Annotated in this window: 52 protein-coding genes and 1 pseudogene (2 of these 53 running past the window's edge); 27 read left to right on the top strand and 26 right to left on the bottom strand. The window is 29.7% G+C overall.

The window, feature by feature from the left end:
* The 3 genes from GQS57_RS04745 to dinB all read right to left on the bottom strand — a co-directional run.
* Positions 1 to 114, bottom strand: partial view of an NAD(P)/FAD-dependent oxidoreductase gene (locus GQS57_RS04745; RefSeq protein ID WP_165731440.1) — the 5' portion only. 1,050 nt of this gene lie to the left of the window's left edge; 114 of the gene's 1,164 nt are visible here — the first part of the coding sequence; it begins with the start codon at positions 112 to 114; the stop codon falls past the left edge of the window.
* A gap of 16 nt (positions 115 to 130) precedes the next feature.
* Entirely contained in the window at positions 131 to 583 is a 453-nt protein-coding gene (locus GQS57_RS04740; RefSeq protein WP_165731439.1) for a GNAT family N-acetyltransferase, read from the bottom strand.
* A 329-nt stretch (positions 584 to 912) separates the two neighbouring features.
* Positions 913 to 1,995: a DNA polymerase IV gene (dinB, locus tag GQS57_RS04735; RefSeq protein WP_165731438.1), complete on the bottom strand. Its 1,083-nt coding sequence runs from the start codon at positions 1,993 to 1,995 to the stop codon at positions 913 to 915.
* A gap of 313 nt (positions 1,996 to 2,308) precedes the next feature.
* Between dinB and GQS57_RS04730 the strand changes: the two genes are divergently transcribed.
* From GQS57_RS04730 to GQS57_RS04705, 6 genes and pseudogenes are all read left to right on the top strand, one after another.
* Positions 2,309 to 2,638 carry an iron-sulfur cluster assembly accessory protein gene (locus GQS57_RS04730; protein ID WP_165731437.1) on the top strand — a complete coding sequence of 110 codons (330 nt, stop codon included), beginning with the start codon at positions 2,309 to 2,311 and terminating at the stop codon, positions 2,636 to 2,638.
* 15 nt (positions 2,639 to 2,653) lie between these two features.
* On the top strand, positions 2,654 to 4,102 hold the full coding sequence (gene sufB, locus GQS57_RS04725; protein ID WP_165731436.1) for a Fe-S cluster assembly protein SufB: 1,449 nt from the start codon (positions 2,654 to 2,656) through the stop codon (positions 4,100 to 4,102).
* A gap of 78 nt (positions 4,103 to 4,180) precedes the next feature.
* Entirely contained in the window at positions 4,181 to 4,930 is a 750-nt protein-coding gene (sufC, locus tag GQS57_RS04720; protein WP_165731435.1) for a Fe-S cluster assembly ATPase SufC, read from the top strand.
* A 36-nt stretch (positions 4,931 to 4,966) separates the two neighbouring features.
* Positions 4,967 to 5,357 (top strand): annotated as a pseudogene (locus GQS57_RS04715) (four helix bundle protein).
* A 47-nt stretch (positions 5,358 to 5,404) separates the two neighbouring features.
* A complete protein-coding gene (sufD, locus tag GQS57_RS04710) occupies positions 5,405 to 6,718 on the top strand; it encodes a Fe-S cluster assembly protein SufD (RefSeq protein ID WP_165731434.1) in 1,314 nt (437 codons plus the stop codon).
* Between the two features lie 96 nt (positions 6,719 to 6,814).
* Positions 6,815 to 7,018, top strand: a complete 204-nt coding sequence (locus GQS57_RS04705; protein ID WP_165731433.1) for a hypothetical protein — start codon at positions 6,815 to 6,817, stop codon at positions 7,016 to 7,018.
* Positions 7,019 to 7,092: 74 nt separating this feature from the next.
* Here GQS57_RS04705 and GQS57_RS04700 read toward each other — a convergent pair whose 3' ends face one another.
* The 3 genes from GQS57_RS04700 to GQS57_RS04690 are packed head-to-tail and all read right to left on the bottom strand — an operon-like array spanning position 7,093 to position 11,286.
* Complete coding sequence (locus tag GQS57_RS04700) at positions 7,093 to 8,742, bottom strand: hypothetical protein (protein WP_165731432.1); 1,650 nt, start codon at positions 8,740 to 8,742, stop codon at positions 7,093 to 7,095.
* A gap of 17 nt (positions 8,743 to 8,759) precedes the next feature.
* Positions 8,760 to 9,920 carry an ATP-binding cassette domain-containing protein gene (locus GQS57_RS04695; protein ID WP_165731431.1) on the bottom strand — a complete coding sequence of 387 codons (1,161 nt, stop codon included), beginning with the start codon at positions 9,918 to 9,920 and terminating at the stop codon, positions 8,760 to 8,762.
* A 46-nt stretch (positions 9,921 to 9,966) separates the two neighbouring features.
* On the bottom strand, positions 9,967 to 11,286 hold the full coding sequence (locus GQS57_RS04690) for a serine hydrolase (protein ID WP_165731430.1): 1,320 nt from the start codon (positions 11,284 to 11,286) through the stop codon (positions 9,967 to 9,969).
* A gap of 100 nt (positions 11,287 to 11,386) precedes the next feature.
* Between GQS57_RS04690 and GQS57_RS04685 the strand changes: the two genes are divergently transcribed.
* Positions 11,387 to 12,601 carry an aminotransferase class V-fold PLP-dependent enzyme gene (locus GQS57_RS04685; protein ID WP_165731429.1) on the top strand — a complete coding sequence of 405 codons (1,215 nt, stop codon included), beginning with the start codon at positions 11,387 to 11,389 and terminating at the stop codon, positions 12,599 to 12,601.
* Positions 12,602 to 12,681: 80 nt separating this feature from the next.
* Here GQS57_RS04685 and GQS57_RS04680 read toward each other — a convergent pair whose 3' ends face one another.
* Positions 12,682 to 14,178: a G-D-S-L family lipolytic protein gene (locus tag GQS57_RS04680; RefSeq protein ID WP_165731428.1), complete on the bottom strand. Its 1,497-nt coding sequence runs from the start codon at positions 14,176 to 14,178 to the stop codon at positions 12,682 to 12,684.
* A gap of 13 nt (positions 14,179 to 14,191) precedes the next feature.
* Entirely contained in the window at positions 14,192 to 16,852 is a 2,661-nt protein-coding gene (locus tag GQS57_RS04675; protein ID WP_165731427.1) for a TonB-dependent receptor, read from the bottom strand.
* A gap of 194 nt (positions 16,853 to 17,046) precedes the next feature.
* On the opposite strand from GQS57_RS04675, the gene GQS57_RS04670 reads away from it, so the two are divergent.
* Positions 17,047 to 17,979 carry a bifunctional riboflavin kinase/FAD synthetase gene (locus GQS57_RS04670; RefSeq protein ID WP_165731426.1) on the top strand — a complete coding sequence of 311 codons (933 nt, stop codon included), beginning with the start codon at positions 17,047 to 17,049 and terminating at the stop codon, positions 17,977 to 17,979.
* Positions 17,980 to 18,790: 811 nt separating this feature from the next.
* Positions 18,791 to 20,065 (top strand): serine--tRNA ligase, encoded by a 1,275-nt coding sequence (gene serS, locus GQS57_RS04665; RefSeq protein ID WP_165731425.1) that lies wholly within the window; start codon positions 18,791 to 18,793, stop codon positions 20,063 to 20,065.
* 143 nt (positions 20,066 to 20,208) lie between these two features.
* On the opposite strand, the gene GQS57_RS04660 is transcribed toward serS, so the two are convergent.
* Positions 20,209 to 20,352, bottom strand: a complete 144-nt coding sequence (locus tag GQS57_RS04660; protein WP_165731424.1) for a hypothetical protein — start codon at positions 20,350 to 20,352, stop codon at positions 20,209 to 20,211.
* A 125-nt stretch (positions 20,353 to 20,477) separates the two neighbouring features.
* Between GQS57_RS04660 and GQS57_RS04655 the strand changes: the two genes are divergently transcribed.
* Genes GQS57_RS04655 through mgtE form a run of 4 tightly spaced genes read left to right on the top strand, consistent with a single transcriptional unit; the run spans position 20,478 to position 24,832 of the window.
* On the top strand, positions 20,478 to 22,271 hold the full coding sequence (locus GQS57_RS04655) for a tetratricopeptide repeat protein (RefSeq protein WP_165731423.1): 1,794 nt from the start codon (positions 20,478 to 20,480) through the stop codon (positions 22,269 to 22,271).
* Positions 22,272 to 22,324: 53 nt separating this feature from the next.
* Positions 22,325 to 22,654, top strand: a complete 330-nt coding sequence (locus GQS57_RS04650; protein ID WP_165731422.1) for a DUF4286 family protein — start codon at positions 22,325 to 22,327, stop codon at positions 22,652 to 22,654.
* A 32-nt stretch (positions 22,655 to 22,686) separates the two neighbouring features.
* Positions 22,687 to 23,499, top strand: a complete 813-nt coding sequence (rsmA, locus tag GQS57_RS04645; RefSeq protein WP_165731421.1) for a 16S rRNA (adenine(1518)-N(6)/adenine(1519)-N(6))-dimethyltransferase RsmA — start codon at positions 22,687 to 22,689, stop codon at positions 23,497 to 23,499.
* The gene (gene mgtE / locus GQS57_RS04640; RefSeq protein ID WP_165731420.1) at positions 23,480 to 24,832 is read left to right on the top strand and encodes a magnesium transporter; all 1,353 of its coding nucleotides are present in this window, start codon (positions 23,480 to 23,482) and stop codon (positions 24,830 to 24,832) included. Before rsmA ends, mgtE begins: the two co-directional genes overlap by 20 nt.
* Before the next feature lie 127 nt (positions 24,833 to 24,959).
* On the opposite strand, the gene GQS57_RS19190 is transcribed toward mgtE, so the two are convergent.
* From GQS57_RS19190 to GQS57_RS04625, 3 genes are all read right to left on the bottom strand, one after another.
* On the bottom strand, positions 24,960 to 25,154 hold the full coding sequence (locus tag GQS57_RS19190) for a hypothetical protein (protein WP_368855181.1): 195 nt from the start codon (positions 25,152 to 25,154) through the stop codon (positions 24,960 to 24,962).
* Positions 25,155 to 25,234: 80 nt separating this feature from the next.
* Positions 25,235 to 25,399 carry a hypothetical protein gene (locus tag GQS57_RS04630; protein WP_165731419.1) on the bottom strand — a complete coding sequence of 55 codons (165 nt, stop codon included), beginning with the start codon at positions 25,397 to 25,399 and terminating at the stop codon, positions 25,235 to 25,237.
* Between the two features lie 120 nt (positions 25,400 to 25,519).
* The gene (locus tag GQS57_RS04625; protein WP_165731418.1) at positions 25,520 to 26,050 is read right to left on the bottom strand and encodes an RNA methyltransferase; all 531 of its coding nucleotides are present in this window, start codon (positions 26,048 to 26,050) and stop codon (positions 25,520 to 25,522) included.
* An 88-nt stretch (positions 26,051 to 26,138) separates the two neighbouring features.
* Between GQS57_RS04625 and mutS the strand changes: the two genes are divergently transcribed.
* Positions 26,139 to 28,748 (top strand): DNA mismatch repair protein MutS, encoded by a 2,610-nt coding sequence (gene mutS / locus GQS57_RS04620; RefSeq protein ID WP_165731417.1) that lies wholly within the window; start codon positions 26,139 to 26,141, stop codon positions 28,746 to 28,748.
* A 55-nt stretch (positions 28,749 to 28,803) separates the two neighbouring features.
* Here mutS and GQS57_RS04615 read toward each other — a convergent pair whose 3' ends face one another.
* Complete coding sequence (locus tag GQS57_RS04615) at positions 28,804 to 31,452, bottom strand: TonB-dependent receptor (RefSeq protein ID WP_165731416.1); 2,649 nt, start codon at positions 31,450 to 31,452, stop codon at positions 28,804 to 28,806.
* 269 nt (positions 31,453 to 31,721) lie between these two features.
* On the opposite strand from GQS57_RS04615, the gene GQS57_RS04610 reads away from it, so the two are divergent.
* Entirely contained in the window at positions 31,722 to 32,177 is a 456-nt protein-coding gene (locus GQS57_RS04610; RefSeq protein ID WP_165731415.1) for an RNA methyltransferase, read from the top strand.
* Between the two features lie 23 nt (positions 32,178 to 32,200).
* Here the strand turns inward: GQS57_RS04610 and GQS57_RS04605 are convergent, their stop codons facing one another.
* The 6 genes from GQS57_RS04605 to GQS57_RS04580 form a co-directional block, all read right to left on the bottom strand.
* Positions 32,201 to 32,932 carry a zinc-dependent peptidase gene (locus tag GQS57_RS04605; RefSeq protein WP_165731414.1) on the bottom strand — a complete coding sequence of 244 codons (732 nt, stop codon included), beginning with the start codon at positions 32,930 to 32,932 and terminating at the stop codon, positions 32,201 to 32,203.
* 191 nt (positions 32,933 to 33,123) lie between these two features.
* Positions 33,124 to 33,894, bottom strand: coding sequence for an MBL fold metallo-hydrolase (locus tag GQS57_RS04600; protein ID WP_165731413.1), 771 nt, complete (start codon positions 33,892 to 33,894; stop codon positions 33,124 to 33,126).
* A gap of 58 nt (positions 33,895 to 33,952) precedes the next feature.
* A complete protein-coding gene (locus GQS57_RS04595; RefSeq protein WP_240915432.1) occupies positions 33,953 to 34,588 on the bottom strand; it encodes a Crp/Fnr family transcriptional regulator in 636 nt (211 codons plus the stop codon).
* On the bottom strand, positions 34,563 to 35,924 hold the full coding sequence (locus GQS57_RS04590) for a hypothetical protein (RefSeq protein WP_165731412.1): 1,362 nt from the start codon (positions 35,922 to 35,924) through the stop codon (positions 34,563 to 34,565). Before GQS57_RS04590 ends, GQS57_RS04595 begins: the two co-directional genes overlap by 26 nt.
* Before the next feature lie 297 nt (positions 35,925 to 36,221).
* Positions 36,222 to 37,028, bottom strand: a complete 807-nt coding sequence (locus GQS57_RS04585; protein ID WP_240915431.1) for an Abi family protein — start codon at positions 37,026 to 37,028, stop codon at positions 36,222 to 36,224.
* A gap of 403 nt (positions 37,029 to 37,431) precedes the next feature.
* Complete coding sequence (locus GQS57_RS04580) at positions 37,432 to 38,697, bottom strand: D-alanyl-D-alanine carboxypeptidase (protein WP_165731410.1); 1,266 nt, start codon at positions 38,695 to 38,697, stop codon at positions 37,432 to 37,434.
* Between the two features lie 91 nt (positions 38,698 to 38,788).
* On the opposite strand from GQS57_RS04580, the gene tatA reads away from it, so the two are divergent.
* Complete coding sequence (gene tatA, locus GQS57_RS04575) at positions 38,789 to 39,115, top strand: twin-arginine translocase TatA/TatE family subunit (RefSeq protein ID WP_165731409.1); 327 nt, start codon at positions 38,789 to 38,791, stop codon at positions 39,113 to 39,115.
* A gap of 189 nt (positions 39,116 to 39,304) precedes the next feature.
* On the opposite strand, the gene GQS57_RS04570 is transcribed toward tatA, so the two are convergent.
* From GQS57_RS04570 to GQS57_RS04560, 3 genes are all read right to left on the bottom strand, one after another.
* A complete protein-coding gene (locus GQS57_RS04570) occupies positions 39,305 to 39,946 on the bottom strand; it encodes an O-methyltransferase (protein WP_165731408.1) in 642 nt (213 codons plus the stop codon).
* A gap of 188 nt (positions 39,947 to 40,134) precedes the next feature.
* Entirely contained in the window at positions 40,135 to 40,398 is a 264-nt protein-coding gene (locus tag GQS57_RS04565) for a hypothetical protein (RefSeq protein WP_165731407.1), read from the bottom strand.
* Positions 40,399 to 40,401: 3 nt separating this feature from the next.
* Positions 40,402 to 40,968, bottom strand: a complete 567-nt coding sequence (locus GQS57_RS04560; protein WP_165731406.1) for a sigma-70 family RNA polymerase sigma factor — start codon at positions 40,966 to 40,968, stop codon at positions 40,402 to 40,404.
* 255 nt (positions 40,969 to 41,223) lie between these two features.
* Here GQS57_RS04560 and panB point away from each other — a divergent pair, with 255 nt between their 5' ends.
* The 7 genes from panB to GQS57_RS04525 all read left to right on the top strand — a co-directional run bounded on the left by panB (position 41,224) and on the right by GQS57_RS04525 (position 45,769).
* Positions 41,224 to 42,042: a 3-methyl-2-oxobutanoate hydroxymethyltransferase gene (gene panB / locus GQS57_RS04555; protein ID WP_165731405.1), complete on the top strand. Its 819-nt coding sequence runs from the start codon at positions 41,224 to 41,226 to the stop codon at positions 42,040 to 42,042.
* A 232-nt stretch (positions 42,043 to 42,274) separates the two neighbouring features.
* Entirely contained in the window at positions 42,275 to 42,628 is a 354-nt protein-coding gene (locus GQS57_RS04550; protein WP_165731404.1) for a four helix bundle protein, read from the top strand.
* 91 nt (positions 42,629 to 42,719) lie between these two features.
* The gene (locus tag GQS57_RS04545) at positions 42,720 to 43,658 is read left to right on the top strand and encodes a 2-hydroxyacid dehydrogenase (RefSeq protein ID WP_165731403.1); all 939 of its coding nucleotides are present in this window, start codon (positions 42,720 to 42,722) and stop codon (positions 43,656 to 43,658) included.
* Between the two features lie 406 nt (positions 43,659 to 44,064).
* Complete coding sequence (locus GQS57_RS04540; RefSeq protein ID WP_165731402.1) at positions 44,065 to 44,523, top strand: DUF1801 domain-containing protein; 459 nt, start codon at positions 44,065 to 44,067, stop codon at positions 44,521 to 44,523.
* A gap of 3 nt (positions 44,524 to 44,526) precedes the next feature.
* Positions 44,527 to 44,913, top strand: coding sequence for a VOC family protein (locus GQS57_RS04535; protein WP_165731401.1), 387 nt, complete (start codon positions 44,527 to 44,529; stop codon positions 44,911 to 44,913).
* Between the two features lie 31 nt (positions 44,914 to 44,944).
* Entirely contained in the window at positions 44,945 to 45,358 is a 414-nt protein-coding gene (locus GQS57_RS04530) for a hypothetical protein (RefSeq protein ID WP_165731400.1), read from the top strand.
* A gap of 12 nt (positions 45,359 to 45,370) precedes the next feature.
* Positions 45,371 to 45,769, top strand: coding sequence for a DoxX family protein (locus tag GQS57_RS04525; protein WP_165731399.1), 399 nt, complete (start codon positions 45,371 to 45,373; stop codon positions 45,767 to 45,769).
* 800 nt (positions 45,770 to 46,569) lie between these two features.
* Here the strand turns inward: GQS57_RS04525 and GQS57_RS04520 are convergent.
* Genes GQS57_RS04520 through GQS57_RS04505 form a run of 4 tightly spaced genes read right to left on the bottom strand, consistent with a single transcriptional unit; the run spans position 46,570 to position 53,216 of the window.
* Positions 46,570 to 47,427, bottom strand: a complete 858-nt coding sequence (locus GQS57_RS04520) for a bifunctional 2-polyprenyl-6-hydroxyphenol methylase/3-demethylubiquinol 3-O-methyltransferase UbiG (RefSeq protein WP_165731398.1) — start codon at positions 47,425 to 47,427, stop codon at positions 46,570 to 46,572.
* A gap of 56 nt (positions 47,428 to 47,483) precedes the next feature.
* Positions 47,484 to 49,361, bottom strand: a complete 1,878-nt coding sequence (mnmG, locus tag GQS57_RS04515; protein ID WP_165731397.1) for a tRNA uridine-5-carboxymethylaminomethyl(34) synthesis enzyme MnmG — start codon at positions 49,359 to 49,361, stop codon at positions 47,484 to 47,486.
* A 49-nt stretch (positions 49,362 to 49,410) separates the two neighbouring features.
* On the bottom strand, positions 49,411 to 49,821 hold the full coding sequence (gene ybeY, locus GQS57_RS04510) for an rRNA maturation RNase YbeY (protein ID WP_165731396.1): 411 nt from the start codon (positions 49,819 to 49,821) through the stop codon (positions 49,411 to 49,413).
* 2 nt (positions 49,822 to 49,823) lie between these two features.
* Positions 49,824 to 53,216: a DUF4175 family protein gene (locus tag GQS57_RS04505; protein ID WP_165731395.1), complete on the bottom strand. Its 3,393-nt coding sequence runs from the start codon at positions 53,214 to 53,216 to the stop codon at positions 49,824 to 49,826.
* Between the two features lie 110 nt (positions 53,217 to 53,326).
* Here GQS57_RS04505 and GQS57_RS04500 point away from each other — a divergent pair, with 110 nt between their 5' ends.
* The 4 genes from GQS57_RS04500 to GQS57_RS04485 form a co-directional block, all read left to right on the top strand.
* Positions 53,327 to 54,166, top strand: coding sequence for a hypothetical protein (locus GQS57_RS04500; protein ID WP_165731394.1), 840 nt, complete (start codon positions 53,327 to 53,329; stop codon positions 54,164 to 54,166).
* A gap of 425 nt (positions 54,167 to 54,591) precedes the next feature.
* Positions 54,592 to 56,112: a glutamate--tRNA ligase gene (gltX, locus tag GQS57_RS04495; protein ID WP_165731393.1), complete on the top strand. Its 1,521-nt coding sequence runs from the start codon at positions 54,592 to 54,594 to the stop codon at positions 56,110 to 56,112.
* A 2-nt stretch (positions 56,113 to 56,114) separates the two neighbouring features.
* Positions 56,115 to 56,651 carry a hypothetical protein gene (locus tag GQS57_RS04490; RefSeq protein ID WP_165731392.1) on the top strand — a complete coding sequence of 179 codons (537 nt, stop codon included), beginning with the start codon at positions 56,115 to 56,117 and terminating at the stop codon, positions 56,649 to 56,651.
* A gap of 161 nt (positions 56,652 to 56,812) precedes the next feature.
* Positions 56,813 to 57,671, top strand: partial view of an SPFH domain-containing protein gene (locus GQS57_RS04485; protein WP_205860210.1) — the 5' portion only. 71 nt of this gene lie beyond the right edge of the window; 859 of the gene's 930 nt are visible here — the first part of the coding sequence; its start codon is at positions 56,813 to 56,815; its stop codon lies beyond the right edge, outside the window.

Genomic DNA, 57,671 nt, shown 5'->3' with positions numbered 1-57,671 from the left:
AAATTTTGATAAATGAATTGCGTTACATAAACCCGCTAAACCACCACCAATAATAATTACATCTGCAACTAAATTGCTTTTATTATAACTATCTGTGTTTATAGGTTTTTTCATTTTAATCTATTGACTTTTACAATGCTTTTTCAAAACAAATACTATTTTCTACTCCTTTGTATTGTCCGTAATTTGGAATCTTTTTATAATTGCATTTGGTATAAAATTTTACTGCTTCCACTTGTCTTTCACCAGTTTCTAGCACACATTTTTTATATCCTAATTCTTTAGCCCAAATTTCTAATTCTTGTAATACTTTTTTAGCAACTCCTTTTCCTCTATCATCCGGAGAAACAAACATTCTTTTTACCTCTACAGAAGTATTATCAAACTTTTTTATTGCTCCACAGCCAACTGCTTTTTTATCAACAGAAACAACCACTACATTCTTTAAAACATCAATATTATTAAACTGATTGTAAAAAGCATGTTCTGCTCCATCCTTCATTTTTAAGTAGGCATCTAACTGTTTTACCAAATTAATAAAATCTGGGTTTTCAGAATTTGTTCTGATAATTTCTATTTTCATTTTTAATGTTATTTATGTCATTTTAAACCCGATAAAAAATAATGAACCCGAAATAATAACCTACAATTTAGTCTTTTCTCTAATAAGATGTATGGTTTTTCCTTTCAGTTTGTCATTTCGACCTTTTGAGAGAAATCACATAAAGTTACTCTGTTTAATGTTTTCTAGATTATGAGATTTCTCCTATCGTCGAAATGACAATTGGAAGTATTATTAATCCTTTTCATTTTTAGGCAAGCCTACGGGAATTGAACTCTTCATAATTTAAATTAACAAATTACTAAGTAATCCTTACCATAATTTTGTAGCATACAAAAAGACGCTTAGCGTCAGAATTCAAACTTTAATTGTACCCAAACAGGTTCTTTATTTTCGGTATTTAAATTACCAAAAGATAAGCCTAATAAACGAACTGAATTTGTAATTTTATCTTGAAACAACAATTCTTTTACAACAGGAAAAAACTCGTTTTTAGTCTGCATAAAATATTCCTTGGTTTTACTTCTTGTCTGTTGTGTAAAATCTGAATATTTAATTTTTAAAGTAATTGTCTTTCCTTTTGTATCTGTTTTGGTCATGCGTCTTTCTAACTCATCCGCAATTTTCTCTAACTTTTCTATCATAAATATTTCCGAAGAAATATTTTCACTAAAAGTTCTCTCTGCAGCAACAGACTTTCTAATTCTGTTTGGTTTTACTGCGCTATTATGAATTCCGCGAACAATATTATAATAATGAGCACCCGATTTCCCGAAAGATTTAATCAGTTCTTCTAAGGTTTTTTTCTTTAAATCATTCCCAACAAATATGCCTAAATTATACATTTTTGCAGCGGTAACTTTACCCACTCCATAAAACTTATTGACGGGTAATTCTTCTAAAAACTGAATTACCTCATCTGGATGCACTGTTTTTTGTCCGTTAGGCTTGTTAATATCCGAAGCTACTTTTGCTATAAATTTGTTTATCGAAATTCCAGCGGAAGCTCTTAATCCAGTTTCTTCAAAAATTCGCTCTCTGATTTCCTTGGCAATGGTATTTGCAGATGGATTTCCTTTTTTATTCTCTGTAACATCTAAATACGCTTCATCTAAAGAAAGTGGCTCAACCAAATCTGTATACTCGTAAAAAATGTCTCTAACTTTTTGTGATATTTCTTTATAGCGAGGGAAATCACTATCAACAAAAATTAAATGCGGACATTTTTGCTTTGCCAACGTACCGCTCATGGCAGATTTTACTCCAAATTTACGAGCTTCATAACTCGCTGCAGAAATAACCCCTCTTCTACCTTCTCCACCTACTGCAATTGCTTTCCCTCTTAATTCGGGGTTGTCTAACTCTGCTACAGATGCGTAAAACGCATCCATATCTACATGAATTATTTTTCTAAAAGGTGGTTGCAATTCCATGTTTCGAAAATACAAAATGAGTTCTCAATCTATCAATATTTTGTTATAATATTCATAATTCATTTTAAAGCGTTCTATCAACAATAAAAACTACTTAGTACATTAATTTACATAAACAGGAATTTAATATTTTAGTACAATCTGCAAAAGTATAGGATCAATCTAAAATGATATCGCGGTCTATAAAATGGTCACTTAAAAGAGCCATCAATAAAACCAATTGTTTAATTGGGTTTGTTAATGAAAGTTTGTTATTTTTCTTCGACTTATATCGTATATTTGCAGACAATTTAGATTTAATCTATTTAAAATTATGATAAAAGTTTCAGACACAGCAAAGAAGAAAGTCATAGAATTAATGACTGACGATGGCTTTAATGCAGTAACCGATTTTGTACGCGTTGGTGTAAAAAGTGGTGGTTGTTCAGGTTTATCTTACGATTTAACTTTTGATAACAAACAAGAAGAAAACGATAAAGTTTTTATAGAGAATGATGTAAAAATCATTGTTGATAAAAAAAGCTTTTTATATTTAGTAGGAACCACCTTAGAATATTCTGGAGGTTTAAACGGAAAAGGATTTGTATTTAACAACCCAAACGCAAATAGAACTTGTGGTTGTGGAGAATCATTCTCACTTTAAAAATTTAAGAAAAAGATGTCAAAGTATACAGAGGAGCAGCTAGAAGAAGAATTAAAAACCCAAGAATATAAATACGGTTTTTATACAGATATAGAAAGTGACACATTTCCTGTAGGATTAAGTGAAGATGTTGTTCGCGCAATTTCTAAAAAGAAAAACGAGCCAGAATGGATGACCGAATGGCGTTTAGAAGCGTATAGAGTTTGGGAAAAAATGGAAGAACCAGAATGGGCAAATGTTCATTATGAGAAACCAAAGTTTCAAGACATTGCTTATTATTCTGCACCAAAAAAGAAGCCACAGTTAAACTCTTTAGATGAAGTAGATCCAGAATTATTAGACACTTTTAAGCGTTTAGGAATCTCTTTAGATGAGCAAAAAAAATTAGCTAATGTAGCTGTAGATATTGTAATGGATTCTGTTTCTGTTGCGACTACTTTTAAGAAAACATTAGGTGAAAAAGGTATTATTTTTATGCCTATTTCTGAAGCAATTCAAGAACACCCAGAATTAGTAAGAAAATATTTAGGAACCGTTGTACCAACAACAGACAACTTTTATGCAGCATTAAATTCGGCAGTATTTTCTGACGGATCTTTCTGTTACATTCCAAAAGGTGTAAAATGTCCGATGGAACTTTCTACCTATTTTAGAATTAACGAAGGTGGAACAGGTCAATTTGAAAGAACACTAGTTGTTGCAGACAAAGGTAGTTATGTTTCTTATTTAGAAGGATGTACAGCACCAAGTAGAGATGAAAATCAATTACACGCTGCTGTTGTAGAATTAATTGCATTAGATGATGCAGAAATTAAATATTCTACCGTACAAAACTGGTATCCTGGTAATAAAGAAGGAAAAGGTGGGGTTTACAATTTTGTAACGAAAAGAGGAATTTGCGAGAACAACGCAAAAATTTCTTGGACACAAGTAGAAACTGGTTCTGCTGTAACTTGGAAATATCCTTCTTGTATTTTAAAAGGAAACAATTCTGTAGGTGAATTTTATTCTATTGCAGTTACTAACAATTTTCAACAAGCAGATACCGGAACAAAAATGATTCACTTAGGTAAAAATACTAAGTCTACCATTATTTCTAAAGGTATTTCTGCAGGTAATTCTCAAAACTCATACAGAGGTTTGGTACATATTGGGGCAAGAGCAGAAAATGCACGTAATTTCTCTCAATGTGATTCTTTATTAATGGGTAACGCTTGTGGAGCACACACGTTTCCTTATATAGAAGCTAAAAATAAATCGGCACAAATAGAACACGAGGCAACTACAAGTAAAATTGGTGAAGAACAATTATTTTACTGTAACCAACGTGGTATAGATACAGAAAAAGCAATTGCTTTAATTGTAAACGGATTTAGTAAAGAGGTTTTAAATAAATTACCAATGGAATTTGCAGTGGAAGCTCAAAAATTATTGGAAATCAGTTTAGAAGGAAGTGTTGGATAATTAATTACCAACCATAAGATATATAATTATTAAAATAATGCTTCTAGCCAAAAGCTAAAAGCCAATAGCATAAAAAGGATGTTAAAAATAGAAAATTTACAAGCGAGTATTGATAATAAATCAATTTTAAAAGGATTGAATTTAGAAGTAAAAGCAGGTGAAGTACATGCAATTATGGGACCTAATGGTGCTGGTAAAAGTACTTTAGCAAATATTATTGCAGGAAAAGAAGATTATGAAGTTACTGCTGGTACAATTGAATTAAATGGTGAAGATATTAGTGAATTAGCACCGGAAGAAAGAGCACATAACGGTGTGTTTTTATCTTTTCAATATCCTGTAGAAATTCCTGGAGTTTCTGTAACAAACTTTATTAAAACTGCTATTAACGAAACTCGTAAAGCAAAAGGTTTAGAAGACATGCCAGCAAAAGACATGTTAAAAATGATTCGTGAGAAATCTGAATTATTAGAAATAGACCGTAAATTCTTATCTCGTTCTTTAAACGAAGGTTTTTCTGGAGGAGAAAAGAAACGTAACGAAATTTTTCAAATGGCAATGCTAGAGCCAAAATTAGCTATTTTAGATGAAACAGATTCTGGTTTAGATATTGATGCTTTGCGTATTGTTGCAAACGGTGTAAATAAATTAAAATCTAAAGACAACGCTGTTATTGTAATTACACACTACCAACGTTTATTAGATTATATCGTACCAGATTTTGTACACGTTTTACACGATGGTAAAATTGTAAAAAGTGGAGACGCTTCTTTAGCTTTGGAATTAGAAGCAAAAGGATATGACTGGATTAAACAAGAATTAGTTTAAAATGTTTCTTGTTTCTATTGTTTAAAGTTTCATGTTTTGGCAACTATAAGAAGATTCGAAGATTTAGAAATATGGCAACTAGCTAGAAAATTAGCTCAGCAAGTTATTTTTATTTCTAAAAATACTGATTTGAAAAAACGATTATCGTTTTAAAGATCAAATTAAAGCTTCTTCTGGTTCAGTAATGGATAACATTGCTGAAGGTTTTGAAAGGGATGGAAATTTAGAGTTTAGACAATATTTATCAATTGCAAAAGGTTCTGCTGGAGAAGTTCGTTCACAATCTTACAGACTCTTTGATTCGGAATATATTTCTGAAGAAAAATTAAACAATTTAATTATTGAATGTGAACATTTGAGTAAAAAAATAGCAAATTTTATCAGCTATTTAAATAAAAGAGATTTTAAAGGAACTAAGTTCAAGTAGTCACAACTTGAAACAAAAGAAACTTTAAACCTGAAACTTATAAAACAATGGAATTAAAAGATAAAATAGTATCGTCTTATGTTGCTTTTGAAAATGATGTAGATATCAATTCAGAAATACATGATATACGTACAAAAGCATTACAAAATTTTGAAGCACTAGGGTTTCCTACCAAAAAATTGGAAGAATGGAAATACACTTCTTTAAACTCAATTTTAAAACAAGATTATAGTATTTTCCCTAACAAAGAAAATAACGTTGAATTTGCAGATGTAAAACAGTATTTTATTCATGATATTGACACCTATAAAATTATTTTTATAGACGGAAAATACAGTTCTTTTCTTTCTGATGTAACACATGATGGAAAAGATATTTGTTTACTTTCTTCAGCAATATCAAAAGCTAAATATAGTCCTGTTATAGAAAACTACTTCAATAAAATTGCAAAACAAGATAATTTAACCTCGTTAAATACTGCATTCGCCAATGAAGGGGCTTACATTTATATTCCTAGAAATGTAGAAGTAGAAAAGCCTATTCAGATTATTAATTTTACAACAGGTTCGGAAGCTGCTACAATGATACAGCCAAGAAACTTAATTGTTGTAGAAGAAAATGCACACGTTCAAATTATAGAGCGTCACCAAAGTTTAACAGACAATGCTGTGTTGTCTAATGTTGTAACGGAGGTTTTTGCAGCTAAAAACTCTACGGTAGACATTTATAAAATTCAGAACGACAAAATAAATGCTTCTTTAGTAGATAATACGTACATAGAACAAAAAACAAACAGTGTTGTTTCTGTACATACATTCTCTTTTGGAGGAAATATCACCAGAAATAATTTAAATTTCTATCAACGTGGAGAACATATGGACTCTATCTTAAAAGGAATTACAATTATTGAAGGAAAACAACATGTAGATCATCACACCTTGGTACATCATATAGAACCAAATTGTGAATCTCATCAAGATTATAAAGGTATTTTTGACGAGCGCTCTACTGGTGTTTTTAATGGTAAAGTAATTGTAAATAAAGAAGCTCAAAAAACAAATGCATATCAACAAAACAACAATGTTTTAATTAGTGATAAAGCAACGATTAATGCAAAACCACAATTAGAAATTTTTGCTGATGATGTAAAATGTTCTCACGGTTGTACTATTGGTCAGTTAGATGATGATGCTTTATTTTACATGCAACAACGTGGTATTCCTAAAAAAGAAGGGAAAGCATTGTTAATGTTTGCTTTTGCAAATACTGTCTTAGAAAGCGTTAAAATACCAGAGGTAAAACAACGTATCACTAAATTAATTGCAGAGAAACTAAACGTTAATATTGGTTTCGAATTGTAAATTTCGAAATTACTTTTTATAAAAAATAGAACCACGCTCTTTGCGTGGTTTTTTTATATTTATAATTTTTGTAACTTTATAAAAAAACTGAAGATTATGAATAAAACAATTAAAACAGTATTATTAATAGCAGGAGTTGCATTACTTGTTTATGGAACTTACACTATGATACAACCAGAAACAGAAGTATCAATTGGCGATCTAGATTTAATAAAATCTCAAGACAACACCAATTCTTATATCACTATCGCACTAGGTATTGCTGCTGTAGCACTTAGTTTGATAAAAGGTAAAAATTAATAAACCTACCATTAAACTGTAGAACAAAACCACTTAGAAATAAGTGGTTTTGTTCTGTTTTATCATAAAATAGTTTACTCTGGTCTTGCTTTTAATTTTCTGATAAATAACGAATACACATAGATTGTAATTATACTAACCAACAGTATTGCCCAAAAACCATAATTCTGAAACCACGTTTCAAAATTACTTTTATAATTATAATTTTGAGGGTTTAACTCTAAATAAACATCTTTTAAAAATCTAGAATAACTAAAAGCAGCAAACAAAAAGAAAGTTGGTACTGCAAATAAAACTAACGACCAAAAGATAGATATTATCGTTTTTTTCCAATTTAAAATATAGGAAAAAATTGAAAAAACGATAATTAAAAACGAGATAAACAACATTATAAAGTACTCGTTATATTTACTATACCCAAACAAATTGTTAGAAGAAGACATTAACCAAACTATTAATACCAAAACAACCAAACTTGCTACAAAACTTAACAATATTGTTTTAATACTTGTTGTTTTAAATATTAAAATAAGAATGCTTAAACAAAAAGAAAAGGCAATTATAAAATACAAAAAGACAATATCAAAACCAGAGAAATAAGATTCATATACGTTCTTAAAAAAATTATCACTATCATTAAAATCGAAGTATAAACTCTTAGAATATGGAATATCTTTACCCGAAGATAAATTGTTTACTCCATAGCCTGTTCTTGCATAATATTCTTCTTTTGGGTTACTCGTATGTATCAATTCCGTTAAAAGGTAACTTGGTTTATTATCGATTAATTCAAACCAATTGTCTACCGTTAAGTTATGTTTTATTTCATATTTTTTTGAGATAGAAAGCACCTTTTTTAATCCTTCTTTTATTCTAATATCATCTTTATTATTTAATATTTCTTGATAGAAATTAAGCTGATTTTTATAATCTAAAGAGTCTTGACCGTAATTAAATTTCTCTTTTGAATAATTGAATAAAGATGGATTTAAAAACTCTTTAAACTCACTTATATCAATTATAGTTCTATCTTCAAAATTATCAAAGTCAATCGAAGATCTGGTTTTGTAAGAGTTATTCGTTTCTAAATCATAATTATTATTGAACTTATAAAACTGTAAAAAATGACCATCTCTTTTGAAAAAAACCTGAGTAGTATCAATATTATCTGTTAAATTCTGCTCGTAACCTACTGCAACCTTTAAAGGAAAAGGATCGGGATATTCTTTTTTATCTATTTCATACTCATCTTGTTCTTGCATTAAAAACAAACTAAACTTATTAAAAGTCTTAATATCTTTATCTAATTCTTGCCAATTATAAAGAGATCTTGTTTTAATTTTTAAACCTGTTTTAAAAGAATAAAATTGTGTTGTACTTATTAAAATGATGAGAAATACAATACAAAATTGCTGAAAAACCATTCCCTTTTTTATAGAATACAAATTTTTAAATGCATTATTTCTTAAGTAAAAAATTATCCAAATTAATAAGATAAAAATAGAAATCAACACGTTGTAATACACATTAGATGTAAAAAAGAAAAAATCATCTAACTTATAATGTTCTTTTAAATCTGCTAAACCATTAACAGAAGAAAAGCCAATTAAAAAGAAAAGCAAATGAACAATTATATTTACTCCAAGCATCCAAACCAAACGAGTATTCCATATTAATGGATAATGCTCTAAAAGATATTTATTTATTTTATTGATAAAATTCATTATTATTGTTTAGATGATTAATAGACAAAAAAGCGTCTGGTAGATTTAGAAATATCTCTGATATACGTTACATTTAATTGATGACTTGCAATTGTATTTAGCACAATATTAAATGTAATATCATGCTTAAAGTACAAGATATAAACACCTCCATTAAACTCTAGTTTTTCTAAATTCAGTTCTTTAAAAACAGTTTCTAATTCTTCTCTAGAATTGGTTGCATCTAATTCTATAATTAACTGCTTTGCTGTTTTTTCTTCTATATTTAATTGATTAGAAGGTTTACCGTTTCTTAAATAAATAACCTCATCAGAAATTTTTTCTACTTCATATAATTGTTGAGAAGAAAACACCATTGCAATTGGGTTTACAGGAGATTTAGACATCATCTTTAAATCTTCTAAGATAATTTGTTGTGCCAAAATATCTAAGTTTGCCAAAGGCTCATCTAACAAAATAATTTCTGGCTTGCGTAACATTGTTCTTGCCAACTCAAAACGCATTTTATATCCAGAAGAAAGTTCGCTCCATTTTAAATCTTTGTATTTCCAAAGACCAAACCGGGCAACCATCATTAAAACTAATAAATCATTTTTTTCACCTTTTACACCATAATGTACCAACGCAAATTTTAAATTATCTAAAACTTTACCATACCAAACAGCTGTTCTTTGCGGTATGTAAACCAATTTAGACAACACATCGTAAGCGTCTTTATTTTTTGATGAAAAAGAATATTCTAAACTACCTGCAGATACTTTATTTAAAGAAGCCAACACCGTTAACAACGTTGTTTTTCCATTTCCATTTTCGCCAACCAAACCAAAAATATCTCCTTTTTTCAATTCGATATTTACAGGACCTAAAACAAAACGACCTTTGTTATAATCTTTGGTAATGTTATCTGCTTTTAAAATTGTTTTACCAACTAAGTTTTTGGTTTCAATTTTTATCTTTTTAAGTTGATTACAGCATTCTGTAAATAACAAAAGTAATGACGATTTATCATCACTACTTTCATTTTCATATTTTTCTACAAAGTCTAATACTTTGGTAAAAACTTCTACAGAATCGGTGTTTAAAGAAGCATCTAAAAGCGTTCTATACCCTAAAGAAAAATCGCCTCTCTTAAAATATAAAAGCGCATTTTCTATTAATTCCCCTTGTGTTTGTATCATATTTCTTTTAATTCTAGCAATTTTTCTAATATCGAAATAACAAAATTTATTTAATTGATTCAATCACACCCTTTAAAAAGGTATTTTCATCAAAATTATTTAAACCAAAACGGACAATCACCATCTCTTGGTCTGGTAAAACATACACTCTTTGTCCTTGAAAGCCATCTGCATAATACATGTTTTTAGGCACGTCCTTAAAATCATTTTCTGCATTTAGCCAGAACTGCGCACCATAAGTTCCGTTAGAACCTCGTGTTGGTGTTCTTATATAGTTAACCCATTCTTTGGTAAATAATTGTTCTCCATTCCAATTTCCATTTTTAAGATATAAAAGACCAAATTTAGACCAATCTCTTGCAGTTGCCCAAGAATAAGAAGAACCTACGTAATTTCCGCTTAAATCGGCTTCTAAGACCATAGAATTCATCCCTATTTTATCAATAAAGTTGACATACCAAAAGTCTAAATATTCTTGATGCGTTTTAAAGTAAGTTCTTAAAATACCTGATAATAAATTGGAGGTTCCAGAGGAGTAATTCCAACTTTCGTTTGGGGTACCAACCAAAGGCTTATTTTCTTGCATCTTGGTCATATCTCTTTCTAAAAACAACATTTTAGTCGCATCAGAAATTTCCCCATAATTCTCATCCCATTCTAAACCGGAATTCATTTGTAATAAATTATTGATCGTAATCTTTTTACGCTCATCATTTTGCCAAGAATCAATTGGAGCTTTGTCAAACACATTAATTCCACCTTGAGTTTGCATAATTCCAAATACAGTACTTAACAAGCTCTTCGTCATAGACCAGCCTAAAAGTTTTGACTCTTTATGAAAGCCGTCTGCATATTTTTCTGAAACAATTTGATCTTTATAAACAACCAGAACAGCTCTTGTTTTATTGGTAGGATCAAATAATAAATCTACAGATTCATCAATTTTATCATAATCTAAATTTGCAAAAATAGTATCTATTTGTGGGGCGTTTCCATAAGGATAAGGTGTATTATTATCTGCTTCTAATCTTTTAGGAACTAAATAACCTGCAGTTTCATCGCTTTCTTCTAAGGTTAAAACAGCTCCTAAACCTTCTCTATAAATAGCTTTTCTGGTTAACAAGCCAAAAGCAGAAGATGTTGCATTTTTATTTTCTAAATTAACTTTATCCGAAGCCAAATTAACTGGTGAAAAATCATTGTCCGTGGTATCTGTAAACTCTAGAGTTCTATCTGCAACAAAAACAGATGAAGCCATGTTTTTAGCAGAATAACCAGCCAAAAGATTCAATTTTGGATAGTTGTAAATAACAACACCAATCACAATAATTAATACTAAAAATAGAATTCGTTTAAAAATTTTCATCAGAAAAAGAGTTTAGTTATGTAAAAATAAGAAATTCATATTGTCTTTATTACAAGTTTCAAACTTCATCGGTTATCTTTGTGTTTTAAATTGATTTTGTATGATAAATGTTGATAAAATTAGAGCAGATTTTCCAATTCTAAAAAGAACCGTTCACGGAAAACCTTTAGTCTATTTTGATAATGCTGCTACTTCTCAAACACCACAAGTTGTTATTGATGCAATTGTAGATTATTATAGTAACTACAACGCTAATATTCACAGAGGTGTGCATACTTTAAGTCAGGAAGCAACCGGTAAATATGAACAAGCGCGTATTAAAATTCAACATCATTTTAATGCAAAAGAAGCGTATGAGATTATTTTAACTGCTGGTACTACAGACAGCATTAATAGAGTTGCTGCCGGTTTTGCCTCACTTTTAAACACAGGCGACGAAATTATTGTTTCTGCTTTAGAACACCATTCTAATATTGTGCCTTGGCAAATGTTGTGTGAAAAAACAGGTGCTCTTTTAAAAGTGATTCCAATGTTAGAAGATGGTTCTTTAAACATGGAAGCATATCATAATTTATTGAATGATAAAACAAAATTAGTTTTCTGTAACCACGTTTCTAATGCTTTGGGAACTATAAACCCAATTAAAGAAATTATTGCTGCCGCTCATAAGGTGAATGCTGCTGTTTTAATTGATGGAGCTCAGGCTACACCTCATATAAAACCAGATGTACAAGCTTTAAATGTTGATTTTTATGTAGCTTCTGCACATAAATTATGTGGCCCAACAGGTGTTGGAATGTTATACGGAAAACAAGAATGGTTAGAAAAACTACCTCCTTACCAAGGTGGTGGAGAAATGATAGAAACCGTAACTTTTGAAAAAACGACTTACGCAGGTTTGCCTCATAAATTTGAAGCTGGAACTCCAAATATTTGTGGCGGAATTGCTTTTGGATCAGCTATAGATTATATGAATTCCGTTGGTTTTGATGCTATCGCTGAATACGAACATGAGCTTTTAGAGTACGGAACACAAGAATTATTAAAAATTGAAGGCTTAAAAATTTTCGGAACTACAAAAGATAAAACGGCTGTAATTTCTTTTAATGTAAACGATATTCATCCGTATGATATTGGTTCTATATTAGATAAATTAGGAATTGCCGTAAGAACTGGTCATCATTGTGCACAACCAATTATGGACTTCTATAAAATACCCGGAACTATTAGAGCTTCTTTCTCGTTCTATAACACAAAAGAAGAGATTGATATTTTGGTTAGCGGAGTTAAAAGAGCAGTAATGATGTTGTCTTAAGAAGATTGTTTAATAATATAAAAGAGGCTATCTAAAATATATTTTAGATAGCCTCTTTTTCTATTTTAGTAATTATTTTCTTACTTTAAAGTAGGTGAATAATTTGTAGGATAATCATCTGCTTTAGCCAAACCATCTGTTGCTAATGTAAAATTAGAACCAAATTCTGCATCTATAGCCTCTAAAATTTCATTAGCCATTAAAGCATACCCTCTTCCTGTTAAATGTACACCATCTAAACTGATTAAACCACCAGTAACTAAACTTGTATTTAACCTATATTTATCAAAAATAATACCTTCGGAAGCTTCTTGTAAAAGACCTTTAAAATCTACCAATGCAACATTTTCATTTGTACTCGTTATTGTTTCAATTGTTGCATTATAAGCATCTGTAGCCGTTTTTATTGCTGCTTGCTCCTGTGGTGTTAAAACCCAATTATCTGCTAAAGGAACAGATACTCCGTTAATTAATGATGCATTTCCATTAACTGTAGTACCAATAATAGCAGAACTTGCTAATAATAATAAATCATCTGCAGTTGCTTGTCTGTATTTTGGAATTCCTGCAAAAGCTGGGTTTATAGCTCCTAAATCTGTTAAATCTTCATCTATAATTACTACAGCATTTTGACCAGCCGAAAAACTAATTGTTCTTTTAGCTACCTCATCATCTGTTAATAAGCCAGTTCCGGCTAAAGCTGCCGCAGCCGCTTGTAAACCGCCATTATAAGTCGCATAACCAGTATTTACCGCTTGTGCTGTTGCTGCATCTAAAGGAACAGGGTTATAAGGTACTGTAACAAAATTAGCTAAATCTGTAATATAAGGTACATTTGCAACCACTCCTTTTGCTCCATTTGATGTAAGTGCGGTTACCATACCATTTAACACATTTGCAAAAACATTTGGGTCTGTTATATCCGCTTCACCGTAAGTAGAAGGATCATAATTACCTGTTTGGTCTACTCCAGAACCTCCAGAAAGTGCATAACCTAAAACATCATTTCCTCCAATTTCTGATAATGTAAAAAACGTTGGTGCTTGGGCCAATGCATCTCCAATAACAGTAGCAGAAGTACTAGATTCCATTCTACCAAAATATGGGTTTAATGTTCCATAACCAGCAACACCTAAATGAAAACTTTTTGCACCAGGTACTCCAAAATTATTGAAAGGACCAGATACTTTAGCCGTTAAAGGTGTTGTAGGTAAAGCACTTAACCTAGTTGGACCAGCTCCATCAAAATAAAATCTTGGCGGCTGTACTGCTGTTCCGTTAAAAACCAAACCTCCAATATTATCATTCATTAAAGGTTGTTTAAATGTGGTTCCAAATTTTGCTGCTAGAATGTTTGGAAAAGAATTTTCTTGCCCCGATTTAAACAATGCTCCGTCTGTATACCCTGCGGTAAAAGAAGCTCCTATAGAAATGTATGTAGAAAAATCTAATCCATTTTTATTTAATGTTACTAGGGGTTTTACTGGATCTACTATTTCATCTAACTCATTGTTTACATCACAAGAAGTAAAACTGAAAGCCAAAAGAAATAATCCTATATATTTATAATTTTTCATAAAGTATTTTATTTTAGTTATTAATTGTCCAAGAAATATAGTACTGAGAACCTACTGCTCCTACACCGGTAGCACCCAAGTATTCTTGACCTGTTAAATTTGCTCCACCTAATTTAAATACAGATTTCATTGAAGGAACACTATAATTAACTTGAGCATCTAAAACGGTTCTCGCTTTCATTGTACCATCTAAGAAAGAAGATTCCCATCTATATTCATCTTGCCATCTTGCATTAACATTAAAACCAAAGTTTTTAAATAAGTCTGTTTTACCAAATTGCAATTTTACTTTATGTTCTGGAGTATTAAAACCAGCTTCAAAATCTGGATCTGAAGCTTGATCAAAATCAAATTTTGCATAAGTATAATTAAGACCAAGGTTAAAACCTTTTAAAATTTTGGTATTTAAACCAATGGTTGCTCCATAAGAATTAATATCTGCATCAGAATTAGTATACAATTGAAAAACCTTAAATCCGCCGGCAGCGTTGTAAGGTACAATTACATTTTTATTGGCTATAAAATCTTCATATTGATTATAATACACACTTAAATCTACAGTAAGGTTACTTTCATTAACAGGAATAAGACCTCTATACCCTACTTCAAAAGCGGTTACTTTTTCTGGTTTCACAAAGTCTACCTCTGCTTTTACAGTTCCACCACTTGCAACAGTAAAAGAGTTTTCATAAGCATCTCTACCTGTTAAAGTATAATTTACACCTGCAGCATCTGTAAAACTTGTGGTATATCTATCTATATTATCTTCTACACCACCTACTAAAATTGCATTACCAACATCTAAACCAATATATTGATCTTGCGTTGTAGGATTTCTAAATCCTGTTTGAAAAGAAGCTCTAAAGTTCTGATTTTTATTTTCACCACCTGCGTATGCAAATGAAATTCTTGGAGAAAAATTACCATCAAAATTTTGTGCTTTGTCATAACGAATTGAAGCGGTTACCTTTAAACGGTCGTCTTCTAAAAATTTCTTTTGAGCTTGTGTATAAACACCATATTCATCATACTTAATAGGTCCGTCTGTATCTGTAAATATATTACCAAAAGAATTTAAAGAATACCTTCTATAAGAACCACCAACTTGAATTTCTGCAAAGTCTATAACGTCTTGAAAATTATAATTCGCATCTGCATGATATAATTTTGTTTGATCTCTAAATTTAGCACCTGTAATTAAATCTGGGTCACTTGTTACTGTATTAAAAGCATTCTTAAACTCAGCAGTTCCAGGTAAAAAACGATTTCTATCTGCAAATGCTCTTGCAGCTTCATGAGAACTAGCAGTAACACCAGGAACGCTTCCTAAATAAGCTCCAGCATATTCTGTAAACCAATTTTGGTCTGAACTCCAAGCTCTATTAATATTTAAACCTGCAAATAAGGTATTATAAGAATCACCAGCATCTTCACTTGTTACATAACCACGTACAAAAAAGTTTTTACCTTTAAATTCTAATTTATGTTGCTCTAACAGAAAGTTTTTAATGCTATATTTTTGACCACCTAAATATTGAGTAGTTCCAACGCCTACTTTAGTATTCCATATTACTTCTAAACGATCATCACCAAAAGGTCTATAATTTAAAGAACTACCAAACTTTACGCTTTTAACGCCATAGTCCATCAAATCGTTTTCATTATAACCTGTTCTACTCACTTTTCCTATAGCTCCTCCAAAATCATTAGAAGCTACATCTCCATAAACATTAACACCATTATAATTTGGATCTGATCTATCTCCTGAAATGTATTCATCTCCGTTTGTATTTCTATAGTCTGTTGCATGCCAATCTTCTCCTTCTAAATAGGATAAGGTTGCTTTTGCCGCAAACTTATTAGAAAAAGCATACGCCATTCTAATATTAAAATCATAAAACTCATTATTTCCTGCTGCTTCTTGACTTGTAACTCCTCCTTTTAAAGAAACACTAATTCCTTGATCTTCAAAAGGACTTTTACTGGTCATAAACATAATACCATTAAATGCATTTGCACCATATAATGCAGAGGAAGCACCTGGTAATAATTCTACTGTTTTTACATCTAGTTCAGACATACCTAGTAAATTACCCAAAGCAAAATTTAATGCAGGAGACGAATTATCCATACCGTCTACCAATTGCATAAAACGTGTGTTAGAAAAAGTTGCAAAACCACGTGTATTTACAGATTTAAAAGTTAAACTGTTGGTGTTTACATCTACTCCTTTTAAATTTTCTAACCCGTCGTAAAAAGAAGGTGCAGAAGTATTTTTAATGGCTCTACTGTCCATTCTTTCAATAGTAACAGGAGATTCCATAACACGTTCTGGTGTTCTAGAAGCAGAAACTACAATTTCATCTAAAGAAGTTTCATTTTCTATTAAGGCAACCATTACTTTTTGATTATTTTTTATAATCTCCACTTTTTCTACATGAAACCCCAGCACAGAAATCTCTATAGTAAAAGGTGGCTTGTCTGAAACATTTAATACAAAATTACCATCAAAATCGGTGGTTGTTCCTAACGCTTTTCTAGCAATTTTAATATTTGCTCCAGGAATTGTTTCTCCTGTTTTAGCGTCTGTAACAGTACCTGTAACCTTGGTTTGACCAACCATTGCTACACTACTAAAAGCTATAAACGCAAGAAGTATAATTTTTTTTATCATAATTTGATTTTTTTGTTAAGTAAATGCAAAATACAATATTTTTTGAATAATTTAACAAACAGGTACTTATTTTAAGATTATAGCAATATATCTCTATTATATTATCAAATAGAAAGTTTAAAAACTACTCTTTTTCATATTAGTAGAAACCGTTAGTTATTGTACATTTGTATTATACTTAATTATCTTTTTGATTGAATACAATTCAGAATATTTCTAATTTTTCTACTTCAGAAAAAACATATGTAACCATTGGTACTTTTGATGGGGTACATTTTGGGCATCAAAAAATTATTGATAAACTGGTTTTAGAGGCTAAAAAAGCAAATAGAAAATCTGTTTTACTTACTTTTTTTCCGCATCCAAGAATGGTGTTACAAAAAGACGCTACCATAGAGTTGATTAATACGATTGAAGAACGTGCCGAATTACTTAAAAAAACAGGCTTAGATTATTTAATTATTCATCCTTTTAGTAAAGATTTTTCTAGAATGACCGCGCTAGAATTTGTGCGTGAAGTATTGGTAAATCAATTGAATATTTCTAAATTAATTATTGGTTACGATCATCATTTTGGAAAAAATAGAGAAGGAAACATTGTTCAATTAACAGAATATAGTCATTTATACGATTTTGTGGTAGAAGAAATTCCGGCACAAGATATCGATGATGTTTCTGTAAGTTCTACCAAAGTAAGACGTGCTTTGGCTACTGGAAACCTAAAAACTGCCAACAATTATTTAGGTTACAATTTTATGTTAAGTGGTACCGTAGTAAACGGAAAACAATTAGGTGGAAAAATTGGATATCCTACTGCAAATATTGATGTAAAAGAAGCGTATAAACTGATTCCTAAAACGGGTGTTTATGTAGTAAAATCTACCATCGACAATAAAACTGTTTTTGGAATGATGAACATTGGCAGCAGACCAACCGTAGATGGAACTTACCAAACAATTGAAGCCCACTTTTTTGACTTCAACCAAAATTTATACAACGAATATTTAACGATAGAATTGCTTTATTTTTTACGTAATGAAGAAAAATTTAGTTCTATTGACGCATTAGTTGTTCAGATTAAAAATGATGAACAAACTGCTAGAGAGTATATTAAAGAAAATCTTTAAGTTTTTTATTTTTCCGCAAATTTGTGTTATCACTGTTATAAGACTTCTCAATACTTCGAAGTGACAATTGGGGTGGTTTACCGTTGTGGGATTTCTCCTTTGTCGAAATGACAAGTTGATTGTTTTTTTACACCCAGTTTTGTCATTTCGACCCTTTTAGGAGAAATCTCATAAAGTTTGGTAATTGTTATGTTATCACGGTTATGAGACTTCTCAATGCTTCGAAGTGACAATTGTTGTGATTAATTATGAGTTCTGTATTGACACACAGTTTGTCATTCCGAAATGAACTTTTTTAAGTATTTCGACTACGCTCAATATAAACTTATGAGGAATCTCATAAAGTTACTCTGTTTTTTGTTATAACTATTATGAGATTTCTCAATACTTCGAAGTGACAAGTTTGTGGAGCAATTTTGTGTTAGCTTCTTTATGGGATTTCTCCTCGCGTCGAAATGACAATTCCGGTATTTAATATTAAAGACCCTTCAGGTTTTAAAAACCTGAAGGGTCTGAACTGAGTAACCTCATAATAACTTCCTTTTTTAGTATTAACTACGCGTTAAGGATAGAGCCTTTCGACTACGCTCAAGACAGGCTCAATGTTTGAGCTCTTTTTTGTTTTTCTACAAAAAAAGCGAGTGCGAAAGCCTGCCCCTTGTGGTAACGCCCAAAAAACATTTGAAAACATCTATTTTCTATGATTTCTTTGTGCCTATTTGGTTAGAATTTTACAACACACTTTTATTTATAATTTAGTGTAAAACCATTTCACAAATTATATCTTTGCATTTACAAAAATTCTACAAAAATGTTACAAGTACAGTTTATTAGAGACAACAAAGAAACGGTTTTAGCGGGTTTGGCTAAACGTAATTTTGCCAATGCAGCAACGATTATTGAACAAGTTTTAACTGCCGATGAGAATAGAAGATCTACTCAGGTTGAGTTAGATAATACTTTGGCAGAATCTAATAAATTATCCAAAGAAATTGGTGGTTTTTTCAAATCTGGAGAAGTACAAAAAGCAAATCTTTTAAAGGAAAAAACAGTTCAGTTAAAAGAAAAATCTAAAGAGCTTGGTGATAATTTTAATGCTTTTGCAGAAGAGTTGCAAACATTATTATATCAAATACCAAACATACCTCATGCTTCTGTAAAAGCAGGAACTTCTGAAGAAGATAATGAGAACATTTTTAGTGAAGGAACAATTCCGGATTTAGGAGAAAATGCTTTGCCTCATTGGGAATTAGCTAAGAAATACGATATTATAGATTTCGAATTAGGAAATAAAATTACAGGTGCTGGTTTTCCGGTTTATAAAGGAAAAGGAGCAAGATTACAGCGTGCATTAATCAACTATTTTTTAGATAAAAATACAAAAGCAGGTTATACAGAAGTACAAGTACCACATTTGGTAAATACAGAATCTGCAACGGCAACGGGTCAATTGCCAGATAAAGATGGGCAAATGTATCATTCTACGGTAGATGATTTGTATTTAATTCCTACGGCAGAAATTCCTATCACGAACATGTTTCGTGGTAACTTAATGCAAGAAGCTGAATTTCCGATTACAGTAACGGGTTATACGCCTTGTTTTAGACGTGAAGCGGGTAGTTATGGTGCGCATGTTAGAGGATTAAACAGATTGCATCAGTTTGATAAAGTAGAGATTGTACGTATTGAGCATCCAGATAATTCTTACCAAGCTTTAAACGGCATGGTAGAACATATTAAAGATATTTTAAGAGAGTTAAAATTACCTTATAGAATATTACGTTTGTGTGGTGGAGATACTGGTTTTACGGCTGCTTTAACATTCGATTTTGAAGTATTTTCTACAGCGCAAGACCGTTGGTTAGAAATTAGTTCTGCATCTAACTTTGAGGCTTTTCAGGCAAATAGATTAAAATTACGTTTTAAAAATAAAGAAGGTAAAAGCGAATTAGCACACACCTTAAATGGTAGTTCTTTGGCTTTACCTCGTGTTTTAGCAGGTATTTTAGAAAACTATCAAACAGCAGACGGAATTAAAATACCAGATGCTCTAGTACCTTATTGCGGGTTCGATATTATAGATTAATTCTAGTATTCAGTTTACAGTAGCAGTATTGAGTGCTAAAGTTTATAAAAATATGATTCAGTAACGGTTTGCAGTTCTAATAGTACTGCAAACTGAGACTGATTACTTTTTTTTGACTGTTTACTGAAAACTGAGACTGCAAACTAATTTGCAACTACAGCAACCATTAATCTTTTGTATTTATTCATTTCTAAAAGTGAATTTAAATACGCACTAATTTGTCCGTTTTTCATAAACTCTATAGAATTGTTTTTTGCTGTTTCGTATTGTTTTTTAAATGTATTCATCTTCTTAAAATTTGATTGGTTATATTCTCTTTAGACAAGTTTCGTGCCAAAATGTTACAAAGAACACCTTAGAACAGACGTCTTTAATAAAAATTTAACATATTTCTTACCTATCTTTGAAATTGATGAAACAACTGTTTTTACTTATTTTTATTACTATAACTAGTGTTAGCTTCTCTCAAGGTGATTATTACTTAGCAGAAGATTACTATAGAGAAGGAGAGTATGAAAAAGCCACTCAAATCTTTAAAAACTTATATGCTAAGAACCTTTTTAATACTACTTATTTAAGCAGATTGATTTCTTGTTATCAAGAAACAAATAAATTTAGTGAGGTAGAAAAACTATTAAAAACCGCACTTGACAAAGACCCTAAACAAGCTTTTTTCTATGTGCACTTAGGGTATAACTACCAAAGACAAGAATTACAAGAGTTGGCAGAAAAAAATTACTCTATCGCTTTAAATTCTATTGATACAAATAGTTTTTATGGCGGATTTATTGGTAGACTTTTTAAAGATTATAATCTTTTAAATCATGCAATTTTAGCTTATACAAAAACAATGGCTAAAAATAAAAAAGCAGATTATAACTTTAGAATTGCTCAGATTTATGGTGAAAAAGGTGATTTAAAAAAAATGTTTGAGGCTTACTTTAATCTAGTTGATAAAAACATTGAAAATTACGACTTCGTAAAAAGATATACGAGTAGTTATATTACAGATGATGCAAAAAATGAAGCAAATATTTTATTTAGAAAAACACTTTTAAAAAAATCTGCAAGCAACCCAAAAGATGTTTGGAATCTTTTATTAAGTTGGCTTTTTACACAACAGAAAGATTACAATAAAGCTTTTACGCAAGAAAAAGCTTTGTACAAAAGAAACCCTCTTGATTTAAATTCAATTTATGATTTAGGAAAAATAGCTTTTGAAAACAAAGATTATAGTACTTCTAAAGAATGTTTTTATTTTATTACCCAACAAAAAACTTTACAAATAGAAAAAATTGAAGCTTCTTTATACCTCACAAAAATAGCTGTTGCAAGAGATAATCCTGAAGTAGAAAATATGTTTTTATCTCTTTTTAATCAGTACGGTAAAAATTCATCTACCATAAAATTACAAGTGGAATATGCTGATTTTTTAACTTTTAAAAAAGACCAACCAAACGAAGCTAAAACTATTTTAGAAGAAGCTTTAAACTATTCTCGTTCTCGATTCGACAAAGCAAGAATAAAATTAAAATTAGGAGACATTTTGGTATTTACAGGAAATTACAACAAAGCCTTAATCTATTTTTCTCAAATTCAAACGCAACTTAAAAACCACGAATTAGCACAACAAGCACGTTTTAAAGTAGCACAAACAAGTTATTACAAAGCCGATTTTACGTGGGCAAAAGCACAATTAAAAGTATTAAAAGGTTCTACAACTCAATTAATTGCGAATGATGCTCTAGAGTTGTTTTTAAAAATTACAGATAATGAACCTGTAGACTCTATTCCGTCTGGATTAAAGCAATTGGCAAAAGCAGAACTGCTCTCTTATCAAAATAAAAATGAGGAAGCATTAACAGAATTACATAGTTTATTTACCCCTAAAAACGTTTTTGAAAACGGGTTAACACTTGGAGAAGTAATTTATGATGATGTATTATTTTTTGAAGCAAAGTTGTTCATCAAACAAAAAAAATATGACGACGCTATTGTAAGTTTTTCAAAAATTATTGCAGCCGATAATCAAGGTATTTATGCAGATGATGTGTATTACGAAATGGCAGAATTGTATAATAATCAATTAAACAACCCAGAAAAAGCTTCAGAATACTATCAAAAGATTATTTTTGACTATTCTTCTAGTATTTATCTAGTAGATGCTAGAAAAAAATATCGAAAATTAAGAGGAGATAAAATTTAACGCTCTATTTTTTTCAATTAAACATTTACACAAAATTACAATTACACAGCATAATGTACATATACAACGTAACTATAAATATAGATGAAACCGTTCATAAAGAATGGCTTACATTTATGGAAACTCATATTTTAAAAGTATTAAATACTGGTAGATTTACTGCAGCAAAACTAACTGAAGTTTTGGTAGAAGAAGAAATGGGTGGTAGAACTTATTCTATACAATATACAGCAAATACTAGAAAAGATTTAGACGATTATTATAAACACGAGGCAGAAACATTGCAACAGAAAAGTCTTCAAAAATTTGGAGATAAAATGTTAGCTTTTAGAACAGAATTAAGGTTGATAAAAGAATTTTATCCTACAAACACGAACAATTAAGAACAAATTCTTTACTTTTTAAAAATAGAAATATGTCAGTTAAAGCAAAAAAACATTTAGGTCAGCATTTTTTAACAGATGAAACCATTGCACAAGATATTGCCAATGCATTAACGGGTAATGGGTATGATGACGTCTTAGAAATTGGTCCTGGAATGGGTGTTTTAACCAAATATTTATTACCAAAAAAAGCAAAGGTAACTGTCATGGAATTAGACAGAGAATCTGTTGCTTATTTACATGAAACATTTCCTTTAGAGCACATTAAACTAGATACTTCTAAAGAACATTTTGAAATTATTGAAGGCGATTTTTTAAAGAATCAAATTCAAGATATTTTTAATAAAAAGCAAGTCGCAATTATTGGTAATTTTCCTTATAATATTTCTACGCAAATTGTTTTTAAAGCCATAGAAAACAGAGAATTTGTACCAGAATTTGCAGGTATGTTTCAGAAAGAAGTGGCTAAAAGAATTGCAGAAAAAGAAGGTAGTAAAGTGTACGGAATTTTATCGGTGTTAACCCAAGCCTTTTTTGATGTAGAATACCTATTTACAGTTCCGCCAACGGTATTTAATCCACCTCCAAAGGTAGATTCTGGAGTTATCCGATTAATTCGTAAAAAAGATTATTCGTTACCTGTAGACGAAAAATTGTTTTTTAGAGTTGTAAAAACAGCCTTTAATCAACGAAGAAAAATGCTCCGTTCTAGTTTAAAGTCTTTCAATATTTCGGATACCTTAAAAGAAGACCCTATCTTTGCGAAGCGCCCAGAACAATTATCTGTTTCTGAGTTTATTTTACTTACGCAAAAATTGGCAGAAAATGAAGTTCGAAATCACTGATGAATCTTTAGAAAACCTATCAGAGCTTATCATTTCTAATAATGATAAAGAAATAACAGCATTATTTTCCGAAGTCCATTTTGCCGATATTGCAGAAGTTTTAGACGAAGTTAATTTTGAGGAAGCTATCTATATTATCAAACTTTTAGATAGCGAAAAAACATCTGAAATTCTAACAGAATTAGACGAAGACACCCGTGAGAAAATTCTAAAAAACTTATCTGCAAAAGAAATTGCAGATGAAGTTAGAGAAATGGATACCGATGATGCAGCAGATATTATTGGAGAGCTTTCAGAAGAACGTCAACATCGCGTAATTTCTGCTTTAGAAGATGATGATCATGCGGCAGATATTAAAGAATTATTATCCTACAATGATAATTCTGCAGGTGCTTTAATGGCAAAAGAATTGGTGAAAGTTTATGAAACCTGGACCGTTGCCGGTTGTATGCGCAGAATAAGAGGACAAGCAAAAGACGTTACCAGAGTTCATTCTATTTACGTAGTAGATAAAGAAGATAAATTGGTTGGAAGAATGTCTTTAAAAGACCTAATAATTGCAAAATCAGACCATAAAATAGCAGACATCTGTAAAGCAAAAGTAGATGCTGTAAACGTACATCAAAACGACGAAGAAGTTGCTAAAATAATGGCTAAGTACGATTTAGAGGCCATACCTGTTGTAGATGATAACAATGTTTTAGTGGGTAGAATTACCATTGATGATATTTTAGATGTTATTAGAGAAGAAGCCGACAAAGATTACCAAATGGCAGCTGGTTTTTCTCAAGATGTAGAAGCAGATGATACCATTTGGGAACTTACAAAAGCGCGTTTACCGTGGTTAATTTTAGCCCTTTTTGGTGGCTTTATTTCTGTTTCTGTCTTAGGTAGTTTTGATAATGCAATAAACACTTTTCCAGAACTGTTCTTTTTTACACCTTTAATTGCTGCAATGGCAGGTAATGTTGGGGTACAATCTTCTGCAATTATTGTGCAGGGTTTGGCAAACGACAGCTTAAAAGGTTCGCTGTTTAAAAGGTTGTTAAAAGAAATATTACAAGGGTTGTTAAACGGTTTTGTATTGGCTGCCTTATTAATGTCTGCCGGAATGTTGTTTTTAGGTTTTCCACTAGATTTAGGAATTACCGTAGCAGCTTCCTTAATTTCCGTAATTATTATTGCTTCAATTATCGGAACATTTATTCCTATTATTTTAGCAAAAAAAGGTATTGATCCAGCCTTAGCAACAGGCCCATTTATTACCACTAGTAATGATATTTTAGGAATTTTAATCTACTTTTCTATCGCTAAATTAGTCTTAGGATTTTAATTTATTTAGAAGCTATTTCCAGCTTTCTGCACTCGCTTTTTTTGCCTAATAAAGCAAAAAAGAGCTCAAACAAATGCTTCAATCTGGGCTAGACTTGTTTGCCGACTATAAGATTTAAAATACTTTTTTAATACTTTAATGGCTCTTTCCTAGAATGTTTAACTCTTAAAATATAAACTTCATTATCTTTAATTAAATAAGAAATTCTATAAGAATGTTTTTGAAAAGCTCTAATACTTCCTTTATTAATCTTTAAAAGATCTAATTTATAAATTTCTGAATCTGTAGAAAGTATAGATACAGATTCGTAAACTTCTGTAATTATTTTAGAAGTAATATCAACAGATTTAGATTGTTCAAGAAGTTATAAAAAAACAATTATGTAAATTTGATTCAGCTAAATTAGTCCAAATTATTTTTTGACCATTGCTTAATATTTTCTCCAACTTTTTCATGAGAAAGTACCGCTCCTTCCTCAACTTGATTTATAGCTTCTTCAATTTCAATATTATAACGTTTAATATCAATTCTTTCAGAAGAAGCAATTTTTCTATTTTTTAAAATCATTTTTATAGATTTTATCAAGTCAATATCTTTAACCTCATCTAGTTCTTTATGTATCCAAATTTAAATCAGCTTGTAAATCCATAATCACTTATTTTTCAACCAAATATACAATTTATCAAGTTATTTTCTCAACTTCACAAACAAGTCCCAAATAACAACTCCTGTAGTTACAGAAATATTTAAAGAATGTTTGGTACCCAATTGCGGAATTTCGATACACAAATCAGACGCATTTACAACCTCTTGTTGTACCCCTTTTACTTCGTTCCCCATTACAATGGCGTATTTTTCTCCTTTTGTCGGATAAAAAGTATCGAGCATTGTAGAATTTTCTGCTTGTTCAATAGACAATACTTTTACATTTTCTGCTTTTAACTTTTCAACTAAAGTCAAGGTATCTTCTACGTATTCCCAAGCCACAGATTCGGTTGCTCCTAAGGCTGTTTTATGAATATCTTTGTTTGGCGGAGTAGCGCAAATACCACATAAATAGATCTTTTCAATCAAAAAAGCATCACTTGTTCTAAAAACAGAACCAATATTATTTAAACTTCTAATATTGTCTAAAACTACAATTATTGGCGTCTTTTTAACTGTCTTAAATTCATCAACTGAAATTCTTCCTAACTCGTTATTCTTTAATTTTCTCATATCTTGTGGATAAGTTCACGGCAAACTGCCAACTGAATACTGCCTACTTTTTCTATCTTCGCAAAACTAACTGAAAATTTCCAAAAACTTGGCAAAATCAAAAGCAAAAAAGGTAACTCCTTTAATGAAACAATACAACGCAATCAAGAATAAATATCCTGATGCAATGTTACTTTTTAGAGTAGGAGATTTCTATGAAACCTTTGGTGAAGACGCCAAAAAAGCTGCTGATGTTTTAGGAATTACCTTAACAAAACGTGGTGCCGGAAGTGAAACAGAAACTGCTTTGGCTGGTTTTCCACATCATTCTTTAAATACCTATTTACCTAAGTTGGTAAAGTTTGGGATGCGTGTTGCCATTTGCGATCAGTTAGAAGATCCAAAAATGACCAAAACCATTGTAAAACGTGGTGTTACAGAATTGGTTACACCCGGAGTTTCTTTAAACGACGAAGTTTTACAAACCAAAACAAATAACTTTTTAGCGGCGGTTCATTTTGATAAAAAACAACTCGGAATTTCTTTTCTTGATGTTTCTACAGGTGAATATTTAGTGGAGCAAGGAAATGCAGAATATATTGATAAATTGTTGCAAAATTTTAGTCCGAGTGAAGTCTTGGTTCAAAAACAGCACAAACAACAATTTTTAGAGCTTTTTGAAAATAGATATTATACGTTTTATTTAGACGATTGGGTTTTTCAGAAAGAATATGCCAACGAAACCTTGCAAAATCATTTTGAAGTAAAAAGCTTAAAAGGTTTTGGAATTCAGGATGTTAAAAACGGAATTATTGCTGCTGGTGCAGTGATGTATTATTTATCTGAAACGCAACATAATCAGTTAAAGCATATTCAACATATTGGTAGAATTGCCGAAGATAATTATGTTTGGATGGATCGTTTTACCGTTCGGAATTTAGAGCTATATAATCCGAATTCTGTAAACGCAGTAACGTTATTAAATGTTATTGATAAAACGATATCGCCAATGGGAGGAAGACTTTTAAAACGTTGGTTGGCGCTTCCTTTAAAAAATATAGACGAGATTAAAAATCGTCATGAATTGGTAAAGTTTTTTATAGATTCCGATGAATTTTCAGAAACAGTAACGTATCAATTAAAACAAATATCAGATTTAGAAAGATTGATTTCTAAAGTAGCAACTGGTAAAGCTTCACCAAGAGAAATTGTCTTATTAAAAGATTCTTTAAAGGCGATTCTTCCGATAAAAACATCCGCAGAAAACAGTAAAAATAAAGCGGTAAAACAACTCGGAAATCAATTACATACTTGCCAAGATTTAATTGAAAAAATTAATGAAACTTTGTTTGATGAAGCTCCGGTAAATATCAATAAAGGGAATGCAATTGCAACAGGTGTTCATCAAGAATTAGATGATTTACGTGCCATTTCTAACTCTGGAAAAGAGTATTTAGATAACATGCTAAAACGTGAATCTGAGCGAACAGGAATTACAAGTTTAAAGATTTCTTTTAACAATGTTTTTGGGTATTATATAGAGGTTCGAAATTCTCATAAAGACAAAGTTCCACAAGAATGGATTCGTAAACAAACGTTGGTAAATGCAGAGCGTTATATTACCGAAGAATTAAAAGAATACGAAACCAAAATTTTAGGTGCTGAAGAAAAAATAGCCAAAATAGAGCAAGAAATATTTTCTAAATTATTACAATACATCATCCAATTTGTCCAGATAGTCCAAGAAAATGCACAGATTATCGCAAAAATTGATTGTTTATTGTCTTTTTCAGTTTTAGCGATTGACAACAATTATGTGCGTCCAATTATGGATGAAAGTACCGATTTAGAGATCAAAAATGGTCGTCATCCGGTTATTGAAAAACAGTTACCGATAGATCAAACCTATATTGCAAATGATGTAGTGTTGAATAGAAATCAGCAACAAATAATTATGATTACCGGACCAAATATGTCTGGTAAATCGGCAATTTTAAGGCAAACAGCATTGATTGTTTTATTAGCACAAATGGGAAGTTATGTTCCTGCTCAGAATGCAAAAATCGGAATTGTAGATAAAATTTTTACGCGTGTTGGCGCAAGTGATAATATTTCTATGGGCGAATCTACTTTTATGGTAGAAATGAACGAAACAGCATCGATCTTAAATAACGTTTCTGAGCGTAGTTTAATTTTGTTAGATGAAATTGGTAGAGGAACTTCTACTTATGACGGAATTTCGATTGCTTGGGCAATTTCAGAGTTCTTACACGAACATCCAACCAAAGCAAAAACGTTGTTTGCTACACATTATCATGAACTAAATGAAATGACTACTTCTTTTGAGCGCATTAAAAACTTTAATGTGTCTGTAAAAGAATTAGAAAATACCATTATTTTCTTACGTAAATTGGTTTCTGGTGGTTCTGATCATAGTTTTGGTATTCATGTTGCTAAACTTGCTGGAATGCCAAATATGGTAATCCATAGGGCGAATAAAATTTTAGAAAAATTAGAGAAAAATAATAAAAACGCCGAAGTTAAAGACGTTTTAAAACAAGATCAGAATGAAGAAATGCAACTCAGCTTTTTTCAGTTAGATGATCCTTTGTTAGAAAATATTAAAGAAGAAATTTTAGCAACAAACATTGACACTTTGACGCCTATTGAAGCTTTAATGAAGCTAAATGAAATTAAAAGAATGTTGATTAAAAAGTAAAAAAGAGCTAAACGTAAATGTTTAGCTCTTTTTAATTATTCTTTACTGTATTTTTTTAAAACTTATACTTTGCAGTCAGTTGTAAGTTTCTAGTTTCTCCTGGTAAAGCTCCTGCAAACATTGCTTTTACATAATATCTTGTATTAAAGATATTTTCAATATTTAATCTTAAATCCCAGTTTTTTCCAATTCCATACCCTAGAGCTCCATCAAAAAGAACATAACTATTTACGTGAGCATCTACTAAACTATAACCATCAATAGTTCTTTTGCTTTCGTAACTTGTACCTAAATTAAAACTTAAAGGATTTTTTTGTTTACCTAATAAGAACTTGTATTGTCCCCAAAAACGAGCATATGTTTTTGGTACACCTTTACTTTGTTCTGTAATAACATCTTCTCCTTCTATTGTTTTAGGATCTTGAAATGTTGCATTGGTATTAAAAGATAAGAAATTATTAACCGCATAATTTATATCTAGCTCTACACCTCTTGTTCTATTTTCTTGATCATAAAAATACTGAGGTACATCAATATTAAAATTTGATGCTCCAGGATCATCCTCATAATCATCATTAGCATACTGTAAGTTTGTAGTTGCTGTCTGAAAAAAGACAAGAGACGCTAATAAACTGTTATCTTTCGTCTTAAAACGCATTCCTAAATCTATTGATAAAGATTCAGAATCAGGACGATCATCACCATCTAAAGAAGAAGTAACGCTATAAACCGTTCTACCAACAGAATAGTTACCAAATAAAGATAACTGATCCATAGCTCTATAATTTAAACCTAAATTATAAGCAAAACCAGCATCATTAAAATCAACTAATTGTCCATCATCATAAAGATTTCTATAATCTTGTTGAGTACCTAAATAAGCTCCACCTACTCTAGCGGTTAATTTATTATAATAGATAACTTCCTGAAAACCTACACCATAACCTTGTACTGTTTTTTCGTATTGGCTTCTTAAAATTGGGTCATAATCCCAAATACTTCCAGATCCCCAATTAGGGTTTCTAATATCTAAAATATATGGCACAGGCTTCGTTGCTCTACTATCATCTGCATCCCAAGTAGAATGTTGACTGTAATCAATATTTCTATTTTCGTAATTTATACTCAATAAATGCTCTCCTCTTAAAGCATTTCCTTTTCCCCATGTTTTTTGAAAATCACCAAAATATTGAAACATTTTTTCTTTAGCATCTACAATTCTATATTCTTGACGTCTTGCCGCATACGGATAAATTACATCATCTATAATTAATGGAGAACGAGCACCACTATGTATAACACCACTTTGTTGATAATAAGAATAATTTAAAGCACCTGTTTGTCTAACATAATCTGAGCTATAATTTCTATACAAAACCTGGTTTGTAATGTTAACAGTTTCACTTGGTTTCCACTCATGACGTAATTTTACTCTAAATTCTTTTCCCTTGTTTGGTGTTGCCAAAGGTGAAACCAATGTAGCATCTCCAATATCAAAAGGTTCATAACCATCTGTATTGGTTAATGAATTTGCTAAGACTTGGCGTTGTTCATCTGTTAATTGTACACCAGAAAAGTTTCCATTACTATCTAAACCTGTATCATTTACTAAGTTTTCCCAGTTATAACCACCATCTTCCGGATTGCCCAATAAACCTGTACTTATTAATCTTACAGGGTTTCCTGTGGGATCTATTTGAACAGCATCTTCTATATATGCACTAGATAATATTAATTCGTGTTTATCTGTTTTATATTTTAAAGATCCATAATTTTCAAATCTTTCAGATGACACATCTCTATATCCTTCTTCAACTTCACTTGCACTTACAAAACGATAACTTAATTTCTCTGAAATTGGTCCTGTTAAATCGACCATAACTCTATAATGTCCCCATTTTCCAAAACGAGTTTCAATAGAGTATTGTTCAATATCTAAAGGTTTCTTTTCTATTAAATTAATCACTCCACCTGCGGCACCCATTCCGTAAAGACCAGCAGACGGACCTTTTAAAACCTCTATTCTTTCTATATTGGTTTGCGAACGAACTGGGTTAAATGTGTTCCCTAAACTACCACCACCATACATACCATCGTATGCATAATTAGCTCCTAACCCTCTAATAACTAAGTTATCACCGATATTATAATTATTACCAGCTTGTGTAACTCCACTTATATTTCTAATACTTTGTTGTATGGTATTATTAGCTTGCTGATCTAGTAAATAACCACCAACAACAACAACAGGCGCAGGCGTGTTCATTAAACTAATTTTAGATTTTGTAGCAGAACGAGAAACTGTAGGTACTTTTTCTTTATCTAAATGAGCTTCAATTAAAATTTCATTTAAATTTTCTGATGTATTTGTAAGTGTAAAATTTACTTCAGAAATTTTATTTGAGTTTACTGTTATGGTTTTATTAACTGATTTGTAACCAACATAAGAAGCAGATAAAGTAATCTTACCAACAGGTGTTTTCAACATAAATTCTCCATTATTATCAGAGGAAGTTCCTAAAGAAAATTCTTTAATTTGAATTGTTACATTAGAAAGAGGAGTACCACTTTGATTCACAATTTTTCCATGAATTTTGCCACTTATATTTTGAGCTTTCCCGTCTTGGAAACTTAATAAAAACAGTATACAGCATACTATTTTAGTGAGGTTTATAGAACTTTTCGAATTTATAAAATAATTCATTACTTTTGATTTTAAGTATTTTTTTAATCTGTTAATAATATCATGTTTCCAGTATGAAATCTGATAATGACACACTAGTTTTTGGTAAATATTTTGCAAACATACAATGTTATTTTTATTTGTTCTAAATAAAAATAATATATGATTTATGGATATTTTTTTTATCTTTTAGTACTATCAAAATAAGCGAGTTAAGAAAGAAAATATTTTAAAGAGCATTAAGATGCTTCTAAAAAAACGTTGATGAAATTGAATAATATTAAAAAGTAATGGTAAATAATTTAGAACAAGGTTTTTTCGGAATCGGGATACAGAATGGGAAAACACCTGAAAATTTAGGAGTCCTTTGGCGTTCTGCTCAGAATATGGGTGCTAGTTTTATTTTTACCATTGGTAATCGCTACGCAAAACAAGCTTGTGATACGCACAAAGCTACTGGAGCAATGCCTTATTTTCATTACGAAACTTTTGATGATTTCTTTAACAACTTGCCAAAAGGCGCTATGTTGGTTGGTGTAGAATTAGATGAAAAAGCGGTACAATTAGAAACTTTTAAACATCCGAGACGTTGCGTGTATTTATTAGGCGCAGAAGATCATGGAATGTCTAATGCAGCTATTGAAAAATCCCATCATTTGGTGAAATTTAAATCGGAATTAAGTTTAAATGTATCCGTAGCAGGAAGCATTATTATGTATGATAGACAAGCTAAGTTTAATTTTTAAAGTTGATTAAAATACGTCTTAGATCATAAAATAGGATTCTTTTTATTAATTGGATCTTGCTTTAATAATTGCGTCATACTTTCATATAATTCTGGCTCATTTTCTTTAAAATATGCTGCTTGTTCAAAAAAGGTTTCTAGTGAAACTGAAAAAAACTCGACAAGGTTAGTAGCTGCATAATCTCTTAAAACGATGTTTTCTTTCGCTTTTACTTTTTGAAACTTTGTTTTTGCATGGTTTTTCCAATTTTCAAAATCACCTTTATTAAATATTTTAGAGAAATAAGATCTTGTATGATTCTCGAAAATTAAACAATGACCAAATTCGTGAATAGATAAATTAAGCGCATCATCTGTAATTTTAAAGCCCTTTTCTATTGCAGGCCAAGACATATTTACCTTTTTAGTTGCAATATTTACATCACCCTTAAAAACTGCTGTATTATTTTTATAAGAGTAAGAACTTGGGGCAACAAATACATCATTAAACTTATTTAAAGTATCGGTTTTTAATCCAAATGTAATTTGAACAAAAGCACTCGAAATAATAATTTTCATTTTTTTATTTATAATGAAATCAGGCTCTGAACTGAAGTTTGTTGTAGAAATAAATAACAATGTTCTTAGTTGAAAATTAGCTTTATGATCTTCTGAAAGATTTTTATAATATGAATTAGATTTCAATAAAACTTGATGACATTCAATTTTTGATTTTTTTCTATAAAAAGGAGCTAATATTTTATACTTTATTTTCAAGTTTTAATGTTTTATAAAGGGCAAATGATAGTGACAAAGATGTTTAAAATAGTAACGCTCTTGTGTTTGGTTTGGTTCGTGTTTTAAGCTACTAATTTAGTAAATAAACCACGAACCAAGAAAGTCAGTTTAGACTTTTGTAAATAAACTAAAAGCCAGTAATTAATTTTATATAGTGTTCGCAACTCACTTTATTCAATTTCAATTACTTGTCCATCATTCGGAATTCTTGTTTTTCCCATTAATCCGTGTTTTTTTAATTCACTCGTTAATTGTGTTCTTGTTGTTGGACAATGGTTAACTGCTTCTAAATGATTCGCAATAACAGTTCCTGTTGCATTTTTAGTAAATTTAAGAATGTCTTCCATTGTCATTAGTAATGGTTTAAAAACATCTAATTGTGCAGTTCCACAAGCAACTACATTAATATCTGGCTTGTATTCTTTCAAAACTTTATCGACATCTTTTGTGTAAATAGTATCCGCACTTAGGTAAATTGTTTTTTCATTTGGCATTTTAATGTAGAATCCCATTACATTTCCCATTGGCTTTGCAACGAAACCATAACCGTGTTTTGCAGGAATTCCTTCTATAGTACCGCCTAAAAAATTAGATTCTTGCCAATAATTTACAGATTCAATAACATTTAAACCTCTCTTTTGTAATATTTTTTTGTCTTTAAAGCTACAAATTATAGGTATGTTGTTTGCTTTTAAAAACTTCTCAGCTTCTTTATCTAAATGATCAGGATGAAGATGAGTAATTAGACAATGTGTTGTTTTGTTTACTACTTCCATTGCATTATCTGGTAAGTCTAGTATCGGATTTCGCTGTGGTTTAAACCTGAAGAGAGTAAAAGTTGGTCCAGCAGTTCCTTTTTTTCCTAACATTGGATCAACTAAAATAAATTTATCTTTAGTTTCTATAACCATTGTAGCGTTTCGTAAGTGATGTATCCTCATATTTGATATTTTAAGTAGCAAAACTAAAATATGAAATATCGTTATCCATTGATTTGAATCAAGAACTGCGTTTGCGAATTCTGCTTAACGTTTCTGGTGTGATATTTAAGTAAGAAGCAATATGGTATTGCGGAATTTTATCAAGCCAATTTGGTCTATAAATAAAAAGTTCATTATAAAGTTCCTCCGCGGTTTTGGTTATCCGGTTATATTCAAAAAGTTCTTTTTGTTTTAATAATTGTTGAAATGATAAATCTATAAATGATTTTCCGCAATCATATTCTTTCAGTAATTCACGAAAAGCACTTTTATTGATTGATAAAAGTTGAGTGTCACTTAAAGTTTCTTGCTGTTTTTTAGTTTTAGAGTCTGCGTTAAAAGAATATAAATCTGTAATAAATTGAGGTTTGGTATAGAAGTTAATATTTGTCTCTTTATCTGAAGTTGCATAATATTCTCTTATAACGCCTTTATTTAAAAATCGTAAATGTTTTTCTTCCGTTCCTGCATTAAGAATATGTGTTCCTTTCTTAATATTTTCCACTTTAAATAATGAAAGTAGTTTTCGTAAACCATCTTTATTTAATGGGTATTCGGTTTCAAAAAAAGTCGATATTTCTTTTAGCTCGATGTTCATTTTGGTTGTTGCGAACGTGTTTGTGTATGCTTTATTTAAAATTAATTTTCCATTCATTTATTCCTAACATATTTAATATTAAAACAACATTTATTCTGTAAATAAGAATATTTGCAATATCTAACTGTTTTTCTTTTATTGAATTCACACTTCCATGTGTAATTTTATCTCTGATTTTTTTTAATCTACTAAGTGTTATGGGAAATTCATTAATAGAGATATTTTGTTGGGTTAAAAAATCTTCAAGATGACTTTTCATTGGTTTATATTCCATTTTAAGCTTTACTGTTTCCCATTTAGTTTCAAAGCTTTTCCAATCTTTTTCATCAACTGTTTGTTTAATAATTTCTAAAGCATTAATATATTTAAGTTTTTTTTCTTCTTCAGAAAGAATACAAGTATATTTTTCATTTTCTTGAGTAATTCCTTTCATGCATATATCGATTATATTATATCTTAAAAGAAATTTTGAATTTCCATCTACAAGCCTAGATTGAGTAAAATTTTCTATCGCTTTATTTAATTTGTCTCTATTTTCATTATAAGAAGTTAGAAGTTCCGATTGAAAAAAATCACTAATTTTTCCGTTTAAATTAAAACTTATTAATCCTAAAGGCTTTTGTTCAAACTCTTTATCTTTTACCTTTATTATAGATAGCGTGAAATCTTTTAAGTAAATTTTAGCAGAGATATAGTCAACATTTAGATGTAAAAAAAATGATGATATTTTACAAATATCATTAGCATAATCTAAAACTTCTTTTTCGGATATTTCTTCAAGATGATTTATCTTAATTAAAGGTTTTTTAATAATGATAACTTTATTATTATCAATATTATTTTGAGTTGTTATCCAATCAAATTCAGGTCTAAATTCTATGCTTTTATGACTATAAAAACCTTCTTTTCCATTATATCTATTAATTTCAAATTTATCATTATTAAAAGAAATGGCTGGGTAATATGATTTAACAAAGTTAAAACCTGCCTTATTTAAGTAAAATAAGGAGGTGTTTATTAATTCATTATTTGGTTTCCAATAAATCTTTATAGTACTAAGGTTTATAGAAATATACTCTTTGTTTCCTTCTCGTCTATTTCCGCCGATTGTGAAAGTTTTAATTTCGGATTCTTCAAAATCAATTTTCAATATATTCTGATTACTGAATTTAGAATTAACTTTTATATGTTTTCCTATTTTATTAGAATCTCCAATTAAGTTAACCCAATTTTCAAAAATATATCCAAACCTAATTTTAGGATCAAACAAGATTTGTAATTCTATTTCATTGTCTCTTAATACTAAATGAGAATGAAAATCTTTTTGTTCATTTTCAAATAATTCGTCTGTAAATGTTAAATCAAGACAATAAATTTCTTCTTTATTTTGCATTTTTTTTAGCATGACACACAACGATGTTGTATAAGCTTAGTTGCGTTGTTTAAGCAGTGAATTTAGTAAATAAAGTACGAACGGCGAATTTCTAGAGGAATTTCCCAAGTGAGCTAAAACCAGCAATAAAGTTTATACTTTGTTAGCTACTGGTTTTTTCTTATATTTTAGAAATGAAAAAACCTAGAGCAAGTCTAGGTTTTATTTTCAATATTTTAAAGTGCAGAAACTAAAGCGTAATGAATAGCAGTGCACTATGATGCAAAATTACCATTTTTCTGTTAATCTACAAAGTTATTAACAATATTTAATAGAGTTTTTAATAATTTCTTTAATATTTTCATTATCATCAAAATTTTCAAAAATCGCTGTAATTCTATTATGCATCTCCACTTTTCTATTATCAGAAATCGTGCCTAAAAAATAATAAATAACTTTTATACAAGAATACATTGAGTTTCTATCATTATTCAGCTCTATTTGTGGTAAAACAGAAATACCTTTGGGAGTGTTAAAATCAAATAAAACATCTCCGTGAGCGCAACTGTTTCGAATCAATATAATAGTTTCAATTAGGTTAATGAATTTTTTTATATTCTTAATTCCAAATGATTCAGAAATTCGAGTTTTAATGTTGTCATCTTTTAAGTTTCTATAAATGTTCAGAATTGTACCAAATGTGAAAAATTCTAAAGTTTTCCAAGCAGGAGCATATTTGTCATTTATATATTTATCATGATGTTTTTTAATAGGTTTGTTTAATTTTATAAATTTTCCATTATAAAATTTTAGTAAATTGTCAATTATATTATTGTTAACAATAGCTTGATCAGCAAACCAAGTTGGTGAATCTTTGTATTTATTTGAAACATAATAAACGAGTTTTGTTCTAAAATTTATCTCAATTCTATTGATATATTTGGCTAAAATATTTCTTAAATCTACATCTAAATAATATAGTTTTATAATATCTGAAAATCTTGTTCCTTTTTTGAAATTATGTGATCCGTCTATTTCAAATGGATTCCAGTAAAACCCAAGTCTATAGTACCCAATATCTAAAAGAAATTCCTTAATTTTTTTTTCATCAAAGTCGAGAATCATTCCCCTCGTTTTGAGTAATTTTATTTGTTCTATTGTATTTGTTGCTTTCTGTCCCATATCGTTTTCTAAAATACAATAATTTACTTATTTTTCCTTTTTTATATTGAGTGATCACTTGTGGCTAACTATATGTATACCAGTAAAAATTTATTTTATCCATACGTTAAAGGGAGGTAAAAAAAAGAATTTACTTTTAGATTTAGCAATTTATTATATCGTATAAATATACTTGTTAATAGCCAAAACAATAAAATTTATTTTTTACTAAAACGTTTCGAAAATTTGTATAAAAAATATACCGCGGCCGCCAAAAATATTATTTGAATTACTTGCCAAATAAAACCTCCTGCACTAAAATCATTTATCGCTTCTTCCATATATGTTGCTCTTTTTTTAAATATACTTAATAATTATCTCTTAACTCCTCAAAAACAGCTTGCATTTTCTTTTTTACTTCAGAATTAGAATGCATGTAATGATTGTTCATATAACTGAATATTAATGTTTTTCCGGAGTTTGTAATTAAATAACCACTTAAATTATAATTGTTCCCCAAAGTACCCGATTTTGCATGAATATACGGTTTTGGATTTCCAGAAAACCAATTTTTTAAAGTCCCTGTTTTTCCTCCAACCGGAAAAAACTGAAACAACCTTTTTGCTGGAATTTTTTGATGCATTTTGCTTAAAACTTCTACAAAAGAAATCGGTGTAAATAAATTATATCTACTCAATCCAGAGCCATCTACCCAACGTGGTTTTTGCTGCAAATCTTGTAGTTGATTTTCTAACATATAGTTTCTTGCTTTTGCAGCACCTAAGGTATCTGAAAGTGTAGAAGACGCTAAAACTAAAATCTGTTCTGCTAAAAAATTATCACTTACCTCCATCATTCTTTTAAACAATGAATCTTTAGGAATACTGTATGCAATTGTAGATGGTTTTAAGGCCGATTTATACAATAAACTTACTTTGTTGGGTAAAATATCATTCCAGAGATTTAAAAGCAAAGAATCGCTTATAATCATCGGGATTTCGGTATCTCTTTTTCGATTTCTTCCGAAGTAAAAAGAATTAGAAAGCTCTTTTCTACCGTAACTTTTATCTGTAATTTCTAATTTATCAGCAAAATAGTTAGGAGCAACTTTTATTGAATCTTCATTTTGTACAAATACTACATTTCCATACATAGGAAAAGCACTTACTTCTGGACTAAAATAGCTATCAAAATCTTCCCAAGCCCAACCTGGTCCGTATCTTTTATCAGAAATATTATTAGCAATTAAATGTACTTTTTTATATTTTTTCGCCAATTTTAAAGCGGTACTGTCTTTAAAAAATGGATGTAAAAAAGTAGGATCTCCTGTGGCTTGTATTGTAAGTGTATCTTTATTTACAGCGTATTTAAAAGCCGGAATTGAATCTGGCAACATTTCTAAACCCGTAAAAAGTGTAAAAATTTTGGTATTACTTGCGGGTGTAAAATACTTATCTGCATTATAATTATAGAGTACTTTGTCTGCTGCTACATCATAAATATAAATTCCCGTAAATTGATTATCAAAAAAAGAAGTTGCTAATTTTTGATCGATATTTCTAGATAATTTAACCGTTTTACAACTTGTAAAATAGACAGTTACAAACAAAACTACAAGTACTCTTTTAAGCATTTAAACTATTTTTAATATATTTTTTTTCTAAACTACAAATATTTTGGTTTGTGAAGTTTATATATTGAATAAATATTTACCTTTGTAGTATATGAATACAATTCTTTTATTTATAAGTGGTCCAGAAATAATGGTTGTCATGTTAATTGTGGTAATGCTTTTTGGTGCAGATAAGATTCCTGAAATTGCCAGAGGATTAGGAAAAGGAATGCGTCAAGTAAAAGATGCAACCAACGATATTAAGAGAGAAATTAACGAAAGTTCTAAATTACCAAAAGCAGAAGCAGATTCTGCAAAAGAGGTATCTCAAGGCGCAAACCAGGAATTTAAAAATATTACAAAAGATATTAATAAAGGAATCAATTCTGTAAAACAAGATATTGAAGATTTAACTGGCCCGATAAAGCGTAATTTCTAATTATTACGTCATTCAAAATTTATTTTTAGAAAAGCATATTACTCTCAAAAACGTTTCTAAATTAACTTTCCTGTCTAGGCAGAAAACTATAATATACTATTCAAAAATTACTTTTTAAACAGTATATCAGTTTGTAAAACAGCTATTCTTATTTTTGTAAACGATGTTTTTTATCCCGCAGAGCGGAAACTATTTTACTCTAGTTATTGTTAAACCATCTCTAATTGGTAAAAGTACCGTTTCTACTCTATCGTCTGTATTTAATAATTTATTGTATTCTAAAAGAACTCTTGTGTCTTTGTCTTTAGGATCTAATTTTTCTACTACTTTTCCACTCCAAAGTACATTATCAGATAAAATAATTCCACCAGAATTCATTTTATCAATAATTAAATGAAAATAGTTGATGTAATTAGATTTATCTGCATCAATAAAAACCATATCAAATTTCTGGTCAATAGTAGGAATAATCTCAATTGCATTCCCCACAAATTGTTCTATTTGATTTCTAAAACCAGATTTCTCAAAATATTTATTTTGAAGTGTTTCTAATTCTTCATTCTTATCTAGCGTAAATATTTTTCCTTCGGATGACAATCCTTCCGCTAAACACAATGCAGAATAACCAGTATACGTACCTATTTCTAAAATGTTTTTTGGCTGAATTAATTTTGAAATCATAGACAATACTCTTCCTTGAAAAGCACCGCTTAACATTCTAGGATTCAATACTTTTTGCCAAGTTTCTTTACTTAATTCTTTTAAAATGGTTGGCTCTTGTTGTGAATGATCTACAACATAATTGTCTATATTTTCTGGTAAAAAATGCATCCTTTTTTAGATTGTTTGATGGTTAGATTGTTGGATTGTTGGATTGTTGGATTGTAATTTCTAATAATCGAATATAATAATAATCTAATATTCTAAACTAAAAAAACGGAATCTATATTTCTATAAATCCCGTTTCAATCTAACAAAAAATCAAAAAATGTAGTTTTTTAAAAACTACCAAAATATCTTTATTCCTTTATTTTCTCTAACTCTCTTTTTAGAGCTTCCTTTTCTTCTTTACTTAAACAACGCTTTATGTCTTTACAACTTTTAGCTTGCCCTTTGTATAAATTTGTAAGTGTTTTATTTTGCTTTGTGTAAAGACAACATATTTTACAACTTAAAAAATGAATACTTAATTTCACTTTTTCACTTATAGTAGCAGCACCATATTGGCTTTTATCACAAATAGTGGTTGCTTCGTCGCAAGTAATTTTTAATTTTTTAAACATCTCTTAATTATTAAACCAATTATCTTCCATACATTTTCTGAGCTGTGTTCTTGCTCTATGAATGATAACCCATAAATTGGACGCTGTAATATCTAACTCCTTACAAATTTCTTCAGTTTCAAACTCTTGTATGGTTTTCATTCTAAAAACCATTGCATATTTTTCGGGTAAAGCATCTATACAAGAATCTAACTGACTTTTTAATTCTTCGTTTTCAATGGTTTTTTCCGACTGATTGTCCCAACTCTGTGGCACTCTTTCTTCTAACCAATTACCTTCATTTTCTCCATCATCATAAAAATTCATTCTAACTTCAGCCTGTCCTTTTTTAGAATTTATTTTTCTGTAATAATCTATTATCTTTCTTTTTAAGATAGAAATTAACCAAGTTCTTTCTGTAGATTTTCCTTGAAAATTTTTAGCTGACTTTAATCCTGCAAAAAAAGTATCTTGAACTAAATCTTTAGCCAAGTCACTATTATTTACACGCACAACAGCATAATTATACATATAATCTGCATAATTATCTATCCATTTGTCTGTGTTTAATACAACTTGCTCTTCTGTCATCTAATAAATAAAAATCAAAGATAATGTTATTTTTTATTCTTTACTCTTTACAATTCCCACTTCTTTTTTAACTATCAAATAATTAAGTAGATACAAGTTCTTAGAAATTTAAATGAAAAACTATAAATAACAAGCAATAAAATTAACAAATAACCTTTTAATAAAATTTTATCTTCTTAAGATTAACGAAAGATTAACTTGTTTAATATTTAATGCTTTTCCTTACATTTACATACTATTTAAAAAATAAAAAGTATGTCAGCAGCAAAAAAAGAATATAAAAAAGTTACGGTAAAATCTTTGGTAGATATGAAGAAAAATGGAGAGAAAATTTCCATGTTAACTGCCTATGACTTTACAATGGCAAAAATTTTAGATGGAGCTGGAATCGATGTTCTTTTGGTGGGAGATTCTGCCTCTAATGTTATGGCAGGTCATGAAACAACTTTGCCTATTACGTTAGATCAAATGATTTATCATGCAAGTTCTGTAGTTAGAGCTATCACTAGATGTTTAGTGGTTGTAGATTTACCTTTTGGTAGTTATCAATCAGATCCAAAAGAAGCGTTACGTTCTGCTATTAGAATTATGAAAGAAAGCGGCGGACATTCTATAAAATTAGAAGGTGGTAAAGAAATTAAAGAATCTATTAAACGTATTTTAAATGCCGGAATTCCTGTAATGGGGCATTTAGGTTTAACACCACAATCTATCTATAAATTTGGTACGTATACCGTTAGAGCAAAGGAAGAAGAAGAAGCAGAACAATTAATGGAAGATGCTTTAATGTTAGAAAGATTGGGCTGTTTTGCAGTTGTTTTAGAAAAAGTACCGGCTAAATTAGCACAAGAGGTTGCAGAGGCAATTTCTATTCCTGTAATTGGTATTGGTGCCGGAAATGGTGTTGATGGTCAGGTTTTAGTTACCCATGATATGTTAGGAATGACACATGAATTTCATCCTCGTTTTTTACGCAGATATTTAGATATGCATACAGAAATGACTGGTGCTTTTAAATCTTATATTGATGATGTAAAAAGTAGTGATTTCCCTAATGATAAAGAGCAGTATTAAATAGATTGTTGGATCTTTAGATTATTAGAATTTTGGATTGTATTTTCTAATAATCTAAAATACTAGAAATCTAATAATCTGTTTAGTTAGTAGGTATCTAGAATAGGCTTCTAACAATCCACATTGTTCTCTAATAATGTGGATTGTTAGATCATTAGATTGTTGGATTATAATTTCTAAGAATCTAAAACACTAAAAATCTAGTAATCTAGTAATCTAAAAAAAACAAAAAATGCATCGCTATAAAGATTTAAAGTTTTGGCAGTTAAGTAGAGTTTTTTGTAAAGATATTTACCTAATTACAAAGTCTTTTCCTAGTGATGAAAAATTTGGATTGACATCTCAATTAAGAAGAGCATCAGTCTCAATTCCATCAAATATTGCTGAAGGAGCTTCAAGGGTATCTAATAAAGATTTTGCACGGTTCTTAAGAATTTCCTTAGGTTCTTGTTATGAAATAGAAACTCAATTACTAATTTCATGTGATTTAGCTTTTATTCAAAAAGAAGAATTAGAAAAACTTCAACACACTTTAGACCAAATTATAAAAATGATGGCAAGATTTATTTCCACTCTAAAAATATGATTTATAACATTACCAGATCTTTAGATTATTAGACGATTTTATAATACAGCTATCTAATAATCTAAAGATCCAACCATCTAATAATCTAACAATGAAAATACTACACCTAGACTCAAATCATCCTTTGTTGATAAATCAATTAAATGATTTAGGATATACTAACGATGAAGATTACACTTCTTCAAAAGAAGAAGTTTTAGCTAAAATTCACAACTACGATGGTTTTATTATTAGAAGTCGTTTTTCTATTGATAAAGCATTTTTAGACAAAGCAACCAATCTAAAGTTTATTGGACGTGTTGGAGCAGGTTTAGAAAATATAGATTGTGAATATGCAGAAAGCTTAAATATAGAGTTAATTGCTGCTCCGGAAGGAAATAGAAATGCTGTAGGAGAACATAGCTTAGGAATGCTATTATCGCTATTTAATAAGCTAAACAAAGCTGATAAAGAAGTTAGAAACGGAAAATGGCTGCGCGAAGAAAACCGTGGAATTGAACTAGACGGAAGAACGGTTGGTTTAATTGGTTATGGAAATATGGGGAAATCTTTTGCAAAAAAACTTCGTGGTTTTGATGTGGAAGTTTTGTGTTATGATATAAAACCAAATGTTGGCGATGCAAATTGCAAGCAAGTTTCTTTAGAAGAATTACAAGAAAAGGCAGATGTTTTAAGTTTACACATACCACAAACACCACTTACTCAAAACATGATTAATGCAGACCTTATCAATAGTTTTAAAAAGCCTTTTTGGTTGATAAATACCGCACGTGGAAAATCTGTTGTTACCAAAGATTTAGTTTCTGCTTTAAAAGAAGGTAAGATTTTAGGTGCTGGTTTAGATGTTTTGGAATATGAAAAAGCATCTTTTGAAAACTTGTTTTCTGATGATAAAATGCCAGATGCTTTTCAATATTTAATCAATTCAGAAAATGTATTATTATCACCTCATGTTGCTGGTTGGACTGTTGAAAGTAAAGAAAGATTGGCACAAACTATTGTAGATAAAATTAAGGCAAAATTTAAATAGATCATTTTATTTTAACATTCAGACCCTTCAGGTTTTAAAAACCTGAAGGGTCTTTTTATATTATAGAACTTAAAGAGTAATTACATAGGGTTTGTGCTATCACTGTTATGGGACTTCTCCTTTGGTCGAAGTGACAATTTTGTGTTTTTTTTATGTTCAGATATAGTTACTCCCAATTTTATCATTTCGATCTTTTTAGGAGAAATCTCATGAGGTTGCTCGGTTTTACATTAATTTCTTTATAGAATTATTCAATACTTCTAATTCACAAAATATGTTTAACTTGTTACACTTTTGTCATTCCAAACAAAGAATGAGGAGAAATTTAATATTGTCAAATTTTATGAGATTTTTAAATCAACAAGAAAGTTTCATTTTGAAATGATAATTGTATAAATCTAAAATTATGCAATACAAAGCCACATCAGCAGAAGAGAATATAAATCAGGTTCCTGAAGAACGTAAGAATGCGTTATTAAAACTACGTACAACCATCAAACAAAACTTACCAAACGGTTTTAAAGAAGGTATTCAGTATGGAATGATCGGCTATTATGTTCCTCATTCTTTGTATCCCGATGGATATCATTGCAACCCAAAGGAACCTTTGCCTTTTATGAGTTTTGCTTCTCAAAAAAACTCAGTAAATTTATATCATAGCGGTATTTATGCCGTTACAGAAATTAAAGATTGGTTTGTAAATGAATATCAAAAACATTGCAAACGGAAATTAGATATGGGTAAAAGTTGTATCCGTTTTAAAAAAGTAGAAGAAATTCCTTTTGAATTAATTGCTGAATTATGTAAAAAAATAACTGTTGATGAGTGGATTACAGTTTATGAAATTAATATTAAAAAGAAGTAATTTATGAAAAATAGAGTTACAGGAATTGGTGGAGTATTTTTTAAATCTGAAGATGCCAAAGCAGCCAAAGAATGGTACAAAAATCATTTAGGTTTTAATACAGATGATTGGGGCTGTACTTTCTGGTGGAAAGATGAGAACGGAAATAAATGCGCTACACAATGGAGTCCGTTTGCAGAGGATACCAAACATTTTAAACCTTCTAAAAAGGACTTTATGTTTAATTACAGAGTAGAAAATTTAGTAGAATTATTAGCAGAACTAAAGAAAGAAGGTGTTACTATTGTGGGTGAAATGGAAGAACATGACTACGGTAAATTCGGTTGGATTTTAGACAACGAAGGAAACAAAATTGAGCTTTGGGAACCGATAGATAAAGCTTTTCTTTAGAAATATATAAGAACAAATTAATCAAAAAATCATGTCAGAAAAAAGTAAAAATATAGAAAATAACCTAAAACAAACTGCTAGTTCTATTTCTAAAGATGCAAAAGAAACCCTTGAAAATAAGAAACAAAAAGCGAATGAATTTGTAGAAGATGCTAAAGAAGTTTTTGAAGATACAAAAGGAAAAGTAAATGAACTTTTATCTGATGAAAACATAGAGAAAATAAAACATAAAGCAGAAGAATACTCTGAAATAGCAAAACAAAAAACAAGTGAATTTACAGATGACGCTAAAGAAACTTATGAAGATTTAAAAGAAAAAGGTTCTGAATTAGCTGGAGACGCGGCAGAACATTTAGCCGATTTTGCAGAAGATGCTAAAGAGGAAATAAAAGATATGAAAGAAAAGTCGAAAAGCTTTTTACAACGATTATTCGGAAAATCATAAAGAGAAGTAATTATGCGTTTTTTATCTGATTACCCAACTGAGATTTTAATCTTACTATTTTTAATCATTACTTTTTTAATATCTGCATTCGAAAAAATATTAGATTGGAAAGGAACGATCTCTTTTATAAAAGATCATTTTAAAAATTCTCCATTAAAAGGCAGTGTTCCGTTTTTATTATTCATTTTATTAATCATAGAAATTCTTGCTGTAGGATTTATGATTGTTGGAGTGTATCAAATTTATACTTCAGAAGCAAAAGAAATTGCATTACTCGGAATACAGCTTTCTGCGATCAGTATAATTTTTATGCTTATTGGGCAACGTCTTGCAAAAGATTATCCAGGAGCGATGTCTTTAGGTGTCTATTTTATCATTTCACTTTGTGGTGTGTATTTACTAAATAAGTAAAACTGATATTTTCTATAAATAATATAAATAATATTTATAGAAAAAGCTCTTAAAACAATCGTTTTAAGAGCTTTTCTTTTTTAACTAAGGTATTTCTATTCTATTAGAGTTAAACTTTTAACAAGTCTTTTTAAAATCGTTTTTAATGGCTTTTTAAGTACAAAAACTAAAGTAAGATATCCTTTTCTTCTTTTTGATGTAAATGAAACTGAAAATTGATTTTAGAACCTTCTTTTTTTCAATTTTGATATCTGTTTCTTAAAAACATCTTTATGTAGTATTTTGATGTATTTCTAATATACGAATTGTTTATAAAAAAAATTAAACTTTATCCGATAAGAAAAAACACAACTAAACCAGAATTTAAAAGAGAATACAATTTTAAGTAAAAACCAATTAGAATTTAATTTAGAAACTAAAAATTAGAATTACATTCTAATTACTTCTATTTATAAAAAAATAATTTATTTTGAAATAACTGAACTTTTCAAACTTATTCTAAATCTGTAAAACAGCTATTCTATAATTCTACAAAAGCTACCACTACTCCAACATTAATAATCATTAAATAAAATTTAATCATTATTACCTAGTAATCTATTTTTTAATTTAATGTTTGTAGCTAAACCATAAAACCATTCTTAAATCAATTTTTAAATATTGTTTAAAAAAAACGCTTCTAATTTTAGATTAAAAACTAAAATGTTCCACGAGGAACAACTTGATTTTTCATCATAAAAAAACCTTCAAAATATTAATTTTGAAGGTTGATAATTCTTTTAAAAAAGAAAATTATAATTCTACTTGTTTTTAATTACATAAATTAAGGAAGAATATTCTTTTGTTTTCCTTGCTTTTAAATTGGAAACAAAACCTCTATGAAATGCTTTCAAAGGATTCATTTTTCCTGTTTTATATTTTTCACTTAAAAGAGAAACATAATAAGAATCAAACCTCATTGGCAATGTTTTTTCTACAATCATATTCTCTTCAGAAAAAATTTTCTGAATTGAATATTGAGAAAAATGCCAAAGATGTCTTGGCACATCAAAAGCAGCCCAATACTCTTTATAATATTTTGCATCATCACTTTTATGATTTGGAACTGCAATGATTAATCTTCCATTTTCAGAAAGCAATTCTTTTAATTTAGAAATGTAATCAGACAATTTTTCTACATGTTCTAAAACATGCCAAAGCGTAATTACATCAAATTTTTTATTGTGGATATCAAGTAATTCTTCTTGTAAAACAATCCCTTTTTCTTTAGCAATTTTCCTTGCATCAGAACTTGGTTCAATACCTAAAACATTCCAACCATTAGCACCACATACTTTTAAAAAATCTCCCGTACCTGCACCAACATCTAAAATGTTTTTTGACTCAGTTTTAAAAGAATTAATTAACGATAGTTTCCTTTTTAATGTAATATTCTTTACAGACTGATAAACCTTATCCATTAATGTTTTTTTACTATCAGTGTGTGAAATATAATTTTCACTCTTATAGTAATTTTCTAGATCTACAGGAATTGGTGATGTCACCAACATATCATATTCCGAATTAAACATAACTTCATAAGTTTCATCTGAAACCGTAAAATCTTTGCAGTTTAAATAAGGTTCTAACTTTTTGTGAAGCCCTCTCTTTTCCCCCATAATACTTTTTCTTTATAATATGTTCCACGAGGAACATAGCAATTATTTTCCACAATTTATCTACCCATATAAACCAAAAGCACAGAGATATCGCTGGGGGAAACGCCACTTATTCTACTTGCTTGTGATATAGATGTCGGTTGAATTTTACTCAATTTTTCTCTAGCTTCAAAAGAAAGAGATTTTACTTTTTGATAATTAAAACTAGAAGGAATCATTACATTCTCTAACCTATTTAATTTATCTGCATTGTTCTTTTCTTTCTCTATATAACCAGAGTATTTTAAATGAATAACAGCTTGTTCAATTGCTTCCTTATCAATATTATTTTCATCTAAAAAAGCAGTTAATTTCTTTACACTTTTAAAATCAGAAAAATCTAATTGAGGTCTTGCCGCAATTTTATAAAGCTTCATAGATTGATTAATCAATGCTAAATTCTTTGCTTCTAAAATAGGATTTATCTCCTCTTGCTTTACACTTGTATTTTGTAAAAAATGAATTAATAAATCTGCTTTTTCTTGTTTTTCTATAACTCTATCTAATCTTTCTTGAGAAGCCAAACCTAATTTAAAACCGATTGGTGTTAATCTTAAATCTGCATTATCTTGTCTTAATAAGGTTCTATATTCTGCTCTAGATGTAAACATTCTATAAGGTTCTTCTGTACCTTTTGTAATTAAATCATCTATTAAAACACCTATATAAGCTTCGTTTCTTTTTAGAACAAAAGGTTCTTTTTCTTGCGTTTTTAAAGCAGCATTTACACCCGCCATTAAACCTTGCGCAGCAGCTTCTTCATAACCTGTGGTTCCGTTTATTTGTCCTGCGAAGAATAAATTCTCAATTACTTTAGTTTCTAACGAATGTTTTAATTGCGTTGGAGGAAAGAAATCATATTCAATTGCATAGCCATATCTTAAAAACTTTACGTTTTCAAAACCGGCTACAGAACGAATTGCTTTGTCCTGAACATCTTCTGGAAGAGAGGTTGAAAAACCATTTACATACATTTCACAAGTAGTCCATCCTTCTGGTTCAATAAACATTTGATGTCTATCTTTCGTTGCGAAACGATCTATCTTATCTTCTATCGAAGGACAATATCTTGGTCCTGTAGATTTAATTCTACCATTAAACATTGGCGATCTATCAAACCCTGTACGCAACAAATCATGCACATCTAAGTTGGTATACGTAAGCCAACATGAACGTTGTTTTTGCAGCGGTTTTGTAGTTGGTAAATAAGAAAACTTCTCTGTAACTTCATCACCAGGTTGCTCAATCATTTTAGAATAATCTAAAGATCGTCCATCTACTCTTGGTGGCGTTCCGGTTTTCATTCTACCAGATTCAAAACCTTTTGCAACTAAGTCTTCTGTAATTCCGGTTGATGCTCCCTCACCTGCTCTACCACCTCCAAAACTTTTATCTCCAATATGAATCAATCCATTTAAAAAAGTACCTGCAGTTATTACCACAGTTTTGGCTTTAATTTCTAAACCTAAAGCAGTTTTAACTCCAATAATTTTATTATCATCAAACAATAAACCGTTTACAGAATCTTGATAAAAATCTACATTTTCGGTTTGCTCTAACATCGTTCTCCAGCATTCTGCAAACTGCATTCTATCAGATTGTGCTCTTGGACTCCACATTGCAGGTCCTTTAGATTTGTTAAGCATCTTAAACTGTATTGCTGTTTTATCAGTAACAATTCCGCTATAACCTCCTAAAGCATCAATCTCTCTAATAATTTGTCCTTTTGCGATTCCTCCCATTGCAGGATTACAACTCATCTGCGCAATATTTTGCAAATTCATTGTAATTAATAAGGTGTGTGCACCCATGTTTGCAGCAGCAGCTGCAGCCTCACTCCCAGCGTGACCACCTCCTACTACAATAACGTCGTATGTTGTTGAAAATAAACTCATTATATTATGGTTCCACGTGAAACCTTGTATTTACATTATTGATTATCAATTATTTGAATTCAGATAATGCTGTATTTTCAGCATTTCTCATCTCTTTTTTCTCAGTTTCAGTTTTATCTTTATATCCCATATAATGAAGTACACCATGTATCATCACTCTGTGTAATTCTTCTATGAAAGAAACCTCAAAATCTTTCGCATTATCGGCAACTCTTTCAATAGAAATATAAATATCTCCACTAATTAATTTACCTAAAGTATTATCGAAACTAATTACATCTGTTAAAGTATCATGTTGTAAAAACTCTACATTTAATTTATGAAGGTAGTCGTCATCACAAAAAATATAGTTCAATTCACCTAAACTAAAACCTTTTTTTGACACAACATTATCAATCCAATATTCTAAAAGATTTTCATCTTTTAAATCAAAATCTGTTTCGTAATTAAAAGTAACCATAATTAATCCTTATTTGAGTCAGAAAAATATGCTCTAACTTTGTTTTTATAATTCTGCTGCAAAGGTAATGATTGTCTGTTTAATATCTCTGTTTGATTGTAAAACTGCTTTTTAAATTCTAAAGCCTTTATATTTCTCTTTTCAAATTCTTTTAAATTAGAATTAGACTTTCTTTTTTTATCTTCTCCTTGTTCTAATGCAGCTTTATCTAACTTTAATAATTCATAATTTAATTGCTGCATTTTTTGAATTGTTTCAGCGTTAAAACCTTTTTCTAAAATTTCATTTTCTAAGTCTTCCATCTTTTTTAAAGCTTTGTTTGCTTCTGAATTATTACCATTTCCAGCTTCCTCAGACATTTTAATTTGTTCTTGTAATTCTTGTCTTAATAAACTTTGCTGCTTGTAAATCTGATAAATTTCTCCATCCAAATCATCTATAGTACCTCCTTCTCCACTACTGCCTTTCTTTCCATTCTTTCCCTGTTTATCTCCTTTACCATTTTGTCCTTTGCCATCGGGTTTATCGTTTTCTCCTGGTTTATCTCTTTTTTTTCCTACTTTACCTTCAGCTTTTTTATCACTAGGTTTTTTACCTTTTTTCATTCCTTGCTGCATTTTTTCAGACAACTCTCCTTGCTTCTTTATAAGGTCTGGCAAACTAAAACCTTTGCCTTTAGATTTCTTTCCTTTGCCCTTTTTCATAGACATGGAATTCTTCATACTACTCAACATATTACTTAAATAATCTGCTAAACTATTTACAGAAGTCATAACGTAACGTTGATTAGAAACTCCATATGAAAATAGATTTTCAGAAAAATTATATAAAGATTGTTCTAAATTATAATGCGTTGTAGATAAATCATCTTTAATAATTGATGAAATTTTAGGCAATCTCATAGACAACACATACAGACTATCATCTACATGTTCGAAATAAGTTTTTAATTCATTTTGTCTTTTTAAATCTTGCCCAAAATCTGGATGTGATGTAGAAATTTCTTCAAACTTATGCATTAAAGATTCTTGTTTAAAAGAAAAAATAACAAGGTTTTCTAAAATTTTACGCAAGTCATCAATGTTTTCTTCCATAGATTCTCCTTCCATTTCCATCATTGCTTTCTGCATTTTAGCACTCATTTCTTTCATCTTTTTGGATGAATTCTTTTGACTCATTTTTGCATTAACTTTGTTTTCTTTAGAAATACTTTCTTCGGATTTTTTTAATTCACCATCAATATCTTCTTTTTCACCTTCCACATCCGGAAGCTCCATAGGTTCTTTTAACTTATTATTGTCTTTATTTAATTCTTCTAAATCTTTTTTTATATCTTCAAATTCCTTTTTTATTTCTTTCTGATTGTCTAAATTATTCTCTTTACTTTTAGATAACTCTTCTTGTTTTTTAGATAATTCTTCAACCTTATTCGAAATTTGCATTGTTTTCTGCTCAACATAAAAACGCTTTGTCAATTCTAAAATACGCTCTAAACTTCTTTCTTGTTGTTTATTTTGTTGAGATAATTCCTTCGCCTTTTTTAACAAATCATCTTTGTTAAGCTTCTCTCCCAATTTCTGAATTTCATCTAACAGTTTTTGTTGCCTATCTAATTTTTTTAGTTCTTCAATACGTTTTTTTAATTCTTCTTTTTTATCCTGAAGATTCTCATTTGCTTCCTTTTTTTCATCTAAATTTTCATGTAACTTTTCAGTTTGCCGTTGCATCATTTTATTATAATTATTCTGACGCTCTACAAATTTTTCAATCTTCTTTTTGTCATTCCAATTAATCTGCTTCTTCCCTTGTAAATCTTGCTGAACTTTTTCTAATTCTTTCTGCTGCTTTTGTTGTTTCTGAATTGAATTTGAAATATTATTAATCGTATTTCTTTGTTCTTGTAACAACTCCTCCTCTACTTCATCAGTTGTTTTTTGTCGATAATTAAAAATTTTAGATTTTGTTTTTTTTCTTCCGTTTACAGCATCATTATCAAAAACCTCAAAAAATAATTCATAGTTAATTCCTGCTTCCAAATTTAATCCGTCAGGAAACTGATAAAAGAAAGTTTGAATATTTTCTTTCGTTATTGATAACTCAAATTTATTTTGATTTGTAGGTTGCTCATTATTATAATAAACGAGTTGTAATTTTTTAATTCCATAGTCATCAGAAATCTGACCAGCAAACTGTGCAGCTCCACGTGAAATACTGTCAATATTAGATTGCACAGAAATCAATGGAAATTCATCTTTTATAACATCTATATAAAACTCTAAATTCTCAAAATCTTTTAAATCTTTATTGGATGATGAAATTTGATAATTTAAAGGATTTTGAATTCTTTTAGAATATGTAAAATTATTATCTGAATTTGAATCAAAAAAAATACTTTTTTTATTGTTGATAAAAGCCAACGAATCTGTTTGATTTGCAGATACATTCCAAGTAATAGTAGTACCTTCGGGAACTATTACATTACCAGAATTTTTGATCATTTCATTTTTCTTACCCAAATATTTAGGATACTTAACATCTAAAGAAATAGCATTAATAGTAGGTGTTTTTATAACTTCTATTTTATAATTTTGAGATTGAACTCCGTTTGCTTCTATAAAAAAATCAATTGGTTGCTGAACATCAGAAAAAGTATAAGTAAAGGTTCCGTTACCATTATTTTTTAAAAAATATTGCTGATTTTCAAAGTGGATCAGTGACTCCATTGGTAATACTTTTCCGATGGTCTCAACCAAAATAGAAATAGACTTTCCTTGTAATACTTTTAAATCATTATTTTTTAACGAAAATAAAAATGGAGCAGGCGGATTGTAAGCTGTATTATGATTTACAACACGTTGTAAACTTTGAGATAATTTATCATTAGTATCTGTAAATAAGGTTATTAAAAATATTAAAACAGGAACTATTGCATATTTTAAATACTTTTTATTTTTGGTAAAATCTACAGCTTTTACAAACGGAATTGGTTGTAATTCTGTTTCTTTTTGTTGAATACTTGCTAACAATAAATCAGAATTATTGTTATTTTTTTTCAATTGTAAAACATTCAATAATTTATCCTGAACTTCAGGAAAATGAGCACCAATTATTTTGGAAGATTGTTCATAAGTAATTCCTTTTCTAAGACCAATTAATTTAAAAATTGGCACAAAAATAAATCGAATCAGTAAAAATGCTTCCACAAATAAGAAAACCCAAAATAAAATAGTTCTTGCAGTTGGTTTTAACCACAGAAAATATTCTATAAACACCGTGAAAAAAAAGTACAGAAATCCTAAAGAAAGAAATAATATGCTTCCTTTTATCAATTCACTAGTGTAATATTTACGTGTAAATTGATGTAACTTCTCTTCTAAATTCTTAAATTCTGCCATAACTAACTTTTAAAAGTACTATTTTTACATAGATGCACAACCAAATAATTGTTAAAACGATTTTTGTGAGTAATTAAAAAATAGCACCACTAAATTTTAAAATTAAAAAAATGAAACAAATTACCAACTTTCTATTTTTATTCTTAACCATATCTGCATTTTCTCAAGGACCTTGGACACAAGAAAAAGGGAAATTTTACACACAAATATCGTTTTCTATAATACCTAGTTATAATGAATTGTTTGGCGATCCTGATTATACTATTAATGGAGAACTAACTGATAATACAGTTCAACTTTATGGTGAATATGGTCTTACAAATAATACAACATTGATTGTAAATATGCCTTATAAAATTATTAAACACAAAGAGTTAGTAAATCCTTGTGTATTTGGTCCTTGTCCAGAATATACAAATAATAAAACTGCTTTAGGAAATATTGAAATTGGTGTAAAACATAATTTCTATAAAAAAGATTGGTTACTTTCTGGTCAGTTTTCTATAGAATCGAATACAGGTTCGTATGATGAAAATTCTGGTTTAAGAACAGGTTATGATGCATTTACGTTCACTCCCCTATTCTTAGCTGGTAAAAGTTTTAATAAATCTTATTTACAAACATTTATAGGTACAAAAATTAGAACCAATAATTACAGTTCTAATTTTAAAGTTGGTGGAGAATATGGTGGTAAAGTTTATAAAAATATTTGGTTGATTGGTTTTCTAGATATCGAAAAATCATTTAAAAATGGAGATGTAGAAATACCAAATTCTAATAAAGCAACAGGTTTGTATGTTAATGATCAAGAATATGGAGTTGTAGGTTTAAAAGCAATTGGAGAGTTTTCTGATAATTTTGGAATTACAGCAAGTTTACCCGCTGCTTTTTATGGAAACAATGTTGCCAAACAAGTAGCTCTAACAGTTGGAATTTATAAAAAGTTTTAGAAAATTAACTCATATATCAAAATTAGTAAGCATATCAGACCCTTCAGGTTTTAAAAACCTGAAGGGTCTTTTTATATTATAAAAACTTCGACAGGCTCAGTTTGACATTTTTGAGTTTAAATTGATATTTGTTTTTAATTTATACTATTCTAAAATTAATAAAAAATCTATGCTTCCAATTAAAAAGACGAATGTCTGTCTGAGCTTGTCGAAGACTTTTTAACACCATTCATTTAGAACCTAGTAAGATTCATTTTATTTATTCATCTTTTGTAATTAAAAAACGTCGCTAATTTTTCTTTTCCCTAATTTCTATTCTCTCTTTTAAAAACTATCTTTGCGCATTAAAAAAGCACCTTAATTATTATTTAAGGTACATATATAATGTCTTACCTGCTTTAGCAGGAATCAAAAAAAACAAAAAAATGGAATCTAATGTTCGCGTTCGTTTTGCACCAAGTCCTACAGGACCTTTACATATTGGAGGTGTAAGAACAGCTTTATACAATTATTTATTTGCTAAAAAATACAATGGAACGTTTGTGCTTCGTATAGAAGATACAGACCAAACGCGTTATGTTGCAAATGCAGAACAATATATTATAGACGCTTTAGAATGGTGTAATATTCCTTTTGATGAAGGTCCAGGAAAGAACGAAAAATTTGGTCCTTACAGACAATCAGAACGTAAAGAATTGTACAAAGAATATGCAGATAAACTAATTGAAACTGGTTGGGCATATTATTGTTTTGATTCTACTGAAGCTTTAGATGCAGAAAGAAAAGCACACGAAGCAGAAGGAAAAACCTTTATTTACAACTGGCATAACAGAGCACAAGGACGTTTGGTAAACTCATTGGTTTTAACTGATGAAGAAGTACAAAACAGAATTAATGCTGGTGAGAATTTTGTAATCCGTTTTAAAACGCCACAAGATGAGCTTTTAAGAATGGAAGATGAAATTCGTGGAAATATTAGAATTGATACCAATACTTTAGATGATAAAATTTTATTTAAAGGAGACGGAATGCCAACGTATCATTTAGCAAATATTGTTGATGATCATTTAATGGAAATCTCTCACGTAATTCGTGGTGAAGAATGGTTGCCTTCTATGCCTTTACATGTTTTATTATACAAAGCTTTTGGTTGGGATGCTCCTAAATTTGCACATTTACCATTAATTTTAAAACCTGTTGGTAAAGGAAAATTAAGCAAACGTGATGGTGATAAATTAGGTTTCCCGGTGTTTCCTTTAGAATATACAAATGAAGTTTCTGGTGATGTTTCACGTGGATACAAAGAAGATGGTTATTTTTCTGATGCTTTTATAAACATGTTGGCTTTCTTAGGATGGAATCCTGGAACAGAACAAGAATTATTTAATTTAGAAGAATTAATTGAAGCTTTCGAATTAAAACGTGTAAGTAAATCTGGAGCAAAATTTAGTCCGGATAAAGCAAAATGGTTTAATCAACAATATATGCAGACAAAATCTGATGATGAGTTGACCGATTTATACTTGCCTATTTTAGCTGAAAAAGGAATTACAAAAGACAAAGAGTTTGTTTTAAAAGTAGTTTCATCAATTAAAGAAAGAGCAACTTTTGTAAACGATTTTTGGGATTTATCTAGTTTCTTTTTCGAAACACCAACAGAATACGATGCAAAAGCAAGTAAAAAAAATTGGAAAGAAGGAACAGCTGAGTTAATGCAAGAATTAATTACTGTAATTTCATCAATCAAAGATTTTTCATCAGAAAATACAGAAAAAGAAATTAAAGAATGGATTACTGCTAAAGAAATTGGTTTTGGTAAAGTAATGCAACCTTTACGTTTATCTTTAGTTGGTAAATTAGCCGGTCCTCATTTATTTGATATCATTGCAATGATTGGTAAAAATGAAACTATTAAAAGATTAGAAAACGCAATAGAAAAACTATAATTATGAAAAATTTTATCCTTCTTATTATTTTACTTTTTGCTTTTACAGCTCAAGCACAATATGGAAATGGTAGTAGTAGACAACGACAAAATCAAATGCCACAAACGGAACAAAAGGCTCCAGATCCAGATTTTAATGTAGAAAGATATATTGGTATTGTTAATTATGACATAGAAAAAGCAGCTAAAAAATCAAGTGTTAAGCTTTCTTCAACTGAAGGACAAGAATTCTCTAGGGTATTGACTAAGTACAATAAAGATATTAAAGACATCACTAGAATTAATACATTTGTATTAAGAAGTACGAAAGATATGGTTGAAAATTATCAGAAAACAGTAATGAAAACTGGTGATAATTCTTCACAAAAAAAAGTGATGACAACCATGAGTGAAAACCTCAAGCCTATTTCTGAAATATTAAAGAAAGAAGATAGAGAACTTGATAAAACAATAAAAGCGTTACTTTCTGAAAAGCAATATAAAAAGTGGATTAAGTACAACAGAAAAATATATAAAGTTTTTCCGAAAGAAGAAGAATAATTTATAAACTTCACAATATTAAAATCCTGTAAAAAATACTTTTTACAGGATTTTTTTTTAATAAAACTGTAACAATATAATAAAAATACGTCCTATAAATAATTACTTAAATACCCTATCTTTACATATAAACAAATTATTAACTAAATAAAAAATAAACTATGATATCAACTACTATTATTGTACCTATTGTTATAATTGCACTTGTCTTATTTTCCTCATTTTTTATGGTGAAGCAACAAACAGCTGCCATTATAGAACGTTTTGGAAAATTTCATAGCATTAAACAATCTGGACTGAAATTAAAGATTCCTTTTGTTGATAAAATTGCTGGAAAATTGAGTTTAAAAATTCAACAATTAGATGTTATTATTGAAACTAAAACTTTAGATGATGTTTTTGTAAAATTGAAAGTTTCTGTACAATATAAAGTAATCACAGAAAAAGTATATGACGCTTTTTATAAATTAGATTATCCGCATGATCAAATAACAAGTTATGTTTTTGATGTGGTAAGAGCAGAAGTACCTAAAATGAAATTAGATGATGTTTTTGTGAAAAAAAATGACATTGCCATTGCTGTAAAAACAGAATTAAATGATGCTATGTTAGATTATGGTTTCGATATTATTAGAACCCTTGTAACAGACATTGATCCAGATGCACAAGTAAAAATAGCAATGAACAGAATTAATGCTGCAGATAGAGAAAAAACAGCTGCTCAATATGAAGGAGATGCACAACGTATCTTAATTGTAGAAAAAGCAAAGGCAGAAGCAGAAAGTAAACGTTTACAAGGACAAGGTATTGCAGACCAAAGACGTGAAATTGCACGTGGTTTAGAAGAGTCTGTAGACGTTTTAAACAGAGTTGGTATAAATAGCCAAGAAGCATCTGCATTAATCGTTGTAACGCAACATTATGATACTTTACAGTCTATTGGTAGTGAAACTAACAGTAATTTAATATTATTACCAAATTCTCCACAAGCGGGTAGTCAAATGTTGAATGATATGGTAG

Origin of the sequence: Polaribacter sp. 20A6 (assembly GCF_011378915.1) — a bacterium.
GTDB classification, from domain to species: domain Bacteria; phylum Bacteroidota; class Bacteroidia; order Flavobacteriales; family Flavobacteriaceae; genus Polaribacter; species Polaribacter sejongensis.
This window is presented reverse-complemented; position numbering and strand designations above follow the sequence as displayed.

Coding starts and splice junctions, on each gene's coding strand:
- GQS57_RS04740 (WP_165731439.1), bottom strand. CDS start 583: ATGAAAATAGAAATTATCAGAACAAATTCTGAAAACCCAGATTTTATT.
- dinB (WP_165731438.1), bottom strand. CDS start 1,995: ATGGAATTGCAACCACCTTTTAGAAAAATAATTCATGTAGATATGGAT.
- GQS57_RS04730 (WP_165731437.1), top strand. CDS start 2,309: ATGATAAAAGTTTCAGACACAGCAAAGAAGAAAGTCATAGAATTAATG.
- sufB (WP_165731436.1), top strand. CDS start 2,654: ATGTCAAAGTATACAGAGGAGCAGCTAGAAGAAGAATTAAAAACCCAA.
- sufC (WP_165731435.1), top strand. CDS start 4,181: ATGTTAAAAATAGAAAATTTACAAGCGAGTATTGATAATAAATCAATT.
- sufD (WP_165731434.1), top strand. CDS start 5,405: ATGGAATTAAAAGATAAAATAGTATCGTCTTATGTTGCTTTTGAAAAT.
- GQS57_RS04705 (WP_165731433.1), top strand. CDS start 6,815: ATGAATAAAACAATTAAAACAGTATTATTAATAGCAGGAGTTGCATTA.
- GQS57_RS04700 (WP_165731432.1), bottom strand. CDS start 8,742: ATGAATTTTATCAATAAAATAAATAAATATCTTTTAGAGCATTATCCA.
- GQS57_RS04695 (WP_165731431.1), bottom strand. CDS start 9,920: ATGATACAAACACAAGGGGAATTAATAGAAAATGCGCTTTTATATTTT.
- GQS57_RS04690 (WP_165731430.1), bottom strand. CDS start 11,286: ATGAAAATTTTTAAACGAATTCTATTTTTAGTATTAATTATTGTGATT.
- GQS57_RS04685 (WP_165731429.1), top strand. CDS start 11,387: ATGATAAATGTTGATAAAATTAGAGCAGATTTTCCAATTCTAAAAAGA.
- GQS57_RS04680 (WP_165731428.1), bottom strand. CDS start 14,178: ATGAAAAATTATAAATATATAGGATTATTTCTTTTGGCTTTCAGTTTT.
- GQS57_RS04675 (WP_165731427.1), bottom strand. CDS start 16,852: ATGATAAAAAAAATTATACTTCTTGCGTTTATAGCTTTTAGTAGTGTA.
- serS (WP_165731425.1), top strand. CDS start 18,791: ATGTTACAAGTACAGTTTATTAGAGACAACAAAGAAACGGTTTTAGCG.
- GQS57_RS04660 (WP_165731424.1), bottom strand. CDS start 20,352: ATGAATACATTTAAAAAACAATACGAAACAGCAAAAAACAATTCTATA.
- GQS57_RS04655 (WP_165731423.1), top strand. CDS start 20,478: ATGAAACAACTGTTTTTACTTATTTTTATTACTATAACTAGTGTTAGC.
- GQS57_RS04650 (WP_165731422.1), top strand. CDS start 22,325: ATGTACATATACAACGTAACTATAAATATAGATGAAACCGTTCATAAA.
- rsmA (WP_165731421.1), top strand. CDS start 22,687: ATGTCAGTTAAAGCAAAAAAACATTTAGGTCAGCATTTTTTAACAGAT.
- mgtE (WP_165731420.1), top strand. CDS start 23,480: ATGAAGTTCGAAATCACTGATGAATCTTTAGAAAACCTATCAGAGCTT.
- GQS57_RS04630 (WP_165731419.1), bottom strand. CDS start 25,399: ATGATTTTAAAAAATAGAAAAATTGCTTCTTCTGAAAGAATTGATATT.
- GQS57_RS04625 (WP_165731418.1), bottom strand. CDS start 26,050: ATGAGAAAATTAAAGAATAACGAGTTAGGAAGAATTTCAGTTGATGAA.
- GQS57_RS04615 (WP_165731416.1), bottom strand. CDS start 31,452: ATGAATTATTTTATAAATTCGAAAAGTTCTATAAACCTCACTAAAATA.
- GQS57_RS04610 (WP_165731415.1), top strand. CDS start 31,722: ATGGTAAATAATTTAGAACAAGGTTTTTTCGGAATCGGGATACAGAAT.
- GQS57_RS04600 (WP_165731413.1), bottom strand. CDS start 33,894: ATGAGGATACATCACTTACGAAACGCTACAATGGTTATAGAAACTAAA.
- GQS57_RS04595 (WP_240915432.1), bottom strand. CDS start 34,588: ATGAATGGAAAATTAATTTTAAATAAAGCATACACAAACACGTTCGCA.
- GQS57_RS04590 (WP_165731412.1), bottom strand. CDS start 35,924: ATGCAAAATAAAGAAGAAATTTATTGTCTTGATTTAACATTTACAGAC.
- GQS57_RS04585 (WP_240915431.1), bottom strand. CDS start 37,028: ATGATTCTCGACTTTGATGAAAAAAAAATTAAGGAATTTCTTTTAGAT.
- GQS57_RS04580 (WP_165731410.1), bottom strand. CDS start 38,697: ATGCTTAAAAGAGTACTTGTAGTTTTGTTTGTAACTGTCTATTTTACA.
- tatA (WP_165731409.1), top strand. CDS start 38,789: ATGAATACAATTCTTTTATTTATAAGTGGTCCAGAAATAATGGTTGTC.
- GQS57_RS04570 (WP_165731408.1), bottom strand. CDS start 39,946: ATGCATTTTTTACCAGAAAATATAGACAATTATGTTGTAGATCATTCA.
- GQS57_RS04565 (WP_165731407.1), bottom strand. CDS start 40,398: ATGTTTAAAAAATTAAAAATTACTTGCGACGAAGCAACCACTATTTGT.
- GQS57_RS04560 (WP_165731406.1), bottom strand. CDS start 40,968: ATGACAGAAGAGCAAGTTGTATTAAACACAGACAAATGGATAGATAAT.
- panB (WP_165731405.1), top strand. CDS start 41,224: ATGTCAGCAGCAAAAAAAGAATATAAAAAAGTTACGGTAAAATCTTTG.
- GQS57_RS04550 (WP_165731404.1), top strand. CDS start 42,275: ATGCATCGCTATAAAGATTTAAAGTTTTGGCAGTTAAGTAGAGTTTTT.
- GQS57_RS04545 (WP_165731403.1), top strand. CDS start 42,720: ATGAAAATACTACACCTAGACTCAAATCATCCTTTGTTGATAAATCAA.
- GQS57_RS04540 (WP_165731402.1), top strand. CDS start 44,065: ATGCAATACAAAGCCACATCAGCAGAAGAGAATATAAATCAGGTTCCT.
- GQS57_RS04535 (WP_165731401.1), top strand. CDS start 44,527: ATGAAAAATAGAGTTACAGGAATTGGTGGAGTATTTTTTAAATCTGAA.
- GQS57_RS04530 (WP_165731400.1), top strand. CDS start 44,945: ATGTCAGAAAAAAGTAAAAATATAGAAAATAACCTAAAACAAACTGCT.
- GQS57_RS04525 (WP_165731399.1), top strand. CDS start 45,371: ATGCGTTTTTTATCTGATTACCCAACTGAGATTTTAATCTTACTATTT.
- GQS57_RS04520 (WP_165731398.1), bottom strand. CDS start 47,427: ATGGGGGAAAAGAGAGGGCTTCACAAAAAGTTAGAACCTTATTTAAAC.
- mnmG (WP_165731397.1), bottom strand. CDS start 49,361: ATGAGTTTATTTTCAACAACATACGACGTTATTGTAGTAGGAGGTGGT.
- ybeY (WP_165731396.1), bottom strand. CDS start 49,821: ATGGTTACTTTTAATTACGAAACAGATTTTGATTTAAAAGATGAAAAT.
- GQS57_RS04505 (WP_165731395.1), bottom strand. CDS start 53,216: ATGGCAGAATTTAAGAATTTAGAAGAGAAGTTACATCAATTTACACGT.
- GQS57_RS04500 (WP_165731394.1), top strand. CDS start 53,327: ATGAAACAAATTACCAACTTTCTATTTTTATTCTTAACCATATCTGCA.
- gltX (WP_165731393.1), top strand. CDS start 54,592: ATGGAATCTAATGTTCGCGTTCGTTTTGCACCAAGTCCTACAGGACCT.
- GQS57_RS04490 (WP_165731392.1), top strand. CDS start 56,115: ATGAAAAATTTTATCCTTCTTATTATTTTACTTTTTGCTTTTACAGCT.